Source organism: Salinibacter ruber DSM 13855, assembly GCF_000013045.1.
Taxonomy (GTDB): domain Bacteria; phylum Bacteroidota; class Rhodothermia; order Rhodothermales; family Salinibacteraceae; genus Salinibacter; species Salinibacter ruber.
Genome location: NC_007677.1, coordinates 2239130 through 2295818, shown reverse-complemented (window position 1 = coordinate 2295818; position 56689 = coordinate 2239130). Strand labels below are relative to the sequence as shown.

Genomic DNA, 56689 nt, shown 5'->3' with positions numbered 1-56689 from the left:
GACGACTCTCCGCGGACGACGAGTTTATCCATGGGGCAGCAATGCTGGTGGGAGGAAGGGGGCTGGACCGAGTGTGAAATCAAAAATGGTGCCGGATGAAAACGCCGATGCGTGAAATTGTTCGTCGGCAGGGGCGACAAAATGCATCGGATTCGACTGTGTCGCGTCCGAATCAGCCGACCCGCTGCTCCGTTGGATACATTTCCGAAGCGTCCCCGCCCGCCTCATTGTTTCTCAACGTCCCGCCCTTCTCCGTCGATGGAGCGCGTCTACCTCGATCATGCCGCCACCACGCCCCTCGACCCCGAGGTCTTTGAGGTGATGAAACCGTACCTGCTGGAGGAATACGGGAACGCGTCGTCGGTGCATCAGCTGGGGCGGCAGGCCCGGGTCGCGATGGAGGGGGCCCGAGAGCGCGTCGCGGACTGTTTGTGGGCCGAGTCGAGCGAGATTGTCTTCACCAGCGGGGGGACGGAGGCCGACAACCTGGCCCTGAAGGGGGTACTGGGGGCGGCGTCGACCGAGGCGGGGTCGGAGGCCGGCCTGGTCACCTCCACCGCCGAGCACAAGGCCGTCGTGGAACCGGCCCGGCGCATGATGGAGCAGGGGCGGCCCGTGACCCTGCTGTCGCCGGACGCCCACGGCGCCGTCACGCCCGAACAGGTGGAGGCGGCGCTCGACGAGGACACCGCCCTCGTGTCCCTCATGCACACGAACAACGAAATTGGGGTGCAGACCGACATTCCGGCCGTGGCGGCGGTCTGTGACAAGCACGACGTGCTGTTGCACTGCGACGCCGTGCAGGCGGCGGGCCTGCAGCCGCTCGACGTGGAGGCGCTCGGCGTGGACCTGCTCTCCCTGTCCGGCCACAAGTTCTACGGGCCGAAGGGGATCGGCGTGCTGTACGTCCGGAACGGCGTGGACCTCGGCCCGCTCGTGGAGGGGGGCTCCCAGGAGCGCGACCGCCGGGGCGGCACCCAGAACGTGGCCGGGGCCATCGGGCTGGCGGAGGCGCTGGAGCGGGCCGTGACGGAGGCGGAGGAACGGGCGGAGCGGTTGACCCGGCTCCAGCGGCGGCTCGTGGTGGGGCTCGATGAGGCGGTGCCCGGGCCGTACGTCTGCAACACGCCGCTGGACGAGGCCCCCGTTGCGCCCCACGTCGTGAACGTGGCCTTTCCGCCGGTCGGGGACGAGCCCCTCGACGGGGAGATGTTGATTCTGAATCTGGACATGCAGGGCATACTCGTCTCGGCCGGGTCGGCCTGCACCAGCGGCGCACTGGAACCGAGTCACGTCCTGACGGCCCTTGGCCTCGACCGCCCGACGGCCTCCGCCGCCGTTCGGTTCTCGCTGGGGGCGAAGACGACCGAGGAGGACATCGATGAGGCCCTCGACGCCCTCCACTCTACATTGCAGCGCATGCGCTGACGCCGGGCTGTGTGGCCTCCCGTCGCGTCCCACGATCCGCTTCCCCGTTCCATGGACACTGCCCTTCTCGTCTTTGCCAAGGTCCCGCGTCCGGGGGAGGTCAAAACACGCCTTACGCCGGCTCTCAGCGCCGCCGGGGCGGCCCGCCTCTACACGGCGTTCCTGCGGGACACGCTGCGGCAGGTCCTGCGGCTGAACGCCGACGTGCGGCTCTACCTGGCCCCGCCGCTGCCCGACGGGGAGCTCGACGCGGTGCCGTCCGGGGTGGACGTGCACGTGCAGACGGGGGACGGGCTCGGGGGGCGCATGGAGCAGGCCTTCCGGGAGACGCTGGGGGACGGCTACGGGCAGGTCCTCGTGATGGGGAGCGACCATCCGACCCTCCCTCGTTCGTTCCTGCAACGGGCGGACCAGGCCCTTCAGGAGTCGGGATCGCTCTGCATCGGCCCCACCGAGGACGGGGGGTTCTACCTGCTGGGCATGAGCGCCTTCTACCCACAGCTGTTCGACGAGATGAGCTACAGTCACGGTCAGGTGTTTGCGGAGACCCTGTCGCGGGCAGAGGGCACCGGGGCGGACGTGACGGTGCTCCCGCAGTGGTACGACGTGGATCGCCCCCGCGATCTGGACCGCCTGCTGACGGACCTGGACGACCGGCCCGCGGACGCCCCGAACACCCGGCGCGTCGCGGATCGGCTCGGGCTTGAGGCGCTCGCCTAGCGGAAGAGACGTGGGGCGCCGCTTGCATTTGGAACCGCTTCCGAAATCTTGTATCTTAGGGGCAAAGAAGCCCTGCTTCCCGCACGTTTCCTCTCACATCCCATCGACGCACGTCATGACCGGATCCCATCGCACGTCCCACGCCGGCGACGGCGCGCCCGAAGACGACCTGGGCACGTTTCAGACCCTGGAGCAATTCATTCTTGATCGACAAGACTCGTTCCCGCACTCCACCGGGGCGTTCTCGCGGCTGCTGCGCGACATCAGCCTGGCGGCCAAGATCGTGAACCGCGACATGCGCCGCGCCGGGCTTCTCGACGTGTACGGCAGCACCGGCGAGCGCAACGTGCAGGGGGAGGTCCAGCAGAAGATGGATGCCCTTGCCCACCGCGAGTTCGTGCAGGCGCTGCGGCGGGGCGGGGAGTGCTGCCTCATCGGCTCCGAGGAGCACGCGGAGGCGATTCCCCTGAGCACCGTTTCGAAGGAGGGCGACGGAAAGTACATCGTTCTTCTGGATCCCCTCGACGGCTCCTCCAACATTGACGTGAACGTGTCGGTGGGCACCATCTTCAGCATCTACCGGCTGCCGGACGGCTACGAAGAGGAGGAGCCGGATCCGGCGGCGGCCCTCCAGCCGGGGACCGAGCAGGTGGCCGCGGGCTACGTCGTCTACGGCTCCTCGACGATGCTGGTCTACACGACCGGAAATGGCGTGAACGGCTTCACGCTCGATCCGTCGATCGGGGAGTTTTTGCTGTCGCACCCCGACATCCAGACGCCGTCCCGAGGGCGGCTCTCCTCGATCAACAGCGGCTACTACCACTCCTTCGAGGAGGGGCTGCGGGACTATCTCGACTGGCTTCAGCAGAAGGACCCCGAGACCAACCGCCCCGCGAAGACGCGGTACATCGGCTCGTTCGTGTCGGACTTCCACCGGAATCTTTTGAAGGGGGGGATCTACATGTACCCGGCCACCGAGAGCAGTCCGGCGGGGAAGCTTCGCCTGATGTACGAGGCCAATCCGATGGGCTTCATTGCCGAGCAGGCCGGCGGGGCGGCGTCGGACGGGCACCGGCGCATTCTGGAAAAGGAGCCGGACAAGCTTCACCAGCGCACGCCGCTCTTCATCGGCAGCGAAGAGATGGTTCGTCGGGCCGAGGCGTTTCTGCAGGGCGAGCCGGAGCGGGCGTTGTCGGCATGATGCGTGGAAAAGCGTGACCCTTGAGGGCGTGAACGGAGAGCGGGAGTTGGTCCTCGGGGCCCCGTCACGCATCACGCATCACGAGACACGCGTCCCGCATCACGCTTCTGCCCCGATTCGGGCAAACCCGGTGTAGGGGTGGAGCGCCTCCGGCAGTTCGATGGAGCCGTCGGGCTGCTGGTTGTTTTCGAGGAGGGCCGCTACGATGCGGGGAAAGGCGAGGCCGCTTCCGTTGAGGGTGTGGACGAGTTCGGGCTTGGCCTCCGGCTCGAGCCGGTAGCGGATCTGTGCGCGGCGGGCCTGAAAGGCCTCGAAGTTGGAGACGGAGGACACTTCCAGCCAGCGTTCTTGCGCCGCGCTCCACACCTCCAGGTCGTATACCTTGGCCTGCGTGAAGCCCATGTCGCCGGTGCACATGAGGAGGCGGCGGTAGGGAAGGTCGAGGGCGTCGAGGGCGCTTTCGGCGTCCTCCAGAAGCGCGTCGAGCGCGCGGTAGCTCTCGTCGGGGGGCACGATCCGCACGAGCTCGACCTTGTCGAACTGGTGCAGGCGGTTGAGGCCGCGCACGTCCGAGCCGTAGCTGCCGGCCTCGCGCCGCCAGCAGGGCGAGTAGGTGCAGTACCGACGGGGCAGGTCGTCGGCCGCGAGGATCTCGTCCCGGTGAAAGTTGGTGACGGGCACCTCGGCGGTGGGGATGGGGTAAAAGTCGTCGCGCGGAATCTCGTACATCAGAGCGTCCTTGTCCGGAATCTGACCGGTGCCCTTTGCGCTCTCCGGGTTGACGAAGAGCGGGGCCTGCATTTCGGTGTATCCGCGCTCCCGGGCGCGGTCCAGGAAGAAGTTGAGGAGGGCCCGCTGGAGCCGAGCCCCCTTGCCGAGGTAAAACGGGAACCCGCTTCCCGCCACCTTGGCGCCCCGCTCCAGGTCCACGAGATTATGCCGGTCGGCCAGCTCCCAGTGCGGCGCCGGGTCGAAGTCGAACGCGGGCATCTCGCCGACCGTCGCCTCGACCTCGTTGTCGTCCTCGTCCGCCCCGACCGGAACGCTCGGGTGCGGAATGTTGGGAAGCTCCAGCACGAGCTCCTCCTGCCGGGCCTCCGCCTCCTGCACCTCCTCCTTCAGGCGATTGATCTTCTCCTTCATCCGGCCGGTCTTTTCAATAATCGCCTCCGCCTCCTCGTCCTTGCCCTCTCGCTTCAAGGCCCCGATTTGCTGCGAGAGCTCGTTCTGACGAGACTGCACGTCTTGCAGCTCCGTGATGGCAGACCGGCGCGTCTCGTCGATCTCGAGGAGCGTGTCGACGAGGTCGGGCGAGCCGATGCCTTTGGCCCGGAGGGCCTCCTTGACGCGGCGGGGATCGTTGCGGACGGTGTCGAGGTCGAGCATGAGAGTGCGGGGTCCAGAGTGGAACGGACGAGGGAAACGATACAGGTTACGAGCCGGAGAAGCCCTGCAGGGACTCCTGCACGTCGCGGAGGCCGGCGTCGAGCGGGCGTGGGTCGTAGTCGAGTTCGTCCCGGGCCTTGTCGATGACGAAGCCGGTGCGCGGGGGGCGTTCCACGGCGTCCTCGAAGAAGCTGCTCGGCACGGGCTCGACCAGGGAGGCGTCGAGCCCAAATTCCTGCGCCACGGCACCGGCCAGCTCGTAGACCGAGACCATGTCGGCCCCGGACACGTGGTAGATGCCGGTCGCCTCGTGGTGAAGCAGGCGCTCGATGCCGTCGGCCAGGTCGTCGACGTGCGTAGGGGTGCGATGCTGGTCGTCGACGATGTGGAGGGACTCCCCCTGAGACAGCTGGTCGGCAACCCAGAGGACGATGTTCGAGCGGCGGAGGTCCCGGCCCGTGCCGTAGAGCAGGACGGTGCGCACGATGGCCCAGTTGGCGCGCCCGGCCTCCCGCACGGCGTTTTCGCCCGCCAGCTTGGTGCGCCCGTAGTAGTTGACGGGGTCGGGGCGGGCCTGTTCGTCGTAGGGGCCGCGTTTGCCGTTAAAGACGAAGTCGGTAGAGACCTGCACGAGGCGGGCTCCGCTGGTGCGGCAGTGCTTCGCCAGTGTTTTGACGGCACGCGCATTGACGGCCCACGCCTCGCTTCGGTGCTCGTCGCACCGGCCCACGTCGGTCATCGCGGCGCAGTTTACGACCACGTTGGGGGTAAAGTCCTCGAAGATTTGGGCCACGTCGTCCGGCTGCGTCACGTCGAGCGGGGCGTAGCCACACGACCCGTCTTCGAACCGGGGGGCGTCGTCCCGAGCGGTCGCGAGCACGTCGTACTCGCGGTTTTGGCTGAGGCGATGGACCAGGGCCTGCCCGAGCAGTCCGTTGGCGCCGGTAATGAGAACGCGGTTGAACAGCATAGGGGGCAGTTGCGGGACGCCGGGGGATCAAGGGGAGCGGAGGTAGTAGCGGAGGCCGGCATTGGCGTCAATCGACGCCTGGGTACTGGGCAAAAACCGGAGGACGGGCGTCACATGCAAGAAGACCTCGAAGCGTTCGGCGTAAAAATTGAGTCCAACCTCCCCACTCAGGCCGAGGCGCAGACGGGGGGATTGTGCGAGCCGGGACGGGCCGACGACCACGCCGGGGCCCGCGAAGAGGTGAAGGGGGGAACCGGGAAGGGGGCGCTCCCAGAGCCGGTGCACGTGGCCGACGACGAAGTCGTCGCCGTCGGTGCTGACGATCCCGTCGTACGCGACGGGGGACGAGCGGTACCACTTGAGGGCCAGCCCGCCGGGGCGACCGACCTGGAACCCGGCGCCCAGGGCCCCGGGCTGTCGCTGGGCCACGGCCGGAGAAGCGGTGGCAATCAACAGGGCCAGGACAAGCATGAGGGCCAGTGCTCGGGCCGGACGGGGCCCCGTTGCAGCGCCGGTCGGTTCACGCAGGGGCATCCGTCGAGTGCTGTAGTGCCGTCAGCATGTCTTCCTTGAGGCTCGCCGCGTCCTCGAGGTCCTTGCGCCCGGCGAGCACGAGGCGAATGTCGCGGCGCTTGGCGGCGGCCTCGTAGCGGTCCTGCTCCTGCTCCGTGCTGGGGGACACGTCCGGGACGGGCACCGTGCCGCCGTCCTCGTCCAGGGCCACGTACGTGTAGAAGGCGCGGTTGCACGTCCGGTGCGTCTCTTCGAGCGGGTTTTCGGCCCAGACGTTAAGCTCCACCTCCATCGACGTCCGGAAGGCCCGATTGACGTGGCTCTCAATCACGACCACCTCGCCCTCCTGGATGGCCGACTGAAACTCGACGCTATCCACGGCGGCGGTCACGCAGACGCGATTGGCGTGTCGCTGGGCGGAGATGGCCGCACACTTGTCCATCAGGTGCAGCAGTCGGCCGCCCATCATGTTGCCGAGGCCATTCGTGTCGTTGGGGAGGACGATCTCGGTCATCTTGCACTTGGAGGCCGAGACCGGTTTGGGGGAACGGGGCGAACTCATAGAGGGGGAGGCGAAGGAGAAACGGCGAACGGAGGCGACGCGCCGCGGACGTCAGGTCTTCTGTTTCTTTTTCTTGGCGGCGGGGAAGAGGATGTTGTTCAGAATAAGCCGGTAGCCGGGCGACTTGGGGTGCAGCGACAAATCGGTGGGCGGGTCCCCCACGAAGTGCTGGTAGTCTTCCGGGTCGTGGCCGCTGTAGAAGGTGAACGTGCCCTGCCCGTGCGTGCCGTGAATGTACCGCACCTGTGGGCGGTCGGGGGCCTCCCCGAGAACCACCACGTCCTCCTTCAACACGTCCTCGTTGAAGGCCGTGGCCTGCCCCACGAACCCCTTGACGGTCGCCACGTGATTCTGCGTGAGCATGCTGGGGACCGGGTCCCACTTGGCGCTGAACTCAAAGAGGGTAAAGTAGTCCAGCGAGGGGTCCCGCATCTCCGGGGGCGGCGGGCCCACGTCAATGGTGGAGTGCTCGTACTCGCGGGCGTTGAGGTTGGGGGTGAAATCGCGGAAGGCGAGCGTGTTGCTGAAGTCGAGCTGGTCCAGCGCGTTCGGGTCCACCGGGTCCCCGTCGTACTCCTCGGGCACGATGTCGGTCTGGTGGGCGGCGAGAGCGATGTCGAAGGTCTCGGTGCCGGAGCACATCGAGAACAGGAAGCCGCCCTGTGCGACGTACTGCTTGAGGCGCTCGGCCACGGCCAGCTTCAGCTGGCTCACCTTGCGGAACCCAAACTCCTCGGCCGCCGCTTCGGCCCTGTTCTGTTTTTGGATGTACCAGGGCTCGTTGCGGTAGCGGATGAACTTGCCGAACTGGCCGGTGAAGTCCTCGTGGTGGAGGTGCAACCAGTCGTAGGACGCGAGGTCGCCGTTGAGCACCTCCTCGTCGTAGATCACGTCGTGGGGCACCTCGGCGTACTCCAGGGCCAGGCGCACGGCGTCGTCCCACGGCACGGCCCCGTCCGGCGCGTACACGGCAATCTCGGGGGCCTTCTCGAGGGGCACGACGGACTTGTTGCTGCCGTCGGCCTCCACCTCCGCGATAATCTTCGACGCCCGCCCGGCGCTCACGGGCGTGAAGGTGACGCCGCGGACCTGCAGCTCCTGACGAACGGCGTCGCTGGCCTCGGCGAGGAACGCCCCGCCGCGGTGATTGAGGAGCCAGTCGACCGTCCGGCCGTCCTGGAGCGCCGCGTAGACGGCCCCGTAGGCCTTCAGGTGGTTCTCCTGCTGGTCGTCCATCGGGATGAGCAGGTCCTGCGCCGCGGCCAGGGGCGTGGTGACGACGCAGACCACGAACGCAGCGGCAAGGGCAAAAACGGACCGGAGGCGCATCGTAGAGGAAGCGGGTTGGGCAAAGGCGTTTCGGGAGCAACGGGCGAGGCGTCAGCCCTGGGACCGGCGGAGGACACGAAGGCGGCTCCGGGCATCCCCCGCGAGGAGGGACGTGGGGTATTCCGACAAGAGGCGGTCGTAGGTCTCGACGGCCGCCGCGGGGCGGCCATTTGCCTCGAGGAGCGACGCGCTCCGGAACAGACTGCGGTCGGCGAAGGGACTGCGCGGGTGCCGCTCCGGCACGGCCCGAAACGCCGTAAGGGCCGCCGAGGTGTCGTGGCGGGCGAGGTGGATGTTGGCCCGCCGGAACCGAGCGTCGTCGGCGAGCGGGTGCCGCGGGTGCCGCCGCAGGAGGGCATCGAGCGAGTCGAGCGCGCGGCCGTAGGCGTGCTGCCGCTCGTGGAGCCGAACGCGAGCGAAGGTACGAAGGGGCGTGTCGAGCGAGTCGGGGCCGCGGGCCTCCTGCAAGAGGGTTTTCAGCGCAATGGCGTCGTTGGCCACGTCCGCCGATGGGTTTTCGCTGATGGAGGCGGCCCGGGCCGCCGTAGCGTCGAACTCCCCCTGGTAAAAGTGCAGGAGCGCCAGTTCGTACTGGGCCTGGTCGGCGAGGTCGCTCGACTGCGCGTTGGCGGCCAGGCGGGAAAAGAGAAGACGGGCGCGGTCCAGCGAGTCCCGAAGGACCGCAATGCGGCCCCGTTGATACTGGCCCTCCTCGGCGGCCGTGGTTTCTGGGTGATTCGAGACGAGCTGGCTGAGGGTCTCCTGGGCATCGTCCAGGTTGCGGTAGGCGTCGATCTGGAGCGTCCCGAGCCGGAGAAGGGCTGCCGGATAATCCGCGTGCCCCGGGTTCTCGCGAAGGAACGTTTTGTAGGCCGTCCGGGCTCGGGCGTACCGGACAGAGTCTTGGGCGGCCGTGGTGGAGTCGGCCCCCTGGTCGGCCCAGCGGCGGTAGAGGTCGCCCCGGAGCTTCTGCGCCTCCGGGGCGACGCCCGACCGCGGATACTGCTCCTGGATGGCCTCGCAGGCCCGAGTGGCCACGCCGTAGCGTTGCGCGTCGGCGGCCCGGCGGGCGAACCCGAAGAGGATCTGCCCCTGGCGGTCCCCGAGACGGTCCAGGGCCCGGTACTCGTCGAACGCCGCCGCGTAGTCGTCCTGCTCCGTGTGCAGCCACGCGAGGAGCGTCCGGTAGGCCTCGTTCAGGGGATTCTCCTGAACCGTCTGCTGGAGCACCTGGATGCTGGCCGCAATGCCCTGCCCCTGTTCGACAAACGTCCGAAGGCGGCTCCGAACGTAGTTGAGGCGGTTGGGGGCCTCGGCGAGAAACGCGACGTACTCCTGCATGGCGGCCTCAAACTGGCCGTCCAGGCCGTACAGGTGGGCGAGCTCGGTCCGGAACGCGTCGGGCTGGTCGAGGGCGGCGCGCCCCTCCTGGAGGACCGCGATGGCCTTGCGGAACTGGCGAAGCTCGGCCAGGGTGTTGTAGACGGTTCGGTACGTCTGGGGCTCGTTGGGGGCGAGTGCGAGCGCCCGATCCCACGTGGCATCGGCGGCCTCCCCCTCGCCCTTCTGGTACTGAAGACGGGCTTTCTCGGCGAGGCGGGAAACGGTCGGGGGGGAGCCGATGCGCTCCTCCACCAGCCGGAGGGCGTCGCGGTAGCGCTTGAGGCTCTCGTAGGCCTGCTTCAGCTTTCGGTAGAACGCCGCGTTCTCCGGGGCGTTGGAGTAAAGTGACTCCAGCAGGGGAAGGGCGCGTTCGGGCCGGTCGGCACGGAGGAACTCGTTGGCCCGCTGGAATTTCCTCAGTTGCGTGCTGTCGGACCGCTGGGCGTGGGCGGGGCCGGCCACGGGCCCGAGCAGGAGCCCGAGGGCGAGCACGATCGGCAGGCAGCGCATGCCTTCGGCGGAAAGGGACCGTGGCAGTAGGGGACGGGTCACGGCGGGGGAGAAGGCGTGCGGGGAAATCCGGTACGTCCAGCGGACGGGGGCGTCCCGTTGGTAGACAGTGGTACCCTACGGCGCGCCCGAGACGGACGTTTCCGTGCCCGGGCTGACCTCGCGACGCGGCGACCGGCGACGCGGCAGGTTCGACTTTTTGCTCGTTTAGTGTGGCACAATCTCATGGACGCAGTCTCCCAGAACGGAACGTCGGCCTCGGAGCCGCGACGGCTCGCCCTGCTCGGGGCGACCGGATCGATTGGCACCCAGACACTTGAGGTCGTCCGGCTCTTTCCGGACCGGTTCGACGTGCGGGTGCTCACCTGTCGCCAGAATGTGGAGCGCCTTGCCGCGCAGGTTCAAGAGTTCCGTCCCGAGTGCGTGGCCGTCGGGTCCGCCGAGAGCGCCGAGGCGTTCAAGAAAACGCTGCCGGCGGACGCGCCGGACGTGCGGGTCCTCGTGGGGACGGAGGGGCTCTGCGAGGCGGCCACGCGGTCGGACGTGGACGTGGTGCTGGGGGCGGTGGTCGGCTTTGCGGGGCTCCGGCCCATCCTGAGGGCGGTGCGGGCGGGGAAGCAGGTCGCCCTCGCCAACAAAGAAACGTTGGTCGTGGGGGGCGCGCTGGTCACGCAGGCCGTGGCGGACGGAGGCGGGCAGCTACTGCCCGTCGACAGCGAGCACTCGGCAATTTTTCAGTGCCTGGCGGGCGAGTCCGAGCGGGCGGTCGAGGAGCTCGTGCTGACCGCGTCCGGCGGGCCGTTCTGGGACCGCCCGGCCGACACCTTCGGCGACATTACGGTGGAGGAGGCCCTCGACCATCCGAACTGGTCGATGGGGGCGAAAATCACGGTCGACTCCGCCACCATGATGAACAAGGGGCTGGAGGTGATTGAGGCGAAGTGGCTGTTCGACGTGCCGGTCGACCGCATTCAGGTGCTCGTCCACCCGCAGTCCATCGTGCACTCGATGGTGTCGTTTGCCGACGGGGCCGTGAAGGCGCAGCTCGGCGTCCCGGACATGAAGGTGCCCATTCAGTACGCGCTGAGCTACCCGTCCCGCTGGCCCGCGTCCCACGAGCGACTGGACTGGGACGAACTCTCGCGCCTCGACTTCGAGCGGCCGGACCTGGAGAAATTTCCGTGCCTGCGGCTCGCCTACGACGCCCTGGAGGCGGGGGGCACGGCCCCGGCCCTCCTGAACGCCGCCAACGAGGCGGCCGTGGGGCGCTTTCTGGAGGGCCAACTGGGCTTCCTGGACATTCCCCGTGCCGTTGAACGGGTGCTTGAGCAGCTCCCCGTGCAGGCCAGTCCCACCCTGGACGATCTGGTGGCGGCGGACACGGAGGCCCGCCGGCGGGTCGAGGAACTCCCCTTACCGACATCAAATTGAACGACAGGATGAATCCGTCGCTGCCTTTCCACTGAGGCGTACTGGCCTCCCGGTCCTCACTGCTGCTGTATGGAGCTTGTAGTCAGCGTTCTCACGTCCACCCTCTGGGTGCTCCTCGCACTCACCATCCTGGTGTTCGTCCACGAGCTGGGCCACTTCCTGACGGCCAAGTACTTCGACATGCGGGTCGAGCGCTTCTCGATCGGGTTTCCGCCGACGCTGTTCGGGCGGACGTACGGAGACACCGAGTACGCAGTGGGGGCCACGCCGCTGGGCGGCTACGTGAAAATCAGCGGCATGATCGACGAGAGCCTCGACACCGACCACGTGGAGACCGACCCCGAGCCGTGGGAGTTTCGGGGAAAGCCCGTCTGGCAGCGCATCATTGTGATCAGTGCTGGGGTGATATTCAACGCCATCCTGGCCATCGTGATCTTCGGTGGGCTAAGCTGGAGCGAGGGCGATACCTACATCCCCGCGGAGAACGTGGAGCAGGTGTACGTGGAAGAGGGATCGGTCGCCCACGATTTGGGACTGCGAACGGGGGACCGCATCGTCCGGGTGAACGGCAGCGATTTTGAGCGCTTCCGGCAGGTGGAGCCGTCGTCGCTCATTGCGGCGGACACGCTGACCATCACCGTCGTCCGGGACGGAGAGCGACAGACCATCACCGGCCCCCCCAACTTCATCTCGCGGTTGAGCCGCGCCCGAAGCAACGAGCAGGGCTTTGGGCTCGGGTTTCAGCCTGCGCTCATTGGGGCCGTGGAGGCCGGCAGCCCGGCCGACTCGGTGGGGCTGCAGACGGGAGACCGGATCTATGCCCTCCAGAGCGATACGGTGCGGTTCTGGCGGGAAATGAGTGCACGTCTGCAGCAGGCAGAGGGGGCGCGGGTGGCGATGCGGTGGTTTCGTCCAGACTCCCTCGTTGGGGAGTCGGACCGGTCGCGGTCGCCACGAGTCGTTCGGCGCACCAGTCAAGGCGTCGTGTTTGCGGACTCGGTCGCCGCCCGCTACGATTCGAAGCGGGAGCGGTACCTCCTCGGGGTTCGGAGTCCCAGGGCGAGCTCGGTGACGCGGCAGGCCCTGTTCGACGAGTTTGGGATCCGGACCGTGACGTACGGCCCCCTGGCCGCGCTGAAGGCAGGGGCCGTGGACACCTGGACCTACGGCCGCAACATCGTCGTTACCCTGAAGCGGATTGCCGAGGGGCGCGACAGCCTGACCGACAGCCTCGGTGGGCCGGTGATGATCGCGGACGTGACCAGCGAGGCAGCGGCGGCGGGGGCCACTGCGTACTGGCGGCTCATCGCGGCGCTCTCGATCACGCTGGCCATCATGAACATCCTCCCCATCCCGGCGCTGGACGGCGGGCAGCTGTTGTTCCTGCTCTACGAGGCGGTCACGCGCCGCCGCCCCTCCGTGCGGGTGCGGCTCGTGGCCCAGCAGGTGGGGATGATTTTGCTGATTGGGTTCATGGCGTTCCTCATCTTTAACGACATTCTACGGCTGTAGTCCAGGGGCCGGGGGGGCTCCGGGAGGGCGGTTGACACAAAATGCGTAGGCGGGGCCGTTGACCTTCGAGATGGCGCCTCGTAGGTTACCACCCTGTTGCACTTCGCAAAACCGGGGAGAGTGCGTCCCCCATCGTGCGTACATTCGGACGGAGCGACGTAGTCCCATGGCATCGTCTCGGCATCCCTCAGCGAACGGATCCGCCCAGTGTGAAGCGGCCGAGCTCAGTGACGAGCAGCGGCAGCGTGCCCTCCGGGATCGGGGAGAGCTCCCGGCCCACGTGGCCTGTATCATGGACGGGAACGGCCGCTGGGCCCAGGAGCGGGGCGAGGCCCGGGTCGTGGGGCACCACGAGGGCGTGACGTCCGTCCGCGACGTGACGGAGGCCTGCGCGGAGCTCGGCATCGACTACCTCACCCTCTACACGTTTAGCACCGAAAACTGGGAGCGGCCCGACGCGGAGATCAATGCGCTGATGGAACTCCTGGTACAGACCGTGAAGGAGGAGCGGGACACGCTGATGGAGAATGGGGTGCGGCTGCAGACCATCGGCGACCTGTCGGAGCTCCCCGGGTCGTGCCAGGACGCCCTCCGTCAGACCAAGCGGGACACGGCCGAGAACGACCGCATGACGCTCACCCTCGCGCTCTCCTACAGCGGGCGCTGGGAAATCGTGCGGGCTGCCCGAGACCTTGCCACCAAGGTCGAAGAGGGAGAGTGTTCGCCGGACGACATCGACGCGGCCCTGTTCGAGGAGCAGCTCGACACGTCGGGCATGCCGGACCCGGACCTTCTGGTTCGGACGGGGGGCGAGTTCCGTCTCTCCAATTTCCTGCTCTGGCAGAGCGCCTACACGGAGTTTTACATCACCGACGAGTTCTGGCCGGCGTTTCGGCGGCCCCAGCTGTACGCGTCCATTCGCAGCTACCAGGACCGAGACCGACGGTTCGGCCGCATCGAGTGCGCCTCCGCCGACGATCCCGGCCCTGGGACGTAGCGGGAGGCGACCGGCCTGGACGGTCTTTAGTCGGGGGAGAGAATAATTCCCGGGGAAGGCGCGTTAAAGGAAGTGCGCACATCCGTTCCCCCGAAACCGCCCGCGTGGACTCCTGTTTTACCGGGCTGATTGCCATACAACGACGTCCTTCAACGAGCACCCAATCAGCATGCGCCTACGGCTGCCCGCTTTTGTTCTCGCTGTGCTCTTTGTCGGTGCGCCCCTTGCCGGGGCTGCACAGACGACGAGTCCCGCGTCCGGATCGGGAAGTGCGGCTGCGCCACGCCCCACGTTCGTGGTTGAAGACATCCAGGTGCGTGGGGTGGAAGATGCGCAGACGCGCCAGTTCGTCATCCAGTCGAGCGGCCTGGCGGCGGGCCAGGAAGTGACGCTCCCGTCCGGCCAGGCCATCAGCCAGGCCATCCGCGCCATCTACGACCTCCGAACGTTCTCGGACGTCTCCATCCACCGGACCGACCAATCGGGGGGCAACGTGACGCTCGTCATCGACGTGACGCCCGAGCCCACCCTTACCGCCTACAAGCTACAGGGCATCGACGATGGGGATCGTGAGGACCTGAAGAAGCAGATTCCCCTCCTGAAGGGAAGCCCCGCTCGTCCCTCCGACGTGGAGCGGGCCAAGCAGATCATCAAAAACTTCTACAAGGACGAGGGCTATCTGCGGACGGACGTCAGCGTGCAGCGCACGAGCACCCAGGACAACCGCGTCCGACTGGTCTTCAACGTAGATCGGAAGGAGGAGATCGAGGTCGAGCGCATCCGCTTCCTCGGCAACGAACGATTTGACGATGGGGACCTGCGGGGGGCGATGGAGGAGACGCGCGAAAACCGCTGGTGGCGCATCTGGAAGGGCGAGCAGTTCAAGCGGGACGCCTACGAGGACGACCTTGATCTCGTCATCGATCTGTACCGCGAGCACGGCTACTACGACGCCCAGATCGTCCGGGACTCGGTATACTACATGGGAGACGGCGGGCTCGGGATCGACGTGAAGGTGCGGGAGGGCGACCAGTACTATGTGCGCGAGGTCGACTGGAAGGGCAACAGCGTCTATCCGGACCGGGTCCTGTCCGAGCAGTTGGGGCTCACGGAGGGCGAGGTGTACAACGGCAAGGCCCTCGACGAGAACCTATACGGCAGCGGGCGGCAGAGCGGGGTGCTGGGCCTCTACATGGACCGCGGCTACATGCGGGCGGACGTGCAGCCAACGGTACGGGTCGCAGAGGGGGACTCGCTCGACATTACGATGGACGTGCGGGAGGGAGAGATCTACAACTTCGGCGACGTCAACATCACCGGCAACACGAAGACCAAAGACTACGTCATTCGTCGGGAGCTGTACACGGTGCCCGGCGATCGGTTCAGCCGGAGCGCGATTCAGGAGTCGATTCGCCGCCTCAATCAGCTGGACTACTTCAGTCAGGAATCCCTGTCCGGCGGGCCCGACATCAGTGTCGACCAGGAAGAAAAAGAGGCGGACGTCAGCTACAGCGTCGAGGAGGTGGGGAGCGACCAGCTCCAGCTCTCCGGAACGTTCGGGCAGTTCGGGCTCGTCCTCCAGCTTGGATTTCAGTTCAACAATTTCTCGGCCCAGAACCTGTTCGAGGGCGACGCCTGGCGCCCGCTTCCGTCCGGCGATGGCCAGAAGCTGAGCGTGAACGTGCGGACCAACGGCACCTACTACCAGAACTATTCGCTCTCCTTCACGGAGCCCTGGTTCGGGGGCAGCCCGACGCCGGTCGGGGGCTCGGTGTCGTACTCGAAGTACACCCGCTCGGTCTTCGGGGGGCGCAGCGCCTCTCGTGGCATCCGCGACGGCCGGTTCCAGAACATCTCGGCCAACCTGTTCGTCCGCCAGCGGCTAAACTGGCCCGACGACAAGTTCATGGTTGGGTCGCGCGTGGGATTTCAGCTTTACGACAATCGGGGCCGCGACGCGAGTACCGGAAATCGGCGTCCCCTCTTCGGCAGCGTCCCGTACGGCACCAACCAGTCCATCACGTTCCGGCAGTCGCTGAGCCGCAATTCCGTCGACAACCCCACCTTCCCCCGCACCGGGTCGAAGGTGTCGCTCTCGGTGGAGGTGGCCCCGCCGATCGGCGACCTGGTTCAGTACCACAAGTGGCGGCTCAATTCGAGCTGGAACGTCCCGATTGGGGAGAACTTCTCGTTCGGCGTCGGGACCAACTTCGGCTACATTGGCTCCATCACCGGCGATCCGGTCCGGTTCGAGACCTTCGAGGTGGGCGGGACGCCGTTCGACTACCAGGGCGGCACGTTCGGGACGGACCCGGTCTTCATGCGCGGATACCCGCGCGGCGTGATCGGTCCGCTCAACCGCACTCGTGGGGGCAACCTGCAGCCACAGGGCGGTCAGGTGATGAACAAGTACACCTCCGAGTTTCGGTGGAAGGCGGTCGAGTCGCAGCAGCTGCAGGCGCGTCCGTATGTGTTCCTCGACGCGGCCAATGCGTGGAACAGCCTGAACGCGTACACCCCCAACGACCTGTACCGGTCGGCCGGGGTGGGCGTGAAGCTGTTCCTTCCCATTGTGGGCATGATCGAGTTTAACTACGGATACAACTTTGAATCCTACCGCTCGCTCGAAACGAGCAACATCGAGTCCCCGGGCTGGTCCTTCCAGTTCTCGCTGGGGCAGGGCTTCGGCGGGGGCGGACGCTAGTGGATGGAGGAGGGACGATCGCTCGCGTACACAGAGCCGGTTGCCGACCCGAGTGCCATGCAGGATCAGCGATGCGGTGGAGGCGGCACGGTCCGGAACGCTCTTGCCCCCCCTACGCGGCATCTGGCCCGCGTTGTCGTGATGGCCGCCGCGCTGTGCGTGCTGTGGGGGGGCGAGGCACGCGCCCAGCAGAAGATTGGGTACATCGACTCGCAGGCCATTCTGGAGAAGCTTCCGGAATACGCGAGCGTGGAGCAGAAACTCGACCAGTTGGAGGACGAGTGGCGCGCCGAAATCGAGGCCCAGGAGGAACAGGTACAGGCCCTGCGGGACGAGTACCGGGCGTGGGAGCTGCTCTACACCGACGAGGAGCGTCGGCAGAAGCAGGCGGCCATCCAGAAGGCCCGGGAAAAGGTCGACCGGCTACGCCAGCGATACTTCGGGCCGGACGGCCGGCTCTACACCCGGCAGCAGGAGCTCATGCGCCCCATCCAGGAGCGCATCCTCGACGCTACGGAGGAGGTTGCCACGGAGGAAGGGTACGACTACGTCTTTGACAAGAGCGAGAAGGTGCTCTTCATGTACGCCCGGCAGGACCACAACTTGAATCGTCGGGTGCTCCGGGCACTCGGGATCACCCCCGGGCAACAGACGGAGGGGCAATGACCGAGCCCCCATTCGCACGAACACGTTGCATTCATCAGAAAACAAGCTTTCGGAACAGATCCTATGGCCATGTCAAATCGAGTTACAAAGTCCCTCTCACTTCTTCTTCTCCTCGTGGCGATGGCCGCGATGCCGGTGCAGGCCCAGAAGATCGGGTACGTCGACCAGCAGGCCGTCCTGGTGAGCATGCCGGAGATGCAAGAGGTACAGCAGCAGGTGCAGCAGGAAATGAAGCAGCAGCAGCGCGAACTCCAGCAGCAGCGGCAGCAGTTTCAGAAGCGGGTCAAGCAGTTTCAGCAGCAGCAGTCGCTGCTCGACGATTCGGCGCGCGCCGAGCGCGAGCGCGAGCTGCAGAAGCGTTCGCAGGAGCTCCGGCGAGCGGCCCAGCAGCGCCAGCAGCAGATGCAGAAGAAGCGTCGCAAAATGATGCAGCCCCTTCTGGAGAAGCTCCAGGGGGCGATCGACAAGGTGGCGGCCCAGCAGGAGCTCGACATGGTTCTGCGTCGACAGGTCCTTCTCTACGAGGACGAGACCAGTGAGCGCGTCGCCGACATCACGCGCGACGTCGCGGGGGAGCTTGGCATTTCGCTCACGCAGTCGCCCGGCGAGCCGTCCCCGACCCTGGACCAAAATGCGCCGCCGGCTGGGGGAAGCGGGAGCGGCCAGTAGCCCTAGGGCCCGGGTCCTCAACGAAGCGCCCCTCCCTCCGGGCGGGCCGGATTGGTGAAGCGAACCGGTCTGGCCCCGGGCGGAGGCCCTCCGACGCGTTGTGCCGTCGGGGCGGACCGTCTCGTCTACTTGACACCATGACCTTATGGGTGCCGACTCTTCCCCCCCGGACGTTGCGGACGTGCCGCGCGTGACCACCAAGACCGTTCAGGAGATGAAAGAGGAAGGGGTGCCGATCGCCGCACTGACGGCGTACGACTACACCTCGGCCCGGCTCCTGGACCGGGCCGGCGCGGACGTGTTGCTTGTCGGCGACTCCGCGGCGAACGTGATGGCGGGGCACGAGACCACCCTCCCGATGACCCTCGATCAGATGATCTACCACGCGCAGTGCGTGGTGCGGGGCATCGACCGGTCGCTCGTGGTCGTCGACCTTCCGTTCGGCGCGTACCAGGGGGACCCGACGGAGGCCCTCGACTCGGCCATCCGGGTGATGAAGGAGGCCGGGGCCCACGCGGTGAAGCTGGAGGGGGGCGCGCCGGTGGTCGAGGCCGTGGAGCGGATGGTGACGGCAGGCATCCCGGTGATGGGCCACCTGGGCCTGACGCCGCAGAGCATCTACGACTATGGCACCTACCAGGTGCGGGCCCGCGACGAGGAGGAAGCCGATGAGCTTCGCGCCGACGCCAAACGGCTCGAAGAGGCCGGGTGCTTCGCCGTCGTGCTGGAAAAGATCCCCGCCGAACTGGCGGCGGAGGTGACCGCGTCCCTCTCCATCCCGACGATTGGAATCGGGGCGGGCGACCAGACGGACGGGCAGGTCCTGGTGTCCCACGACGCCCTCGGGCTGTCGACGGACTTTGAGCCCCGGTTCGTGCGCCGCTACGCCCGCCTCGACGAGACGATCATCGACGCGATCGGCGCGTACGTGTCGGACGTGCGGGACCGGTCGTTCCCCGACGAGGACGAAAGCTACTGATCCCTGCGCGTGCCGCTGAACTGCGTTGACGGCGGGGCGTCTGTTCTTCTTCAAGTCGAAGTTCCCCACCCCCATGAGCAGCCCTGCGTCGGGCGACGAGCCCCGCATCCTTCTCTGCAACGACGACGGCATCCACGCCCCCGGCATCCAGTCGCTCGCGTCGGCCCTCGACGGGCTGGGCGAGCTGTTTGTCGTGGCCCCCACCACCGAGCAGAGCGCCGTGGGGCACGCCATCACAGTCCGCGATCCGGTTCGTGCGCACCGGGAGGAGTTTGAGGTGCCGTCCGGCCCGATTCCCGCCTGGGGCGTCACCGGAACGCCCGCCGACAGCGTCAAGCTTGCCTGCCACGAACTGCTCGACGCGCCGCCCGACCTGGTGGTAAGTGGCATCAACCAGGGCCCGAATACGGCCGTAAATGTGCTCTACTCGGGCACCGTGAGCGCCGCCACCGAGGCCTCGATCCTGGGGCTGGATTCCCTGGCCATTTCCTTGTGCGAATGGTCGAAGCCGCAGTTTGAGGTGGCGGGGCAGTGGGCCCGGCGCATCGTGGAGTGGGCGCTCGATCGGGGGCTGCCGCAGGGCGTGCTCCTGAACGTGAACGTTCCGGCGCTGTCGGCGGAGCAGATCGAAGGGGTTGCGCTCACCCGGCAGGCCCGGTCGCGATGGGAGGAGGGCTTCGAACGCCGGACGGACCCGGCCGACCGGCCCTACTACTGGCTCGCCGGGACCTTCGTGAACCTCGACGACGGGCCGGAGACGGACCTGTCCGCCATCGAGCGGGGCTACGTGTCCGTCACCCCGATTCAGCACGACATGACGGCCCACGACGCCTTCGAGGCCTTCGGGACGTGGGACTGGGACGAGTCGGCCGGCCCCGATGGCTCCGAGTAGTGCTGTTTCCTACGGACCGTCTTCAGCCCGTTCATGGCCACGCACCAGGACCGCATCGAGCTGTCGACCGACGGGCACCGGGATATGCACGACCTGACGGCCTCGGTGACGGAGGTCGTCCGCGCGTCCGGCATTGACGCAGGACTCGTGCACGTGCACAACGTCGGCAGCACCGGGGCCGTCGGCACCATCGAGTTCGAGCCGGGCCTTCAGCAGGACCTGCCCGAACAACTCGACGCGCTGTTCCCGCCCGAGGAGACCTACGCCCACGAGCAGCGCTGGCACGACGGCAACGGCCACTCGCACCTCCAGGCCACCACGCTGAGTCCGTCGATCACCGTGCCGGTCGGGGACGGCGCGCCGATCCTCGGCACCTGGCAGCAGATCTTCCACCTCGAATGCGACGTCAAGCCCCGCGAGCGGACCGTCGTGGTAACGGTGCGGGGGGACTGAGTCGACCCTCACTCTGCCGATGGCCCCTCTCCGTTTGCGGGGTCGTCCGCGGGGGCGAGAAGATCCGACCCCTGGAGGGTCTTCGCCTCGTCGAGGAAGAGTTGACGGTGGGGAAAGGGGATCTCGATGTCCGCCTCGCGCAGTTTTTCGCGGACCTTCTCCGTGTACTCCCAGCGCAGCGGCACCTCCTGATCCGGGTTGCGGGTGTAAAAGCGGAGGGCCATGTTGACGCTGGAGTCCGCCATCTCCGTCACGACCACGCTGGGGGCCGGCTCGGTTAGGACGCGGTCGTCGCCTTCGAACAGAGAGAGGAGCGCCGCCCGCGCCTCGTCGGGGACCTCCTTGTAGGCGATGCCGAAGGAGACATCGATCCGCAGCACATTCCGCTTGGTGTGGTTCATCAGCTCCTGCGTGATCATGTGCGTGTTGGGCAGCACCATGGTCCGGTTCCGGACCGTGCGGAGGCGCGTGGAGCGGAGCGTAATCTCGTCGACCTGTCCGTACTGGTCGCCAATCTCGATGTAGTCGCCCACCTGGAACGGCTTGTCGACGAGGACCGTGACGCCCGCGATGAAATTCTCCAGCGAGTCCCGCGCCGCGAATCCGGCGACGATTCCCGCAATGCCCAGACCGCCGACCAGCACCGCGACGTTGACCCCGAGCTGGTCGAGGACCACCGTGCCGATGAAGAAGAACGACGCCACCCGGAAGGTTTTCAGCAGGAGGCTCTGGAGGCCCGGCTCGATGCTGTCGCTGCGATCCAGGGCGCGCTCGGACGCGAGGTACAGCGCCCGGTAGATGATGTACAACAGCAGAAACGCCGCGAGGGACTGAAGGCCCCGCTCGGTAAGCAGCCCCAGGAGGTACAGGGCCCCCGATGTGAGGTGGTCGTAGAGTCCCTCCCAGTTGCCATCCAGAAAGAGCCGGAGGCCGTCACTAAATGCGTTGTTGAACCTGTTGGCGGCCTCACCGACGGGCCCGGACTGGGCCGTGGTGTCCGTCCGTGTTTGGAGCCGCTGGGGAATAGACTGGGGAGCCACCATGACGCCGGAGGGCAGGATGGAAGAGAACAGCGGGCGCTACGCCGACGTGGCCCGCAGTCGCGCCGCCTTGAGGGTGTTCTTCAGAAGCATCGCCCGCGTCATGAGCCCGACGCCCCCCGGCACCGGCGTGATCCGGCGGGCCTTCGGCCGGACCCCTTCGAAGTCGACGTCGCCGACGAGCCGGTAGCCGCGGTCGGTGGACGGGTCGTCGACCCGGTTGATGCCCACGTCGATCACGACGGCATCCTCCTTGACCATGTCGGCGTCGATGAAGGCGGCCTGGCCGGCGGCGGCGACCAGCAGGTCGGCCCGGCGGGTGTGGGCGGCGAGGTCCTTCGTTCGGCTGTGGCAAACGGTCACCGTGGCGTTGGCCGTGCGGCGCAGGAGCAAATTGGCGAGGGGCTTGCCCACGATGTTGGACCGCCCCACGATCACCGCGTCCATGCTTTCCGGATCGATGTCGGAGCGGGACAGCATCTCCATGATGCCGTACGGCGTGGCGGGGATGTACCGCGGGGTGCCGCGCATCAAGCGGCCCAGGTTTTCGGGATGGAAGCCGTCCACGTCCTTCGACGGGTCCACGGCGTCGATCACGGTTCGCTCGTCGACGTGGTCGGGAAGGGGAAGCTGTACGAGGATGCCGTCGACCGAGGCGTCGGCGTTCAGGTCGTGCACCAGGTCGAGGAGCTCACTCTGCGACGTGTCGGCGTCGAGGTGGTGCGTTTCGGTCTCGATGCCCACCTCCGCGGCGTCTTTTTCCTTGCCGCGCACGTAGGCCTTCGACGCCGGGTTGTCCCCGACGAGGACGGCGGAGAGAAACGGGGGACGGTGGTCGTCGGTCCAGGCCTGGATGTCGGCCTTGACCTCGTCGCGAACGGCCTGCGAAAGGGCTTGTCCGTCGAGCAGGTCGGCGTCGGAAGCGTCGGGCATGGAAGAACGGGAAGGCGGGTTGCGAGAACAAGGTGGAGTGGCCCTTTCAATCTACAAAACGACCGGGCACGCGCAAACCGCCGCACACGAAGAATTGGGGACGATTGCGGGGCCGGATTCCGGCAGGGGAACATGCTCGAAAAACGTGCGGTAGCAGGCAGGTAGTTGCGCGAGGGCTCTGTTGGCTCCAGCGATCAATCGTACCTTCCTCCGAGCGGCTTGCAAGATCATGGACGAACACGACTACCGCGTCGGCATTCTCGGGGCGACGGGCGCCGTGGGGCAGACGTTCATTCGCCTGCTCGACGACCATCCGTGGTTTACGGTCACGTCCGTGGCGGCGTCCGAGCGCTCGGCGGGGCGTCCGTACCGCGAGGCGGCAAACTGGCTGAGCGGACAGCCGATTCCGCCGTCCGTCGCGTCCCTCGAGGTGCAGTCGACGGAGCCGGAGGCCATGGACTGCGACGTCGTGTTTTCTGCGCTCGACTCCTCCGTGGCGGGCGAGATTGAGGAGGCCTTTGCGAGGGCGGGCGTCCCGGTCGTCTCCAACGCCAAAAACTACCGGCAGCACGACCGGGTGCCCCTTCTCATCCCGGAGGTGAACCCCGGCCACCTTGCCCTGATCGATGAGCAGTCGTGGGGGGACGGGGGCTTCATCGTCACCAACCCAAACTGCTCCACGACGGGGCTCATCTGCGGGCTCCATCCCCTGATGGACGCGTTCGACCTGGAGGCGGTGCAGGTGACGATGCTGCAGGCGTTGTCCGGGGCCGGCTATCCGGGCGTGCCGTCGCTCGACGCGGTGGGCAACGTCATTCCCCACATTGGCGGGGAGGAGGAGAAGCTGGCGACGGAGCCCCGCAAGATCCTGGGTACGCTCGACGGCGACCGCATCGAGCCGGCGGCCCTGACCCTGAGTGCGCAGTGCACGCGCGTGCCGGTCCGAAACGGGCACCTGGCCTGTGCCTCCGTGCGGTTCCGCGATGACATTGAGGCCGAGGCCGTCGCCGATGCGCTCCGCACCTTCCGGGCGCCCGCCGTGACCGAGTCGCTGCCGAGCCGCCCCGACCCATTTGTGCAGGTGCTGGACGCGCCCGATGCGCCCCAGCCGCAGCGGCACGTGGAGGCCGGGGGCGGAATGACCGTGTCCGTGGGGCGGGTGCAGGACTGTCCCGTCAACGACGTCAAGTTCGTTCTCCTCTCGCACAACACCGTGCGCGGGGCGGCCGGCGGGGCCCTGCTCAACGCCGAGCTGCTGGCGTCGGAGGGCTACCTGGACCGCGCCCGTGCCGACGCCGCTACAGAGCCCGCCGCAGGGTAGCGGGGCCTGTCGGTCGGCCCACGGCCGTTCCCCCTCCACACCCCATTCCTGCACCCTCTACCCTCACACCCTTTCCCATGGCTTACCCCGACGTGCGACGCGCCCAGCCCGATCACCAAACTGCGGTGGGGGACCTGTGGGCACAGCTTCTCGAGGAGCAGGAGGCGATGGAGGAGCGCTTCGGCGTCGCGGAGGACGCCCGGGACCGGTGGGAGAATGATTTCCCGCAGTGGCTCGACGACGAGACGTACCGCGTATACGTGGCGGAGGTGGACGGCGAGGTCGTGGGCTTCGCCACGGCCCATCGGTGGGGCCCGCCGCCCATCTACGCGGAGAGCTCAGAGGTTTTCATCGACGAGCTGTACGTTCGGCCGGACGACCGGCGGCAGGGCCTGGGGAGCCAACTCGTGCAGGCGGTGCGCGACTGGACGGGCCGAATTGGGGCGCAGCGCCTCCGCCTCAATGTCCTTGCCGCCAATGAGGAGGCCCGCGCCTTCTGGGCCGCGCAGGAGGCGCGTCCGCTCACCGTGACGCTGGCGGTCGAGCACGAGGGCGCCGAGGACGCGACGGACGACGAAGGATCCAAAAAGATTGGCTTTTAGCGGAACGCACCCCAGACGGCCTCGTCTTAGAAATTGCATTATGATGCGGGCGTAGCTCAGCGGCTAGAGCATCTGCTTGCCATGCAGAAGGTCGTGGGTTCGAATCCCATCGCCCGCTCCGCATACAGACAAACCGCAACGCCCCGCCCTCTCACCGAGAGCGGGGCGTTTTCTATTTTTATCGCGGCATCCAGGCCGGTCCCTGTATCCATCGGGGACTGCAGGTCCCCCAGTGTGGGCCGTGGGCCGGTAAGGGGCGTCCGCCGCTAGGGCAGTTGTAGGGCCACGGCCAGAACCAGCGTCAACATTCCCGCGGCCAGCCCCAGGAAGATGAGGTCCCACCGAACGGAGGCGGGCCGGTTGGAGGAGGGGCGGTTGGCGGAGGGCGACTCGTCGTTGGAATGTATGGGGCACCCACTCATTGCGCGATCGAAGTCCCAAGAGCCTTTGTCTTTTGGTAAGTCTGGGGCATACGCACCTTCCCCGCGGATGCTCCCTGCGCCGTCATCCACGGATGGTTTCCAATGATGGGCCGGCGGCGCGAACCTCGGTCCCAACCTGTTCCACGTAGGTCTCGAAGTTGTCGGCGAAGGCGTCCACCAGCTCGCGGGCGTGCTGGTCGTAGGCCTGCGGGTCGCCCCACGTCTGACGCGGCGTGAGAACGGAATCGGGCACGCCGGGCACCCGGTCGGGGATGGAGAGGCCGAACACCGGATCACGGGTGCGGGCAACGGTTCCTAGGGTGCCGTCCAGAATGGCGTCGACCATCGCCCGGGTGTGGTCGAGCTCGATCCGGTGGCCCACGCCGTAGGGCCCACCGGTCATGCCCGTGTTCACGAGCCAGCAGTCGGTGTCGTGGCGGCGGATCTTTTGGCCGAGAAGCTCAGCGTACACCGACGGGTCGCGCACCATGAACGGTTCGCCAAAGCAGGTGCTGAAGGTGGCCTTGGGTTCGTTTACCCCTGCCTCGGTGCCGGCGACCTTGGCCGTGTAGCCGCTCAGAAAGTGGTACATTGCCTGCGCGGGCGAGAGCTCCGAGACCGGGGGCAGCACGCCGAACGCGTCGTACGTTAGGAAGAGAACGTGGTCCGGATGCCCGCCCCGGCCGTCCGAGGAGGTGTTGGGAATGTAGTGGAGGGGGTAGGAGCCGCGCGTGTTCTGGGTAATCGTATCGTCCGAAAAGTCCGGCTCGCGGGTATCGGGGTCCACGATCACGTTCTCCAGGATGGTCCCGAACTCCTCCGTCGTGCCGTGGATCTCGGGCTCACTCTCGGGGGTGATGTCGATCATTTTTGCGTAGCAGCCGCCCTCAAAGTTGTAGACGCCCCGATCGCTCCAGCCGTGTTCGTCGTCCCCGATGAGCGTGCGGCTCGCATCGGCCGAGAGGGTCGTCTTGCCGGTGCCGCTCAGGCCAAAGAAGACCGCCGTGTCCCCATCCTCGCCCTCGTTCGCCGAGCAGTGCATGGGCAGTACGCCCTCTTCGGGGAGCATGTAGTTGAGGACCGAGAAGATGGACTTCTTGATCTCGCCGCCGTAGTGGGTGCCGCCGATCAGGATCAGGTTCTGGGCGATGTCGACGAAGACGGCGGCCTCGGAGTGGGTCCCGTCCCGCTCCGGGTCGGCCTCGAACTCGCAGAGGTCCACCACGGTAAAGCCGGGCTCGAACGAGTCGGGCACAGGGCCGTCGGGCCGCACGAACATGTTGCGCGCGAACAGGCTGTGCCACGCCTTTTCGGTGATGATGCGGACGGGAAGGCGGTACGATTCATCCCAGCCGGCGTGGAGGTCCTGCACGAAAAGGTCGCGCCCCTCGGCGTGCTCGGCCATCCGCTCGTGAAGATGATCGAACGTGGCCCGGTCCGTGGGCTGATTCACCTCGCCCCAGTTGATCTGGTCGGCCACCGACGCGTCCCGGACGATGAACCGGTCTTTCGGGCTCCGGCCCGTGTACGGGGCCGTGCGGGTCACGAGCGGGCCGCCCGCGGCGAGCTGCCCCTCGTTGCGATCAAGGGCCTCTTCGTAGAGGCGGGGTCGCTTCAGGTTATAGTGCACCGCGGCGGGGGCGAGCTGGAGGGAACGGAGGTGAGACGTCACGTGGTTGGGGAGGGGCATCGTGGCATCGAGTTGGTCCGTGAAGTCCATGCGAGAAGCGCCTCCCCCCGGAGGGACCGGCAGGAGACGAGGCGGCTTTTGGAAGCGCTTCCGTGTCGGTCAGCATTTATCCTAATCGTTTCGACGGAGAATTGCCATGAACAATTCGTTGGGGCCCCGACCGGGCGGAAGGGTGTGGGGAAATTGGAGTACGACTTTACGCTTTCGTTGAAAATCCCGCGCCGGGCACAGGGCGGCCTCCACGACGCGCTCCTCGCTGTATGTCATCACCACGTTCCGTTGGTCCGTCGAAATTCCGACTGGTCGACGCGCTATACCACGACCCGGCGCCGGTGGGCGGCGTCGCCGTGGCGTTGTTGACGGGCACGTACGGGCTCTTCGGCCTGCCCGTGGACCTTCCGCTGCTGGTCGTGGGCTTCTGCGGCGTCACGCTGATCTACGCGGCGGATCGGGTGTGGGGCTCCGCCCCCGAAGATCGGGTCAACCGCCCGGATCGGGTGGCGTGGGTTCGGGCGCATCAGGGATGGCTGGCGGTCGAGACGATGGGCCTCTTCGCGGTGGGCGGGGCCCTGCTGCCGTACCTGGCGTGGCCCACCCTTCTGTGGACGGCGGTGCTGGGGAGTGTCGCGGTCCTCCATGTTCGGTGGGGGGCGGGGGGGCGACCGGTGCTCGTGGGGCTCGCAAAGCCGGGGGCGATTGCCACGACCTGGGCCGCCGGAGGGGCACTGCTTCCCTTTGTGGAAGCGGGGGCCCCGGTCGGGATCGGGGCGCTCCTGTTCTTCGGGGCCCGCACGCTGTTCATCCTGCCCAACCTGCTGCTTGCAGACTGGGGCGACCGCCGGGGCGACATCAAGGCCGGCTTGGCGCCCTGGGCGCCGCGGTGGACGCTGCGACGGGTGCGATGGGCGGCGACGGGGGGGCTCGCCGCTGCGGCCCTCGGGGCCCTGGGATGGGCCGTTGTTGCGAGGGCCCCGGTGCTCGTGGGGATTGACGCCGTGGGCCTCCTGCTCATGGGAGGGACGGTCTGGGGGATGGACCCGACGCGGCCCCGCGACGCCTTCCTCGCCGACCTGGTCGTGGCGTGGCCCGTGGTCCCTGGGCTCGCGGCATGGATGATCGTCTGACGAAGGCCGTCGCGGGGAGGAACCTCAGCCCGCGCCGGTGTATCACGTGGACGGTGCGCACGTCCGCACGGCCCCCTATTTCGTCCGTCACTCGTTCTCACCCAGTCCCCTCCGACGCATGTCCGACGCCGACTCCCCCGCCCCGATGCTCAGTCCCGACCGCGAGGATGGGACCATCGAGGACTTTACCCGCATCGAGGACCTCGCCGATCACGTCGACGAGACGGTCACCCTGAAGGGCTGGCTCCACAACCAGCGCGGCTCCGGGGGGATCAAGTTTTTGATCCTGCGCGACGGCTCCGGCTTCGTGCAGTGCGTGGTGCCGCAGGACGCGGTGGACGCGGACAGCTGGGCCGTGGCCGATGACGTGCGGCAGGAGGCCGCGCTCGAGATTACCGGCTCCGTGAGTGCGGACGAGCGGGCGCCAGGGGGGTATGAGCTGCAGGTCGACGCCGTCGAGCGGATCGGGGAGTCCGGCGACTATCCCGTCACGCCGAAGGAGCACGGCATCGACTTTCTGATGGAGCACCGCCACCTGTGGCTCCGGAGCGAGAGCCAATGGGCGGTCATGCGCATTCGCAACCGCATCGAGACGGCCATCCACGAGTTCTTCCAGGAGCGGGGCTTTCTCCAGACCGACGCGCCCATCCTGACGGGGAACGCCGTGGAGGGGACGTCTACGCTGTTTGACCTGGACTACTTCGACGACGAGAGTGCCTACCTCACCCAGAGTGGGCAGCTGCACGGGGAGGCGATGGCGATGGCCTACGGCAAGGTCTACACGTTCGGCCCCACGTTCCGCGCCGAGAAGTCGGCCACCCGGCGCCATCTTACCGAGTTCTGGATGATCGAGCCGGAGATGGCGTTCTACGATCTGGAGATGAATGCCCAGCTCGCGGAGGACTTCGTGGCCCACATCGTCCAGGCCGTCCTGGAGGACTGCGAGGAGGAGCTGGAGGCGCTGGATCGGGACACGTCCGCCCTCGAACAGGTGGAGACGCCATTCCCCCGCATCAGCTACGACGAGGCGGTGGAGCTGCTCCGCAGCGACGAGACGGCCGAGATGATTGACGAGCGCATCGAAGCCCTGAACGAAGAGAAGGCCGAACTCCTGGAGGAAAAGGAGGAGAACCAGACACGCCGCGGGCAGGCGAAGAAGCACGTGAAGCGCAAGATCGACGCCCGCGAGATTGAGATCAACAAGCGCGTCGACGAGATCGAGGAGGCCCTCCGCAACCTGCCGGACTGGAAGGAGTCGGCCCAAACCTTCGAGTGGGGCTCCGACTTTGGCGGCGACGACGAGACGGTGCTCACGTGGCACTTCGACCGTCCGGTCATCGTGCACCGCTTCCCCGCCGAGATCAAGGCGTTCTACATGAAGCGGGACCCCGACGACGACCGCCTCGCGATGGGGATCGATGTGCTCGCGCCGGAGGGCTACGGCGAGATCATCGGCGGCGGCGAGCGGGCGACGGACCTCGACTTCCTGAAGGAGCAGATTGAGGCGCACGACCTGCCGGAGGACGTCTTCGACTGGTACCTCGACCTGCGCAAGTTCGGCTCGGTCCCCCACAGCGGCTTCGGGCTGGGACTGGAGCGGACCGTCTCCTGGATCACCGGCCGCGATCACGTCCGCGAGACCATTCCCTTCCCCCGCACGATCGCGCGGCTGCATCCGTAACGGAAAGGAGCGGGGTCAGATTGCCCGCGGGCTGCCGGATCTGAACAGATGAACGGGCAGCGGTAACGGTACGAATTCTGTCCGACGATCCGTTTTGAAGGCCCGAATGCTGCGTGTGTCACGCCTATTCAATGCCCTGCCTCCCGATGTTTTATCGTCTTTTTCCCCTCTGGCTCGTCGTCGTTGCGGCCCTTTTTACTGCGGTAGGCCCCGCCGCCGCGCAGGACGACGACCGGTCGACGGTGTCCGTGAGCGGGGAGGGGACCGTCACCGCACAGCCCGATCAGGCCCTCGTGCGCTTCGGGGTGGTCACGCGGGCCGAGACCGCCGGGGCGGCCCGGACCCAAAACGCGACGGCGGCCAAGACTGCGATGAATGCGGTGCGCGGCCTGGACGTCCCCGAGGAAAAACTGCAGATGGAGAGCCTCCGCCTCCAGCCGCAGTACGAGTACAACGACGAGGAAAACCGGCGCGAGCTCGTGGGCTACGAGGCGACCCGTCAGGTGGTGGTCGAGCTCGATCGCCTGGACGTGTTGCCCCAGCTCGTGGCCGATGTCGTGGAGGGCGGGGCGAACGAGCTCGACGGCATCGACTACCGGCTCAGCGATCGGACGCAGTTTCGCAACGAGGCACTGCGCGAGGCGGCCCGGGCGGCACGTGAGAAGGCCCGTCTCCTGGCCGCGACGCTCGACGCGCAGCTCGGGTCCGTGCGGACCATCAACGAACAGAGCTTCGACTTCGTGCGCCCCCAGCCGCAGAGGGCTCGTGTGGAGATGGCCAAGACCACCAGCACCAGTCAGGGCGAGCCGGAGGCATATGCCGCTGGGGAAATTGAAGTCTCGGCCCAGGTGCAGGTGACGTTTGACCTCCTCACCGGGCCGGATCGGTAGGCAAGCGCTCCGCGAGCCAGGTGCTCACGTCACCAAGGACGCGCTCCCGCTCCGGTTCGTTGAAGGTCTCGTGGTAGAGCCCGTCGTAGAGCTTGAGGGTCTTGTCGGGAGCGGCGGCCCGCTCGTGGAGGTGCCGGCTTCCGGCGGGAGAGACCAGGGGATCCGCCGTGCCGTGGAACACCAGAAACGGGATCGTCAGCTCGTGGAGGCGGCATTGGGCGTCGTTTCCGGCCCGTAGGAGCTCGGCGCCGGTGCGGGCGAGGGTGCGCCCGTGGTAGTTGAGCGGGTCGTTCCGCGCGTCCTCCAGGACCGCCGGGTCCCGAGAGATCGATCCCTGTGGGGAGCGCACGGTCGGCAGGGTGGGGGCGACGCGGCCCAGGGCCTGTGCCATGCGGCGCAGGACCGGGGCGAGGTCGGGGTTGACTTCAATGGCGGGGGCGCTGAGCAAAAGGCCATCGACGTGGGGGCGGCGGTTCAGGACATAGAGCACCGTGACGAGCCCGCCCATGCTGTGGCCGAAGAGGAACACCGGCTTGTCCTCTAGAGGCGCGACGTGGAGCCGAAACGCATCGAGGTCTGCGAGGTACTGCTCGAAGCGGTCCACGTAGGCCCGCCGTCCGTCCGAGCGCCCGTGGCCCCGCTGGTCGTAGGCGTGGACGGCGGCTCCCTGCTCCGTGAGGGCGGTCGCGACATGGTCGTACCGCCCACAGTGCTCGGCGTAGCCGTGCACCAGAAGGACGTGTGCTTCGGGGGCCGCACTTGGCGTCCATCGTCGCGTCGCGAGCGAGAGGCCGTCGTGGGTGCGGAACGTGCCCGTTTCGCCGGAAGGAGGCATGGGGGACGAGGGGACGGAGAAGAGAACCGGATGGGGATGCTCCATAAAGGGACAGGCCCGGCGGAGAAGCAACAAAAAAGCGGGACTCCGGCGGGTGAAACCCCCAACAATTTGGAGTCGAGAAGAAGGCGGGGCCGCCGCCGGGGAAACAATTACATCGACCCTGTTATTTCTGGTAACCGTCGACTCTAAACTGGACGGCGAGCCCTCTTCATGCGTCTCTTCCTTTTGTTCTGGACCTGCCCGGCGCTCGTTGCGCTGCCGTTCCGGAGGCTCGTCCGCCTCGTCCAGCAGTTCTCACAGTGGGCGGTGTCCAAGGGCCGCAGTGTGCGACGAGAGCAGCGGCCCATCTGGGACACGCTCCGTCCCCAGTCTCGGATCCTCAAAGACCCACCTGCGGAGCGGGCCGTTCTCCTTCCCCTTCAGGCACGGCGATTGGCCCGCGTGCTGGTTGCGTCCCGCCCGCTGGGTCCGTAGGGTCGTTCCTCCACCTCTCGTCCCGTGGGCCCGCTACGACGGGACGTCCCGGGAGAGGCCCGTGTCGGCCCTCCCCGTGGACCGTTGCAACGGCTTGGCGAATGGGCCCGTCTCTGAATTTGGTTCTACCTTGAATTGAACGAGTGTCTTCTATGCAGGGGAACGGCTTTAAAGTTGGACTTACGATCTTCTTCGTCGGGCTGTGCGGGTTCTACCTCTTTCCCTCGGTGCAGAACCTGTACGTCAGCTACAAAATGAACAACATGTCCGAGGAGGAGCGGGTGGAGTACCGGGAGGACAACCGCCAGTGGCTTCAGCAGGTCGACGCAAGCTCCCTCAACCTGGGGCTCGACCTGCAGGGCGGCATGCACGTGACGCTGGAGGTGGAAATCGGGAATCTCCTCAATCAGTTGGCGGTCAACAAGGACGAGGCCTTCCAGCAGGCCCTCCGGACGGCCGAGCAGCGCGCGGAGGAAGAGAATGTGTCGGTCGTGGAGGCGTTCGTCGAGGAGTTTGAGGCCGAAAACCCGGACGGCCGCTTGTCCCGGTACTTCCGCAACCAGGGCGAGGACATCACGCGACGCTCCTCGAACGACGAGGTGCAGGAGTACCTCCAGGGCCAGGCGGACACGGCGGTTCAGAATGGCATTCAGGTCGTCCGCAACCGCGTCAACCAGTACGGGGTGACGGAGCCGTCCATCCAGCGGCAGGGCGACGAGCGGATTGTGGTGGAGCTGCCGGGGGTGAGTGACCGGGAGCGCGTCCGCGACCTGTTGGAGAGCGCGTCGCAGCTCACCTTTCACCTGATGGCGAATCCCCAGCAGCTGGGGGAGTCGGTACAGCGCATGATTGAGTACTACGAGCCGACCGCGGAGGACTCCGCCCGCATTGCGGAGGCCCAGGCCGCCGACACGGCCGCGACGGAGGCCTCGACCGACACGTCCGGCGTGACGGAGGGCACCGAGCTCGCGGCGTCGTCGGGACAGGAGGCATCCGGCGGCCAGCAGCAGGGAACGGCCCTTACGGAACCCGGAGAGAGCGCGCAGACGGGGCCCCAGAATTCGCTTCTGGCCGCGATGCAGCCGATGCCGGGCCAGGAGCAGCCGATCATCGGGCGGGCCTTCGCGTCCGATACGTCGCGGGTGAACGAGCTTCTTCAGGACCCGTCGGTTCAGAACATGCTGCCCCCGGGGATCGAGCCGATGTGGACGGCCAGTCCCGTGTTGACCACCGAGGACGGGCGGGAGGCATTTCACCTTCTGGCCGTCCGGGCGGAGCCGGAGCTCACCGGCGAGGTGGTTACGGAGGCGTCGGTCCAATTCGACCGGCAGACAAACGAGCCGAAGGTCTCCATCACGATGAACTCGGACGGTGCGCGGCGCTGGGACCGAATTACCGCGGCGAACATCGGGAACCGGGTGTCGATCGTTCTCGACGACATCGTCTACTCGAGCCCGAACATCCAGAGCCGAATTTCTGGGGGACGGACCGAGATTACGGGGCTTGAGTCGCGGCAGGAGGCCTCAGACATCGTCACGGTCCTGCAGTCCGGGCGGCTCCAAACGGACCTGAACATCATTTCGGAGCGGACCGTCGGACCTAGCCTTGGGGAAGAGTCGACGCGGGCCGGCTTCATCTCCGTCGTGGCTGGGTTTCTGCTGGTCGTGCTCTTTATGATCATGTACTACCGCACGGCCGGGGTCGTGGCCGACATTGCGCTGCTGCTGAACCTGATTCTCATCATGGGCATCCTCGCCGGGTTCGGCGCCACCCTGACCCTGCCCGGCATCGCCGGGATCGTCCTCACGATTGGTATGGCCGTGGACGCCAACGTGCTGGTCTACGACCGGGTGCGCGAGGAGCAGGCCACCGGCAAGACCCTCCGCGCCGCGATCAATGCCGGCTACGAGCAGTCCCTGAGCGCCATCCTCGACGCCAACATCACGACCTTCTTCGTCGGCGTCATTCTGTACTCCTTCGGCGTCGGCCCGATTAAGGGCTTTGCCGTCACGCTCATGGCGGGCATCCTCGCCTCGCTCTTCACGGCCATCATCGTCACCCGCATCATCTTCGACTACATGGTCGAGGACCGCCGCATGCAGGTGAGCTACGGGTAGGGCGCCGCCCCCACCCCAGGCTGTCATCACGACGGGATTTTTCTTCAACGACGGATTACCATGCGTCTTTTCGAAAACGCCGACTACAGTCTCATCCCGAACCGCCGCATCGGCTACATCATCTCGGGGACGCTGCTTGCGATCAGCATCCTTTCGTTGCTCACCAAGGGGCTCGCCCTGGGCATCGACTTCCGCGGGGGGATGGAGTTCGTCGTGGGCAACACGACGGACCTCAACACCGTCGACGTCCGGTCCGCCCTCACCGAATCGTTTGAGGAGGAACCGGAGGTGAAGCGATTTGGGGACGTCGGCCACCTGGTCCGCATTTCGAAGAAGGGGGACATCACGACGATGGAGAATCAGGTGGTGTCGGCGCTCAATGCGCAGTTCTCGGGGCGCGACATTGCGATCGAAAGCACCAACGTGGTGGGGCCGCGCTTCGCGGAGGACCTGAAGCGGGGGGCCATCTACGCCGTGCTGGGGGCCCTGCTCGTCGTGTTCCTCTACATTATGGTGCGCTTTGAGTGGCGCTACAGTCTCGGGGCCGTGGCGGCCCTGGTGCACGACGTGACGATTACGCTCGGCATCTTCTCGGTCCTGGCCGGCATCGCGCCGTTTTCCGTCCAGATCGACCAGTCCCTCATCGCCGCGTTCCTCACGATTGTGGGATATTCGCTGAACGACACGGTCGTGGTCTTCGACCGCGTGCGGGAGTACGTCAATCTGTTCAAGACCGAGGCCTTCGACGAGATCGTCAACCGGTCGATCAACGCGACGCTGAGCCGAACCGTCGTGACCTCGCTGACGACCCTCATCGTGGTCACGATTCTGTTTGTCTTCGGGGGCGAGGTGCTGCGGGGCTTCTCGTTTGCGCTCATCGTCGGGGTCGTGATCGGAACGTACTCGTCGATCTTCGTCGCCTCCCCCACGATTGTGGAATTGAACCGTCGTCTCGAAAAGAGCGCGGCCTAAGGGGCGGCGCGGACGACGACACCGACCTGCTTGTTGAATCGATACCGTGTGCTATGCCAGTCTCTATCGTAATTGGAAGCCAGTGGGGCGATGAGGGGAAGGGGAAAATTGTAGACCTCCTGAGCCCGGACGTCGACATCGTGGCCCGCTACCAGGGCGGCGCCAACGCCGGACACACCATTGTGTGGGACGAGGAGGGGGAGACCGAAGAGTTCGTTCTCCACCTCGTGCCGAGCGGAATCTTTCACGAAGGGGTCACCTGCGTCATCGGGAACGGGGTGGTGCTGGACCCGAAGGCCATTCTGGAAGAGATCGAGAAGATTGAGTCCCTGGGCATCGACGTGGAGGGGCGGCTGAAGATCTCCCACAACGCCCACCTCATCATGCCGTACCACAAGGCGATCGAGGCGGCACAGGAGGAGGATCGGGCCTCCGCGTCCGACGACGACGAAATCGGGACCACGGGACGCGGCATCGGGCCCGCGTACACCGACAAGTTCGCCCGCACCGGCATCCGGGTGGTGGACCTGCTCGACGAGGACGTGCTGCGCCGGAAGCTCCGGCGCTCCATCGAGGAGAAAAACGCCATCCTCCGGGACGTCTACGACGCGGAGGCGCTGGACGTCGACCGCATCGTGGAGGAGTACGTCGAGTTCGATCAGAAAATTGACGACTACGTCACCGACACCTCGGCGTACCTCTCGCGTGCCCTCGACGACGGGGCCCGCGTGCTGGCCGAGGGCGCGCAGGGGTCGCTCCTTGACGTCGACTTTGGCAGCTATCCGTACGTGACCTCCAGTCACCCCACGGCCGGCGGATGCTGCACCGGGCTCGGCGTCTCGCCCACCGAGATCGACCGCGTCCTGGGCATCGCAAAGGCGTACTGCACGCGTGTCGGCAACGGACCTTTCCCCACGGAGCTCGACGGCGAGGTCGGGCAGGCGCTGCGGGAGAAGGGCGGTGAGTTTGGGGCCACGACGGGCCGTCCCCGTCGGTGCGGCTGGCTTGACCTGGTGGCCCTGCGCTACACCTGCATGGTGAACGGCTTCAACGAGCTGGCCCTGACCAAGCTCGACATCCTCTCCGGGATCGACGAGCTGAAGGTGTGCACGGAGTACCGGTACGACGGCAAGACGACCCGGCGCTTCCCGAGTGAGCCGCAGAATCTCACCCGCGTGGAGCCGCAGTACGAAACCCTGCCCGGGTGGGAGGCCGACATTTCGGCGGTCCGCCACGTCGACGACCTGCCCCGGGCGGCCCAAGACTACCTCGCCTTCATCGAGAACTACCTCGACGTAGAGATCGGATTGGTCTCGAACGGGCCGCGCCGCAGCCAGATCATCACGGACGTGCAGCCGATGGCCGCGGCCTGAGCCGGAGAGCGGGGCGCACGTGTCGTAGGAGGCTCGGTTCGTACGCCTGTTCCTCGTGGTGGCCCCATATGTGTACAACCCCGCGGTGCCATGGACGCCTATCGGTGGTCGGTCCAGCTCAAGCTCGGCCTCATCGTCTTTGCCGTCGGCATAGCCCTGGCGTCGCTCTGGTACACCCAGCGGCTCGTCGATCGGTTGCAGGAGCGTGAGCAGGCGGTCATCCAGCTCTGGGCCGACGCGCTGGAGCAGGTCGTGCAGACCCAGCAGGCGTCGAACCCGCATCGGGAGGAGTTCCGTCGGCTCGACTCGCTTCTGCAGGCCTTGGAGGCCCGTCCCGCCGGCGACACCCTCTCCGCCGAACGGGTGGCCGCCCTGCAGGAGGCGGTCGACTGGGCCCAGGCCATGCCGCCCACACGGGAGTTTAACTTCATCCTAAACGAAATCCTGCAGCCGGATCAGTTCGAGGTCCCGGCCATCATCACCGACTCGACGCGCCGCCGGCCGCTGAGCTGGCAGAACGTGGGGGTGCCGGACACCGCTGCGGTGCCCGCCATGGGCGACGCCGCGGGGGTGCGGCAAGAGCTGCGGGACGAACTGGACGACATGCGGTCGGCCTTCGAGCCGATCCCGGTTCGGATCGATCTGTCCGAGACGCCAGGGCAGGACCCCGGCGCATCGTCGGACCGGCTCACCCAGTACGTGTTTTACGACGAGTCGGCCCTCATTACGGAGCTCCGCGTGTTTCCGTGGGTGCAGCTGGTGTTCGTCGGGCTGTTCGTGATGGTGGGCTACTTCGGGTTCTCCTACATCCGCCGCAGCGAGCAGAGCAGCCTCTGGATGGGAATGGCCCGGGAGGCGGCCCACCAGCTCGGGACGCCCCTGTCGAGCCTCATGGGCTGGATTCAGATGCTACGCACGCCCGACCTGGCGGCGGACAAGCGCGAGCGGGCCCTGACGGAGATCGAGAACGACGTGGAGCGGCTGCAGCGCGTGGCGGATCGGTTCTCGGACATCGGTTCACAGCCGAAGCTGGAGCGCTGTAACTTGGTGCCAATCATCGAGCAGACGGCGCGCTACCTCCGCCGGCGCATCCCGCAGCAGGGCCAGTCCATTGCCCTGGCCGCGGACCTGCCCGAGCAGCTCCACGCCGAGGCGAATGAGGAGCTGTTCGCGTGGGTGCTCGAGAACCTTCTCAAAAACGCCCTCGACGCGATCGAGGACGAGGAGGGCCGCATCACGGTGACGGCCTGGAAGGAAGAGGGGCAGGTCTTCATCGAGGTCGAGGATACCGGGCGCGGAATCGAGGGGCAGCAGTGGAATAACATTTTCCGGCCGGGCTACAGCACCAAGAAACGCGGCTGGGGACTCGGCCTGAGCCTTGCCCGTCGCGTGATCGAGAGCTACCACGGCGGACGCCTCGAGCTCGTGTCGTCGACGGTCGGAGAGGGGTCGACCTTCCGCATCGAGATTCCGGCGGCGAGGGCGGAGTAGTCCCTACGGCTGCACTCGTGCCCGGAGTGCGTCGGGGGACAGAGAGGGGGAGACGACGACAAAGATGTTGGCCCGGTTGCGCCACAAGAGGCCGGGCCCGGCGGCCTGCCCGTCGGCGACGAGCCGGTTGCGCTGGGCCAGTTGAGATCGGACCTGCGTGTTCAGGGTGGCGGTGTCGTCGAGCCGGTCGATGAGGGCGTAGCTGTACACAAACGCCGCGATGCGGGCCTCCTCCTCGCCGGTGTATAGCACGACGGGGATCTCGGTATTGCCGGCCGCCCGGAGCCGCCCGACGCCCCGCAGCTGTGCGCTCTCGATGGATGGCAGCCGCACCCGGCGGCCCCACGTCGAGTCCAGATAGGCCTCCGCCTCGGCCGGTTGCGTGGTCGCGCGCTCGGTCGTTACGGCCCCGGCCTGCTCGGCGGAGAAGGCCGTAAGGGTGGGGGGGCTTGGGGCGGAGGTCGACGACGAGGACCCGGTCAGGTACGACACCCCGAGCCCGCCCCCCAGGACGAGGCCCCCCAGCAGCAGGACGAACAGCAGAGTGCGGGGCTTCGGGCGTGACGGAAGCCGGTCGAGCAGGCCGCCCGACGTGTCGCCCGACGCAGATCCCTCGGGATCCTTCTCGTCCTCCTCGTTCGTGCCCGCCGCGGGAGAAGACGACCGCCGGACGGCTCGGAGGCGGGCGCGGAGCGAGCTGGGCACCGGGGCGAATCGATCCCGGAGCACGTCGCGCAGCACCCCGTGGAGCTCCGTGTCGGAGAGGGTCTCGTCGATCAGGTCGGCCTCGGGGGCCGACAGTACCGCCCGAAGTTTCTCCCGCAACAGTGCGGAGGGAGAGGATGGAAGGGGGGCTTCGAAGAGGTCGGCAAGCCGGGCAGGTTGGGGCGCCTCAGACAGTCGGGACGCGCTGAGGGCGAGAACAAATCGCTCCGCGGTCGAGCAGGTTGCGAAAGCAACGGGCAGGGTGTTGCGGGCGAGGCGCTCCGCGGTATCGCGTCGAAGGGAGCCCGCATCAGGAGTGGAAGAGGCGTCGGGGGCGTCCGGGTCGCTTGGCGCTTGTCCCTGCTCCGGGGCCTCCCGGAGGAGCAGGTCGAGCCAGTCCTCCGGGGCCTCGGGGCGTTCGTTCGGGGGGGCATCGGCCACCCGTTCGTACACCCGGACGAGGAGGGAGGGGGCGGCCTCGTCGCCCACCAGTGTGCAGGCGAGCGGGTAGAGGGCATCCAGGTTCTTCAGGGGAGAGGGGGGGTCGGGCGACGTGGACGCGAGGGCCATAGGAAAGAGCACCTGGAGCGTTGAGGACGCGGCCGAGGACCAGGACTATTCGGACGGCTCCTCGAAGACGATTTTTACGGAATCGCCCTTTCGTATGTCCAGCAGTTCGGCGCCGTTCCCCCCGTTGGCGGCGATCTCCAGGTAGCCCGTGCTTCCGAACAGCAGGAGCGGGTCGCCCTCGGGTACGGCCCCATACGTCGGGTGGAGGGCCTGCAGGGTGGTGTTGCCCGCGTAGGTTTTGAGGGGCGGAAAGGCGTCAAGGGGCGGGGTCGAATTTTCCAGGCCGGCGGCCTCGGCCATTGCCGGGCGCCGGATGTTCGTGATGCAGTTGCCGAAGTGATCCACGTGCACCACCCAGCCCTGCACCGTCTGGGCCCCGGTCGACGGTTGGGCCCACCGGAGCGGTTCGAGCGTGTCGATTGACGTGCCGAGGGCCTCCACGGACCGGCCGTCGGCGAGGTGGGCCGCGGCGGGGGCAAAAATGTCGCGGCCGTGAAACGTCGTGCTTGGCGAGTCGTCCCGCCAGAACGTCGGATCGTCGAGCTCCACGATGGCGTCTGGCGACGCCTGGTCCAGCACGAGTGGAAAGACGCCGTTGTCGGGCCCCACAAACCACTGCCCCTCGGCGCGCAGGGCCACGGCGCGCCGCTCGGTGCCCACCCCCGGATCCACCACCACCAGGTGCACGGCGCCGTCCGGAAAGTAGGGGCGGGCCGACTGCAACACGAAGGCCGCCTCCATCACGTCCTGGGGGCTGATCTCGTGGGTTACGTCCACGAGTCGTGCGTCCGAGCAGATGGAGAGCATCGTTCCCTTCATCGCCGGCACGTACGCATCCTCCGTGCCGAAGTCCGTCGTGAGGGTGACGATGGGGGGCGAAGAAGGGGCGGGAGCGGGCATGGACCTCGAAGGATGTGAAAAGAGGGCTCCGGGAAGGCGACGGCAGAGACAGTCTGCCTTGGTGATTGGATATGAGCATACGAACCGCGGACCGCGATGTGTAGGCCCGTTCCGCCTGAGAGAAACAATTCGGAGGGATTTAGGAGTTGGGCCTACCGCCCCGGCGGGCTTCCCCCAAGAGACCGGCTGCCAACAGCGTGAGTCCCCCCATGCCATCCTCCGAGCCTTCCGGACTGGATCTCTTGAACCTCGACCGCGGCTCGCAGGCCCGGGTCGCGGTCGACCGGTTTGTCTCCCTGTGGGGGGAGATGGCATCGACGTGGGGGATCAACCGCACCATGGCGAGAATTCACGCGCTGCTCTACTGCGCAGGGCGGCCCCTCAGCACCGACGAGGTCATGGAGTGCCTGGAGGTGAGTCGGGGCAACGCCAGCATGAACCTCCGGTCGCTCGTCGACTGGAACCTCGCAGACAAAACGCATCGTTCCGGCTCGCGCAAAGACTACTACCGGGCGGAGACCGACGTATGGCAGATCACCGCCCGCATCATTGAAGAGCGTCAGCGCCGGGAGGTCCATCCCGTCCGGTCGCGCCTTCAGGAGTGTGCCGATCTGCTGGTCCAGGACGGCGCGTCGGGGGCGGACCATCCGGAGCCCGAACGGGCCCTCCACCAGCGCCTGACCAGCCTCATCGACCTTCTGAAGGTGCTCGAAGGCGTCTCCGAGGCCCTGCTTCCGCTCGTCCGCAACAAAGACATCGATCAGATCGAGCAGCTCCTCGCCGTGGCGCTCCGGCGGGGCGAGTCCGAGAGCACGCCCTCCTCTTCCGACCCATCCTGACGGAACGTCTCCCTGTCTGCCATGGCAACGACCAACGACATCGGAGACCGTGGGGAGGAGATCGCCGCCGCTCATCTCGACGGGGCGGGCTATGAGATTCTGGCCCGCAACTACCGCCACAGTCGCAACGAGGTGGACTTGGTGTGTCGAGAAACCGACGCGGGGGAGTACGTTTTCGTGGAGGTGAAGACCCGGAGCGGGACGGGGTTTGGGGCGCCGGAAGCGTCGATCACCGCCAAGAAACGAGCGGCCCTACAACATGCGGCCCGGGGCTACCTCCACGAGCATGGGGCCGAAGGGGCTCCGGCCCGTTTCGACGTCGTGGCGGTCATGCTCACCGGTGGGCCCCCGGAGGTGCAACACTACGAGAATGCCTTCTGGGCGGACTGAGGGCCGGGCCGTGCTACTTGGGCGGCTCATACTCGCGGGGCAGGCGCTTGGCCATTCGGGCGGTAAAGGCAAAGTACTGGTAGAGGGTGGCCCCGTAGGGCTCCACAATTTCGCCGGACGGGTCGATGTGGAGGGGCTGCTCGTTGAGCTCGATCTGGGAGGTCTGGTGGTCCCGGGGCGTGCGTCGACGAAGGTCGGCCCACTCGAGGTACGCTCGCCGTTCCGGCATGCCGTGGTAGACCACTTCGAGCCGGTCGTGAGCGGTAAGGAGATAGGTGGAGTCGGGGCCGGCCTCCAGAATATTATCGCGCTCCGCGGGGAAGCGGTCGGCACGTGCGGCGTGGCGGAAGGCGGAGGCGCGAGGCAGGCGGTAGAGGTCGAATTGCGCCTCGTCGAGCCGGTCGTCTATGAGGGCACGGAGGAAGTGGCGGAGGGACCCCCTGTAGGCCTCCAGCCGGTTCCGTCGCCACCGGGCGGCCTCCGCAGAGTCCGTCGGCGCGAGGGGCTCGAAGAGCGGCTCTCCGTCCCACCGCACCACGGATCCGCGCTCCTCGAATTCCTTCAGGAAGTAGGTCAGGCGGTAGCCCAGGGCCCGGTTTTCGATGATGACCGGCTTTTCGGCCCACGCCTCGAACCGCCCCCACCACTTGTCGTCGAAGCGGAGGACTTCGGGGTTCACGAGCGTGCAGTCCTCGGCCAGGTCCGAGCGCCCGATGAACAGACGCCTAAAGCGGTCCAGGCGCTCGTACCACTCCTCGTCGCGTTCCGCGGAGACCGTGATCGGCGGCGAGTTAAGCACCTTGGCGTCGAGGCGCACGGTCACGGTCACGGGACGGTCGGGGGCGGGACGAAGGGCAAGCGCACGCCGCTCGTGTCCGACCCGCGACACGTACAGCCGCTTCGGGCCCGGGCGGACCCCCTCCAGCCGAAACCGCCCGCTCGAATCGGTCACGGCCCCGTGCATCGACTCCACCACAAAGACGTGGGTGCGGGGCAGCGGCGCGTTCGAGTCGGCGTCGAGCACGCGCCCCTCGATGACGCCGGTGGACTGCCCGGTCGCGGGGCCGGGCCCACACGCCGCGACGAACAGAACCGCAACGAGACGCACCCACATGGCGTGTCGGGTTCACTATTCCTTAACGCGCCCATCCGAATATATGGCGGGGAAGGGGGGATGTTCGTCTCCGGAACCGGTGAGGCACCGAACGGAGGGGAGGCGCTCTACCGCGCCTCCTGGATGGCGTCGACGGTGCCCGGGTCTTCCAGGCTCGACGTATCGCCGAGCTCTTCGCCGAGGTACGCCGCCCGGATGACGCGCCGCATGACCTTGGCGTTGCGCGTCTTGGGCAGGGCGTCGGCGAAACGAATCTCGCGCGGTTTCAGGGGCTTGCCCATCTCGTCCACGACCCCCTGCATCAGCTCCTCGCGGAGGGCCGCGGTTTCGTCGTAGTCCGGCTCCAGCACCACGAACGCGACGATCTCGGAGCCCTTCACGTCGTGGGGCACGCCGATGGCCGCGCTCTCGGCGACCGCCCCGTGGGCGTTGAGGAGCGCCTCAATCTCCGCCGGGCCCAGGCGCTTGCCGGCCACGTTGATCGTGTCGTCCGAGCGGCCCAGGATGTACCAGAGCCCGTCCTCGTCGACGGCCGCGAAGTCGCCATGCACCCACACGTCGTCGAGTCGGTCCCAGTAGGCGTCGTGGTAGCGGTCGTCGTCGCCCCAGAAGCCTCGCGTCATGCCGATCCAGGGCGCCCGCAGGACGAGCTCGCCGACCTCTTCCCGAACTGGCGTGCCGTCCTCGTCCACCACGTCGGCGTCCATGCCGGGGACCGGGCCGGAGAACGCGGCGGGCTTGAGGGGCTCCAGGAAGTTGCCACAGAGGATGCCGCCGGCGATCTCGGTGCCGCCGGAGTAGTTGAGAATCGGCTTCTCGCCGTCGAGGACCGTTTCGAAGCACCACGACCAGGACTCGGGGTCCCAGGGACTGCCGGTCGACCCGATCGCGCGAAGGCTCGACCGGTCGGACGCCCTTACGGGCGCGTCGCCGTGCGTCTTGAGGGCGCGGATGAGGGTGGGGGACACGCCGAGGTGCGTCACCTCGTGGTCGTCCACTAGTCGCCAGAGGCGTCCGGCGTCCGGATGGTCGGGGGCCCCGTCGTAGAGCACCATGGTCGCCCCCACCGTGAGCGTGCCGAAGACGAGCCATGGCCCCATCATCCAGCCCATGTCGCTCATCCAGTACATCGTCTCCCCCGGCTTCAGGTCCATCGGATGGTACATGTCCTGCGCGCCCTTGATGGGGAAGCCGCAGTGGGTGTGTACGGTCCCTTTCGGCGGCCCGGTGGTGCCACTGGTGTAGATGACCATGACCGGGTCGTCGGCCCCGGTGCGGGCCGTGCGGGCCTCCGGGTCGTGCCCCGCCACGAAATCCGCCCAGAAGCGGTCGCGGCCGGTCGTCATGGGCGTGTCATCGCGCCCGAGATGCCGGTGAACAATGACGTGTTCGACCGTCGGGCACTGGGCGACCGCCTCGTCCGCGGTCTCTTTCATGTCGATGGGGCGCCCCCGGCGCGCAAAGCCGTCGGCCGTGAAGAGGGCGTCCGCCTCGGCCCCCTGGAGCCGGGTGACCAGTGCGCCGACCCCGTACCCACTGAAGAGGGGCAGCAACACCCCTCCGATTTTTGCGATCGCCAGGAACGCGATGACGATCTCCGGAGTCATGGGCATAAAGAGCCCAATCCGGTCGCCCCTTCCGAGCCCCAGGTCCCGCAGCGCGTTTGCACAGCGACAGACGCGCTGGTGGAGCTCGCCGTACGTCAGGGTTCGCGTGGCCCCGTCTTCCCCCTCCCAACGCAGTGCCGCGCGGTCCTCCGCGGGCGTGCCCTGCCACTTGTCGAGCAGGTTGTGGACGATGTTCATGCTCCCGTTCACGCACCAGGCGGGTCGCTCGATGCCCCCCGAGAGATCGACGATCTGGTCGTACGGGTCGTAAAACTCGATGTCCAGGTCGTCGAGCACCGCCTCCCAGAACCAGGCCACGTCCGAGGCGGCCCGTGTGCGGAGGGCCGAGAGGTCCGCCAGGTCGTGCCGGTCCATGAACCGTCGCAGGTTTGAGTCGGCGACGACGTCCGGATCGGGGGTCCATACCACGTCCTGGCCGAATGGGAAGGAGTTGGGGGAGGGCGACATGTCGGTGGACATCAGGGGAGGAGCAATCAGTGAGCAGGAAAGAGGTGGGGATGGAAGGGCTTACACAATAATCCACACCGAGGAATAGAAGCAACCGAGATCTCTGGACCCATCGCCGAAACGTCTGTGTAACGTACATTCTTTGTATGAAAGAACATTCCCCACAGGCCCGTGGTGGGACACAATCCGTGTCCACGGGTGTATGAGGGACTGCTTAGTGTTCTGGGCCCACCTCCGCGCTTCGGGCAACGTCCTCATGCCGGGGAGCCCTCGATGATCATTCCTAACTGACTGAGTCGACGTGGCTGACCAAACTTCTCAGAATGACAATCAGAACGGATCCGGGCTGCCCGGGGGAGGGCCCTCGGGAACCGGCCGAGGCCGTCTCATCATCTGGGTCATCGCCGGGACGTTGCTTGCCCTGTGGGCGTACAGCTACTGGGGCATGGGGGCGTCGGGCGGCGAGCGCATTAGCTACAGCGAGTTCCGCACGCAACTGCAGCAGGAGAATGTGGAGCGTGTGGAGGTGAAGGGCAACGCCATCAACGGCTCGCTCAAGTCGCAGGCCACCCGGTCCGAGCAGGGGAATACGATCGAGTACCAAAACTTTGTGACCTATCTCCCTTCGTTCGGGGACGAGCAGCTCATGGACCTGCTCGAATCGCAGGGTGTGAACGTGGTGACAAAGCCCGAGAGCAGCTTTCCTTGGGGACTGGTCATCATGGGGCTGTTGCCCGTCCTGCTTCTGTTCGGGGTGGGATACATCTTCCTCCGTCGCATGCAGTCGCAGGGCCAGGGGCTTTTCTCCGTCCGCCAGAGCAAGGCGGAGCTCTACGACAAGGACGAAGAGGACACCACGTTCGACGACGTGGCCGGGGCCGACAGCGCGAAGGAGGAGCTGCGCGAGATCATCAAGTTCCTGAAGAACCCGAAGCGGTTTGAGGGGCTTGGGGGCAAGGTGCCGAAGGGCGTGCTTCTGGTGGGCCCGCCGGGCACCGGCAAGACCCTGCTCGCCCGAGCCGTGGCCGGGGAGGCGAACGCCCCGTTCTTTAGCGTATCGGGATCCGACTTCATGGAGATGTTCGTGGGCGTGGGGGCCTCTCGGGTCCGGGACATGTTCAGCGAGGCGAAGGAAACGTCTCCGGCCATCATCTTCATCGACGAGCTCGACTCCATCGGACGCAAGCGGGGGGCCGGCCTCGGCGGCGGCAACGACGAGCGGGAACAGACCCTGAACCAGTTGCTGTCGGAGCTCGACGGCTTCGAGGAAAACGAAGGCGTGATCGTAATGGCGGCGACCAACCGGCCCGACATCCTCGACTCGGCCCTCACGCGGCCCGGCCGCTTCGACCGTCAGATCACGGTGGACCTGCCCACGAAGCAGTCCCGCCACGAGATCCTGAAGATCCACGCACGGGAGAAACCGCTGAGCGACGATGTAGACCTGGAGGAGATTGCGCGCAGCACGCCTGGATTCAGCGGGGCGGACCTCGAAAACCTCCTCAACGAGGCGGCCCTTCTGGCCGGTCGACACGGACACGACGCCATCCAGTACAGCGACATTGAGCAAGCCCGAGACAAGGTGATGATGGGCCTCAAGCGCGACGGCATGGTGCTGGACGATGAAGAAAAAAAGCTGCTGGCCTACCACGAAGCGGGCCACGCCATCGTCGGGGCGGTGCTTCCCAACGCCGACCCGGTGCACAAGGTGACCATCGTGCCCCGGGGGAAGGCTATGGGGGTGACCCAGCAGCTGCCCGAAAAGGATCAGTATCTCTACCGGCACGACTACATTCTGGACCGGTTGGCCGTCATCATGGGCGGTCGCGCGGCGGAGGAACTCATCTTCGACACCGCGACCAGCGGTGCCGAGAACGACCTCAAGCAGGTCCGCAAGATGGCACGGAAGATGGTCCTCGACTGGGGAATGGGCGATCAGTTCAAGCACATCTCCCTGGGCGAGGATCAGGGTAACGTGTTCCTTGGGGACGAGATTGCGAAGGGACGCGAGTACAGTGACGACACGGCCCGAGAAGTTGACGAGGAGATCCGCCGCATCTCGGAGGACGCTTTCCAGCGCGCTGTCGACACGCTGAATGAGCATCATGAGGCCTTCGACCAGCTGGCCGATATGCTCATCGAGCAGGAAGAGGTGTCCGGCAAAGATGTGCTCAACCTGGTCAACGGCGACACCGACGAGATTGGCCACATGCCCACGACCAACGGCGCAGCCGCGTCTGAGGAAAATGGATCTGCCGACGATCACGAGCCGGACGAGGCTACGGTGATCGAAGAGGACGGAGAGTCAGGGGAGGGCCGGGCATCCGGGTCGGCCGACGCCTCCGGATCGTAGCGCCCGCCCCCCATTGAACTGATCACGTTTCAAACCCGCATTGCCGATATGGCCGAAATTGACTCATCCCGCCCGTCGAACGATACGCTCCGCGACGAGCTGACCGAGGAGCAGTACCACGTGACCCAGGAGGCGGGCACGGAGAAGCCCTTCAGTGGACAGTACTGGGACCACAAGGGCGATGGGCTGTATCGCTGTGTGGTCTGCGAGACGCCCCTCTTCGACTCCGACACCAAGTTTGAATCCGGCAGCGGCTGGCCCAGCTTCTACGACGTGGTGGAGGATGGAAACGTTCATCTGACGTCCGACCACAGCCTCGGGATGCGCCGGACCGAGGTGGTGTGTGACGAGTGCGGGGCCCATCTGGGGCACCTCTTCGACGACGGCCCGGAGCCCACCGGACAGCGGTACTGCATCAACTCTGCAGCCCTCGCCTTTGACGGGGACGAGTAGCAGGCGCCGGTTCCCGCCGGCACGACCGCTCGCCTGGGGCGTCACGGGGTGTGGGCCGGCGGGGGAAGGTGGGGAATGAGATCAACCGTCCCCACCGTCTCGGCCCCCATCCACACCACGAACGCCAGGTACAGGGCGATGAGCCCCCAGGCCTCAGGGGTGGTTAGAACCATCTCGGATCGCATCGTAAGGAGGACAATCAGGGTGGCGAGCGAAAGCACCCCCATCATGGGCATCCCCACAGAGTAGTTGATGGCGACTGTGCCGGCGACGAGGGCCGCGGCAGGGATGCAGACGAGAAGGTCGAAGATGTTGCTGCCCAACACGTTCGCCACGCTCGTCACGGGATTGCCGGCCCGGGATGCCCGGATGCTCACGAAGGCATCCGGGACCGAGGTGCCGGCCGCAACCACCGTGATGCCCCACAGGAAGCTCGGCGTGCCGAAGATGTCGCCGAACGCCACGGCCGACCGGATGAGCCCCTCCACCCCGATGAGGATGATCAGTAGCGATCCCACGAGGCGTGTCCCCTGCTTCGGAAGATGGATGTCTTCGGGCGGGGCCTCGGGCTGATGGTCTCGCGTGTCCTGGTACTGCAGGTATACGTAGACGGCATAGAGCGCGAGGGGGAGCAGGGCCAGTCCCCGAGTCACGCCGCCAACTTGGGCGTCCGTTCCACCCGCGAGGGGGTTGTAGATGACGGCGAAGGAAAACATCAGCAGGAGCACCACGATCGAGATGAGGTAGAACTGGGTCTCCTTGTAGATCAGGTCGCGGGTCGACTCCAGCCGCTCCTCCGCCCACAGGCCGGCAAGGGCCGGAATCATCAAGATGTTGAAGAGGGCAGAGCCCACGACGGCCGCCACCCCGAGCTCAAAATCGCCATGCAGGGCGGCGGACAATACGGCAGTCGAGAGTTCAGGGAAGCTCGACCCGACCGCCAGTACGATGGACCCCTGCACGAGAGGGGGAAGCTGATAGTACCCCGACAGCTTCTCGGTAGACGATTCGAGAAGCTCGCTGCCTTTCCAGACGACGACGGTGGATACGATCGCGAGGCCCGCGTAGGCCAGAATCGTCGCGATGACGCTCATGCGTGGAGGGGGAGACGGATCGAGAACATCAACGTACTAAGTTGGCCCCTCCAACCACTCATCGGAGGCGGAGTTCACCGGCAGAGGGATCGCGGACACCGGCCCCGACGATCCGTACGATGAACCGGCTGCCCTCTTCATTTGAAATTCGCCCCCCTCCCGGGCAACTTTTCCGCCGTCAAAACCTAGAAGAGAAATCGCAACGCCGGGCTGACCAACTGGCTGGATGAGTGCCGGACGCCCTGCCCGGGTCGGTAGCGAAGTGGCCAAACGCAGCAGACTGTAAATCTGCCGGCTTATGCCTTCGGAGGTTCGAATCCTCCCCGGCCCACCTTGATCGCGAGCGGAATGCCCCGGGCGAGACATGCTTGGGTGCACCCGCTTGAGAATGCCCTGCGGGAGTAGCTCAGGGGTAGAGCATCACCCTTCCAAGGTGAACGTCGCGGGTTCGAATCCCGTCTCCCGCTCTTCCCACAGGTTGCAGTCGCCGCCTTAGCTCAGTGGTAGAGCACATCCATGGTAAGGATGAAGTCCCCGGTTCGAGTCCGGGAGGCGGCTCCGAGCATCTGGTACCGGTCGGATTTCGAGACGAGGTGGAGCTGATTTTAGATCGCCGTGAAACTGACAAGCGGCGGAACCCGAAGGAATTTGGCTAATACCAGATCGTGCTTTACACCGCGGGGTGGAGCAGTGGTAGCTCATCAGGCTCATATCCTGAAGGTCGCGGGTTCGAATCCCGCCCCCGCTACTGACTTTAGCACCTGTCCTGAACGGCTCCGTCAGTCGACGGAGCCGTTTTTGTAGTTGGACGGGGATGGGCGTCGTCGTTGACGTGAGGTCGGGGGATCTATTGAGTGCCCAACGACCGAAGGGGGTTGGGCTATAGCCCCGCGGCCCACCGATGTGGATTTTCGTTCGCCTCTCCTACGTCGTTTTTGTCTCCCGTGGGGCGGGTGCTAGACGCTGAGCCACCAGGTGCACCGGCGCGAGGAGCAGGATGGAGGTCGGCGAGCTGAGGGTCTCAGTTTCCGGAAGGGACCGAGGTGAACGGCCGCCGTCTATTTCGCCGCCCCTTCGCGCTGTTCGAGGAGCTCAAAGTACTTCTTGATGAGCGCCTCGTACTCCGAGTCGTATCCCATTTCCAGGGCGCGAATGAGGCCGCGCCGGAGCGTGTCGGGGGCCTCCGAGTCGGGGCGGTTGCCGGGACGCTGCCGATCAAAGTCGTCGTCTGCCTGGCGCCCCCGTCGCTTCTGTTTCTTGCCCTGCGTACGAAGCGACTGCTGGGCGTTGAGAAGACGGCTGAGAATTTGCTGCTGGCGGTTGATGAGGTCTCGGCTGTGGCGGCCGCTCCGCAGGTCGTCGGCGGACTGCTCCATCTGGTCGGCAATCTTTTGCAGGTCGCCCATCAACTTCTGTTTCGCCTCCTCCTCCATGTTCATTTCGTCGAGCTGCTGCTTGATCTGGCGCTGCTGCTTGGCGAGCTGCTTCCGCCGGGCCTGCATGTCTTTCGAGAGGCGCTCGCCCTGAGCCTTGTTCAGGAACTTCTGGATCTTCTGGTTGAGCTTCTGCTGCTGGCCGGAGGTCTGCTGCAGCTGCTGCATGGCCTGCTGCATCGACATCTTGCCGCTTCCGCCACTGCTTTGCTGCTGCTTCATCTGGTCCAGCAGATCGGAGAGCAGCCGGGCCAACTCGTTCAGGTGCATCATCGAGGTTTTCTGGTAGCCGGTGGCCTCGTCTCCCTCGCGGGCGTCCAGGGCGGTGGTCGCGTCCTCCATGGCCCGCAGCGCGTTGCCCGTCTTCTCCTGAACGGCCTTCGACATTCGCGGAAGCCGGTTCGCGATGGATTGCAGGGAGTCGGCGACGTGGTTGAGGCCGTCCTGTAGTTCCTTCTGCTGAGGGGCAAAGCGACGAACGGCGGAGCCCTCCCCCTCCAGTCCTTCAAGGGTCGTGCGCAGGCCTTCCTGGTCGTTGGACAGGCGCAGGGTGTTTGCCAGGGCGCTGCGGAGCCCCGTCATGTTCATCCGGCGCTGCTGCCCCTTCATCTGTTGCTGCATCTGAGACATCCGCGACTGCATGCTCTGGAGGCGTTTCTGCAGCCGTCGCTGCTGCTGACGGGCCTTCCGGAGCTGGTTTTTCCGGAGCTGTTGGCTGTTCTGTCGCATCTGCTCCGGCAGGTCCTGCTTTCGCATCTGCTTGCGCATTTGCTGAAGGTCCTTCTTCGGGGCCGATGGGACGTCCTTCATGTCCTGCTGGGCGTCCTGCATCTCCTCCATGAGCGTCTCCATCTCCTTCGCCAGCTCTTTCTGTTCGCGGGCGAGCTCCGGGTTGGCCGACGAGTCGGCGTTTGGGGACCGCTGTGAGCCGAGCGAGTCGGGTCGGGCCCTGCCCGTTGAGTCCGAGGCACTTGGCGAGGAGGCATCGGCCCGGGACGAGTCGGAGGCGGTGGTGGGGGGCGCAGTGGAGTCCGAGGACGGCGACTCCGACGAGGGGGCGTCCTCCTGAGACTGGCCGGTCGAGTCGGCATCAGAAGACGCGTCCATGCGCTCGGAGGTCTCCTGGGCGACCTGGTCCTCCCGCTTCCGGATGTCCTCCGCCCGTCGACTCAGCTCCTCCATCTTCTGCCGCGCCTTCAGCTGCTTGAACAGGTTGAGCGTGCGCTCCAGCTGCTGTTCCTGCTGCTCGAGGCGCGACTGGGCCTGCTCCATGGCCGACTGCATCTGGCGGAAGCTCTGGTCCTGCATCGACTGGCGCATGTTTTCGAGCGCCTTCTGCAGGTCCTTCGACTCCATCTCGTCGATGGTCTGCTTGAGCTCCTGAAACTTTTTGCTGGTCTCCGGGCTCGACAGGTCGTTGCGCTGCATCTCGCGGTTTAGGGAGTCCACCTGGCGCGAGAGGCTCGACTTGCTCTGGGAGAGCGACTGTTGCCTCTGCTGCAACCGTTCGAGCTGGCGTTGGTCCTCCCAGTCCGCCTCTCGCGTGCGGCGAACCTCCCGGCGAAGGTCTTGAAACTGCTGCTGTACGTCTTTAGACCGCCGGTTGAGCTCCTGCATCTGCTCGCCGGTTTTCTGCTGCAGGGTGTCGAGCTCCTCGTACTGTTCGGAGAGGGAGGGAAAGCGGAGCCGCTGGGTGGCGGTGCGGCCGCCCTTGGGCCCGTTCACGGTGTCGTTGTCCCAGGCCTTGACGTAGTAGGCCACCTCGTCCCCGCGCTCCAGGTCGAGCCCACTCTCCTGGGCGAGGAGCCAGGTGTGCGAGAGGACCTGGTCCGCGGCCCGGCCGTCGGGGAGAGGGAGGTCGATGGAGGAAAACGACGAATCTGCACCCCCTCCGTCGGTGCGGCGGTAGAACAAGGCCGCCCGCCGAAATCCGTAGTCGTCGCTGAGCTGGACCCGAAGCGGCTGCGTGAGGTCCGGCGTCAGTTCAGTGGGATCGCCGGGATTGAGGAAGGACACCGACGGCCGGGCGTCGGTCTGAAGGTCGACCTCGTAGCGGATCGGATCGCGGTTCGAAATGCCGCCTGCGCTCTCCAGGCGCAGGGCGTAGGTGTCCTCCCGGCGAAGACGGAAGCGACCGGTGGCCGAGTCGTCGGCGACCGTGAGCGACTGCGCCGGGCCGTTTTCGAAGTCGAGCGTCGCGTTCGTGACCGGGGCCCCGCCGAGGGCCGCCGACACCGTAACCTCCGTGCCGGGAAGGGCCGTCACGGCGCCCACATTGGGGGCGAGCTCCCGGGCCGGGCGGTCGGTGTAGGCGGGGGGACTCACGCGGAGCTGCAGCCGTCGGACGACAGGACGCCGGGCCACCTCCACCGTGTACCACTCCGTGCGGACCGGTGAGGCGGCCACGCGGTAGCGCAGGGGACGGCGTACGTTCGGAACGGTGTGGCGGTAGGTGCCCATCGAGTCGGCCTCAATGGCGACGCGCCGGGGCGATTCGTTCTCGGCGGGGCGGAGGAGGAGGGTGGCCGTCTCGGGGACGGTGCCGGTGGCCCGGACGGTGACGCGGAGCGAGTCGCCCCGGACGAGCTGGGCGTCCCCCGGGCGCACGTCAAACTGAAACGGGGCCGGGCGCTCGAATTCGGTTCGGGGGGCGAGGAGGCGCTCCGAGGCGTCGAGGAACGTGGAGGGGGCGGCGAGGAGAAACGTCAGGACGGCCAGGGCCGGAAACAACGCCCACCGGGCGGCCCGCCGTGCTGGCTGGAAGTCGGCCACCTCGTCGAACTGCACCTCGTCGATTTGGTCGGCGAGGTGCTGGACGGCCTGGTCCACGTACGGGGCGGGGGCGTGCGACCGCTGGCCCTCCGCCAGCTGCAGCAGGTTTACCAGCCGATCGGCCACCACTGGATGGTGCTCGCCGACCGTCCGGGCGACGTCCTTCTCGGACGGGCCGTCGAGCAGTCCAAGCAGGCGGCCCACCGGACGGGCAATGAACGCCGCGCCGATGCCCAGCAGAACGGCGCCGGCAAGAAGAAGCAGGCCGGTTCGGAGGCTGGGCTGAAGCCACAGCGCCGCCTCCAGCGTGGCGGCGAGAAGCCAGAGGGCGGCCGCCGTGCCCCCGGCAAGGGCGCCCCCAAAGGCGAGTTGCGCCCACGACATGCGTCGCGTCGCCCGGCGAAGACGGGTGCGGAGGCGCTCGACGAGTCGGGCCGTCTGTTCGCTCATGGGCGGGAAAAGCTGATCGGAAAGCGTATGTCCGGCGGGACAAGGAAGGTCGTCCTGCGGGCTCTGCCGCTGAGGGAGGGCGATAAAGGCAGTCCCCCGTGGGCGAGACGGTCGAGTGGTGGGGCCATTCATCTTATCGTTCCGTGTCAGCGTACCTCCCCGTGACGTTTGGTGTTTCTCTGAGTGTTCATCCTGAGTGGCCCCCATCGGTCCACCAGGTTTGCACCTGCTTGGGGGAAACCAACGTGAAAATGGCCGCAAATTGGCGTTTACGCGACGAAAGGAGCATCTTTGCCGGACACCTCCGTGCGTTCCTACAGTAGATCCCTTTGCGTGCCGTTACATTTCCTTCGTCTCCGTTATGCTACGCGCAAATCGTTTCGTACTCCTGCTCGCCCTCGTGGGACTGTTGGCCAGTGGGTGCCGCACGTACGGCGGGTACGACACCAAGCCGAAGACCTATCAGGCGATGCAGCGGTCGGTGGAGGCCTTCGCCGACGAGCTCGACCGGGCCGAGGCCGACTTTCGCACCCTCGCGGACGCCGCGGAGGCGTCCGATACCCTCCAGGCATTGGCGGAGGACTACCAGGCCCTGTTGGACGAACATGAGGCCCTACTGGAGACCCAACGAGGCCGCGTTGAGCGCCTCTCGGCCAGTAGCGCCTACAGATCGCTTCAGCGCGGGTACGGGGCCACCGTCAAAGAAAAGAACATCATGATGAAGAAGTACCGACACCTGGTGCGGTCCGTGCACGCGACCGTTCAGGGGACGCAGGTGGGGCCCACGGCCCCGGACGCGGAGCGGCGATATACCATCCGCCCCGTCAACTTCCCGTCGCTCCGAGACGAGGAGCGGTTGAGCATGGAGCAGGCCCTCGGCGACCGTTGAGGGACCTGTACACTGACTTTATCGCGCGCTTGGGTCGATTTGGTGGGCTCGGCGCCTCCATCCAAGGTGAGCGCTCAGGGCTGTCCCGGATCCGTGGCGTCCCGAGCGGCTGCATCAATCGCGTCCGCCGGGCGGGCGACGGTATAGCTTCGGGCACGAGGGCGCTCGGCGAACAGGGGCTTTACCGTCGACCAGGTACGCCGGAACAGGTCGCTGTCCCTGTACTCGTCGAGTGCCTCCGCGCGTTTCCACTGGCTATAGGTGGTGCATACGGTGGGGGCCTCCGCGCCCTGCCAGAGCTCAAGGTGCCGGCAGCCCGGAACCGATCGGATGTGCGGGGCGGCCTCGTCGAAGTGGGCCAGGAACTGATCGACCTTGTCGGGAGCGAACGTCATCTGAACGATGCGAACGAGCACGGGCGACTGGACGTCTTGGAAAGCCTTGCGCGTCGCCTTCTATGGATCGGGGTGCAGTAGGTTGGAGGCGTCTCAGTCACCGAGGAGATGCTGGCCAATCTGGCAGTCGAGACACCCTCCCGCAGAACAGTAATTTTTGTAGAGCTCGTGGAGGCCCTGAGCGTCGTATGCCGACTCGGGGTCGGTGCCGAGGTCCTGAAAGCGACGGACCACGCGGTCTTGGGAGGCCGGAAGGGCGCGGAGCACGTCCAGTGCCGCGTCGGCCTGTGCCGCGTTCCCGCGCTGATCGGCGTCCTGCAGAAGCACCGGCACCACGGCGTTGACGAGGAGCGTGTCGCGGCGAGACGTGCCAAGACTGGGGGTGTGCTCGGCGGCCCGCTTCGTGAGGTGATAGTGCGTGCGCCAGAAGGCAGGGGGAGAGGCCGCAAGCGCCTCCCGGAGCGTCGCGACGGGGGTGTCTTGCCCCAGGGCCGTGCGGAGCGTCGAGACCGGAGCCTCGTGCAGCAGTCCTCCCTCGGCGTACCACGCCGCCGCCTGTGCAATACGAAGGGGCGGAAAGTTGTTGGGCCGGAGCCGGAAGAAGGTCCAGGCCGTCGAGGCCATCGGCCGGACGTCGAGGCGGACCTGGAGCCGCCGGAAGTGGTCCCGGAGGGCCATGGTGTAGTCGGCCGTGGGGCGGTCGGCCTCCAGCAAGTCACCGGGCTCGGGAAGGAGGCCCGCCGTTCCGAGGAGGAGCGCCTCGCGTTCCGGAGGCGTGTCGAGGGGGCGGAGCACGGCCGGCGGGGTCCGTCGGGCGAGCGTCGTCATGGGGGCGTCGTTCTTCGCGTAGCCGAGCCCGGCGAACAGGCGTTCATGGAGAATCGTGGCCGGGGACGTGTCCGAAGGGTCCGGCAGGTGGTCGCGTTTTTCGGTGAGTCGATCCTGGGCGAGCCGGCGGATCCACGATGTGCGGATGGGAGAGGGCACCTCGTCCCAGCGCGACGCACAGGGCAGCGTGTCGTCGTCGGCCCGTGTCCGAAAGGAGTAGAGCAATTCGCGGAGGGGCGTGTCGAGGCGCGGATAGAGCGCGAGTTCGGGGAGCGCAGACTCGTCGGCCCGCAGAAGGCCCCCGGTCCACATGTCTGCGTGGAGGGTCACGTGGAGCACCACGCTGTTGAAGCGCGGGTCGGTGTGGTGGTCGTGACGAAACCACCCGCCGGAGGTCGTATGGACCTCGACCTGTCCGCGCCAGTCCATCCCTCCGATGCGAACGTGGGCGTTTTGAAAGTCCGGCCCGGCGTCGGTGTTGAGGCGCCCCGGATCGCGAATGGCGATGGGCTCCCCGTCGGTCGTCTTGAGGCCCTCGGTGTCGAAGCGCTGCTGAGCCCAGAGGTCCTGCACGAGTGCCTCCGGCACCGTAGCGGCCTCCGGGGCGGGTTCGTGCAGCGTCCCAGAGCCGGGATGGGGAGCATCGAGCGTCGGCATGATGCAGGCTGAACGGGGACAGGGATCGTTTGGCGTCTCTGTGTGTCAGACACCTGCCCGATGCGATCATAACGTCGCTGGGATGGGGAGGCGAGAGGGCCCCTCCCGTGCTCCTCCGGTCCCGACGATTTTCCTGACAACCCACCCTCGAATGGACACGCCCAACCGCTGGAGGCCCCCGGACCTGGCGTCGTGGCGGGTGTTCAGTGTGATCGTCGCTTTGCTGCTCGGGGCGCTGGCGTTGGAGATTGCGCTTTCGCCCCACTGGACCGATCCGTTCCGCGCGTTCGAGACCTGGGTCCTCGTAGGGGTGGGGCTGGGCATGGCGTGTCGGGCCGTGGGGGGATGGCTGGCGCGCCGGAACCGGCCGGGACAGAAGACGCTGCGTCGACTGAGCCTTGCGGTGTGGCTCGCGGCGGCCCTGGGCGGACTCGTAGGACTGCTGTTTTGATAAGGCCCGCCGCTCGATGGCCGTGCACACCCGTATCCCTATCGCTGTAGGTTCTGGAGGCCGCCGGTCCGTGTCCGCGTGGGCGTGGCGAGGCGTGCTCGCGGGCCTCGCATTGCTTCTGTGGGGCCCCCTCCTCGCTCGGGGGCAGTCGTACGTGGGCAAAGGGCACAGGGTGCTGGACGGAGACACCATTTACCTCCTCCGCGAGACGGGACAGATCGTGCGGGTTGAGCTGTACGGCATTGATGCGCCGGAGCGGGGGCAGCCCTTCGCCGACGCGGCGGCCCGGGCCGTGCGACGGGTCGTCTTCCGGACGGACGTGCGGGCCCGAGCGGAGACGGACGGCCCCGACGGCCGCTCCCTTTTCGTGGTGCGCATGGACGATCGCGTGCTGAACGAGCACCTGCTTCGACGCGGGCTCGCGTGGTGGGACCGTCGGCAGGCCCCTCACGCCGATCGGTATCGCCGCCTGGAGCAGCGGGCCCGGGCGAACGAGCGGGGGCTCTGGGCGCAGCCCGACCCGGTGCCGCCGTGGACGTGGCGGGGACGGGATCACCGGTAGTGCTGGATGCGAGTCCACACGTTTCACGAATTGCCCGTCCGTCCGCTTTGCTTTGTGCCGTGCAACCGGCAGGTTGTACGTGGCATCGCATTCGCCGGACGCCCCCACCATTTTCTGCGTTCGTCTCCCCCGTCCATGCCTGCTGTGTCTGCTTCTTCTGCCTCGCCGGGCGCCCAGCTCCGGGCCCTCTGCCGCGCCCACCCCCACGCGCCGAAGGTCGTTCTCGTGCCCCGGACGCAGATCGGGCGCGCCCTTGAGGATGCGCTTGCGCGGGACGCAGACGGATGGGCCGGGGTCTCGACCCGCATCGTGCGTCACCACGCCGAACAGGTGGCCCAGCCTCGAATTCTGGCGTCGGGGCGGCGCGAGCTGCCGGTCGGCGGGCGGTCGTTCCTGGCGGCGCGCCTGTTGAAGCAGCTGCAGCGTCAAGGGCGGCTCGACGGATTGCCGGGCCCCCGTCAACTGGCCGACACGGTGGCCGAGGCC

Annotated in this window: 50 protein-coding genes and 5 tRNA genes (2 of these 55 cut by a window edge); 35 read left to right on the top strand and 20 right to left on the bottom strand. The window is 66.8% G+C overall.

The annotated features are described in order from the left end of the window. A protein-coding gene (murA, locus tag SRU_RS09795; protein WP_231847091.1) for a UDP-N-acetylglucosamine 1-carboxyvinyltransferase crosses the window boundary here: on the bottom strand, positions 1-32 show its beginning. Its footprint begins 1288 nt before the window's first position; only the first 32 of its 1320 coding nucleotides appear in the window; the start codon lies at positions 30-32; its stop codon lies off the left edge, out of view. Positions 33-258: 226 nt separating this feature from the next. Between murA and SRU_RS09790 the strand changes: the two genes are divergently transcribed. From SRU_RS09790 to fbp, 3 genes are all read left to right on the top strand, one after another. Then, the gene (locus SRU_RS09790; protein WP_013062282.1) at positions 259-1428 is read left to right on the top strand and encodes a cysteine desulfurase family protein; all 1170 of its coding nucleotides are present in this window, start codon (positions 259-261) and stop codon (positions 1426-1428) included. 51 nt (positions 1429-1479) lie between these two features. Next, complete coding sequence (locus tag SRU_RS09785) at positions 1480-2148, top strand: TIGR04282 family arsenosugar biosynthesis glycosyltransferase (protein ID WP_013062281.1); 669 nt, start codon at positions 1480-1482, stop codon at positions 2146-2148. A gap of 115 nt (positions 2149-2263) precedes the next feature. Next, positions 2264-3349: a class 1 fructose-bisphosphatase gene (gene fbp, locus SRU_RS09780; RefSeq protein WP_193345373.1), complete on the top strand. Its 1086-nt coding sequence runs from the start codon at positions 2264-2266 to the stop codon at positions 3347-3349. Between the two features lie 99 nt (positions 3350-3448). Here the strand turns inward: fbp and serS are convergent, their stop codons facing one another. Genes serS through SRU_RS09750 form a run of 6 tightly spaced genes read right to left on the bottom strand, consistent with a single transcriptional unit; the run spans position 3449 to position 10002 of the window. Further along, complete coding sequence (gene serS / locus SRU_RS09775; protein ID WP_011404592.1) at positions 3449-4735, bottom strand: serine--tRNA ligase; 1287 nt, start codon at positions 4733-4735, stop codon at positions 3449-3451. A 46-nt stretch (positions 4736-4781) separates the two neighbouring features. Continuing rightward, entirely contained in the window at positions 4782-5705 is a 924-nt protein-coding gene (gene rfbD, locus SRU_RS09770; protein ID WP_011404591.1) for a dTDP-4-dehydrorhamnose reductase, read from the bottom strand. Between the two features lie 27 nt (positions 5706-5732). After that, on the bottom strand, positions 5733-6176 hold the full coding sequence (locus SRU_RS09765) for an RNA polymerase subunit sigma-54 (protein ID WP_011404590.1): 444 nt from the start codon (positions 6174-6176) through the stop codon (positions 5733-5735). Between the two features lie 49 nt (positions 6177-6225). Beyond that, positions 6226-6780: an acyl-CoA thioesterase gene (locus SRU_RS09760; protein WP_011404589.1), complete on the bottom strand. Its 555-nt coding sequence runs from the start codon at positions 6778-6780 to the stop codon at positions 6226-6228. A gap of 51 nt (positions 6781-6831) precedes the next feature. Then, positions 6832-8109 carry a hypothetical protein gene (locus tag SRU_RS09755; protein ID WP_011404588.1) on the bottom strand — a complete coding sequence of 426 codons (1278 nt, stop codon included), beginning with the start codon at positions 8107-8109 and terminating at the stop codon, positions 6832-6834. Between the two features lie 51 nt (positions 8110-8160). Continuing rightward, positions 8161-10002, bottom strand: coding sequence for a tetratricopeptide repeat protein (locus tag SRU_RS09750; protein ID WP_237701706.1), 1842 nt, complete (start codon positions 10000-10002; stop codon positions 8161-8163). Positions 10003-10227: 225 nt separating this feature from the next. Between SRU_RS09750 and SRU_RS09745 the strand changes: the two genes are divergently transcribed. From SRU_RS09745 to SRU_RS09705, 9 genes are all read left to right on the top strand, one after another. Continuing rightward, entirely contained in the window at positions 10228-11433 is a 1206-nt protein-coding gene (locus SRU_RS09745; protein WP_011404586.1) for a 1-deoxy-D-xylulose-5-phosphate reductoisomerase, read from the top strand. Between the two features lie 69 nt (positions 11434-11502). Next, the gene (gene rseP / locus SRU_RS09740) at positions 11503-12945 is read left to right on the top strand and encodes an RIP metalloprotease RseP (RefSeq protein ID WP_011404585.1); all 1443 of its coding nucleotides are present in this window, start codon (positions 11503-11505) and stop codon (positions 12943-12945) included. A gap of 70 nt (positions 12946-13015) precedes the next feature. Then, the gene (locus tag SRU_RS09735) at positions 13016-13942 is read left to right on the top strand and encodes an isoprenyl transferase (RefSeq protein ID WP_011404584.1); all 927 of its coding nucleotides are present in this window, start codon (positions 13016-13018) and stop codon (positions 13940-13942) included. A 295-nt stretch (positions 13943-14237) separates the two neighbouring features. After that, the gene (gene bamA / locus SRU_RS09730; RefSeq protein ID WP_237701704.1) at positions 14238-16646 is read left to right on the top strand and encodes an outer membrane protein assembly factor BamA; all 2409 of its coding nucleotides are present in this window, start codon (positions 14238-14240) and stop codon (positions 16644-16646) included. 57 nt (positions 16647-16703) lie between these two features. After that, the gene (locus SRU_RS09725; protein ID WP_011404582.1) at positions 16704-17312 is read left to right on the top strand and encodes an OmpH family outer membrane protein; all 609 of its coding nucleotides are present in this window, start codon (positions 16704-16706) and stop codon (positions 17310-17312) included. Between the two features lie 69 nt (positions 17313-17381). Then, on the top strand, positions 17382-17981 hold the full coding sequence (locus tag SRU_RS09720) for an OmpH family outer membrane protein (protein WP_162713382.1): 600 nt from the start codon (positions 17382-17384) through the stop codon (positions 17979-17981). Between the two features lie 145 nt (positions 17982-18126). After that, positions 18127-18960, top strand: a complete 834-nt coding sequence (gene panB / locus SRU_RS09715; RefSeq protein WP_013062269.1) for a 3-methyl-2-oxobutanoate hydroxymethyltransferase — start codon at positions 18127-18129, stop codon at positions 18958-18960. Positions 18961-19033: 73 nt separating this feature from the next. Beyond that, entirely contained in the window at positions 19034-19852 is an 819-nt protein-coding gene (gene surE / locus SRU_RS09710; RefSeq protein WP_011404579.1) for a 5'/3'-nucleotidase SurE, read from the top strand. A gap of 33 nt (positions 19853-19885) precedes the next feature. Continuing rightward, positions 19886-20305, top strand: a complete 420-nt coding sequence (locus SRU_RS09705; RefSeq protein ID WP_011404578.1) for a secondary thiamine-phosphate synthase enzyme YjbQ — start codon at positions 19886-19888, stop codon at positions 20303-20305. Between the two features lie 8 nt (positions 20306-20313). Here SRU_RS09705 and SRU_RS09700 read toward each other — a convergent pair whose 3' ends face one another. Both SRU_RS09700 and folD read right to left on the bottom strand, forming a co-directional pair. Continuing rightward, positions 20314-21348 (bottom strand): mechanosensitive ion channel family protein, encoded by a 1035-nt coding sequence (locus SRU_RS09700; RefSeq protein WP_011404577.1) that lies wholly within the window; start codon positions 21346-21348, stop codon positions 20314-20316. 36 nt (positions 21349-21384) lie between these two features. Further along, positions 21385-22278, bottom strand: coding sequence for a bifunctional methylenetetrahydrofolate dehydrogenase/methenyltetrahydrofolate cyclohydrolase FolD (gene folD, locus SRU_RS09695; RefSeq protein WP_011404576.1), 894 nt, complete (start codon positions 22276-22278; stop codon positions 21385-21387). Between the two features lie 229 nt (positions 22279-22507). Here folD and asd point away from each other — a divergent pair, with 229 nt between their 5' ends. From asd to SRU_RS09680, 3 genes are all read left to right on the top strand, one after another. Then, positions 22508-23599 (top strand): aspartate-semialdehyde dehydrogenase, encoded by a 1092-nt coding sequence (gene asd, locus SRU_RS09690; RefSeq protein WP_011404575.1) that lies wholly within the window; start codon positions 22508-22510, stop codon positions 23597-23599. A gap of 77 nt (positions 23600-23676) precedes the next feature. Further along, the gene (locus tag SRU_RS09685; RefSeq protein ID WP_118841286.1) at positions 23677-24201 is read left to right on the top strand and encodes a GNAT family N-acetyltransferase; all 525 of its coding nucleotides are present in this window, start codon (positions 23677-23679) and stop codon (positions 24199-24201) included. Between the two features lie 45 nt (positions 24202-24246). Next, positions 24247-24319, top strand: a tRNA-Gly gene (locus SRU_RS09680). A gap of 148 nt (positions 24320-24467) precedes the next feature. On the opposite strand, the gene SRU_RS09675 is transcribed toward SRU_RS09680, so the two are convergent. Then, complete coding sequence (locus tag SRU_RS09675) at positions 24468-24623, bottom strand: hypothetical protein (RefSeq protein ID WP_158442697.1); 156 nt, start codon at positions 24621-24623, stop codon at positions 24468-24470. A gap of 82 nt (positions 24624-24705) precedes the next feature. Next, positions 24706-26313: a phosphoenolpyruvate carboxykinase (ATP) gene (gene pckA, locus SRU_RS09670; RefSeq protein WP_011404573.1), complete on the bottom strand. Its 1608-nt coding sequence runs from the start codon at positions 26311-26313 to the stop codon at positions 24706-24708. A gap of 260 nt (positions 26314-26573) precedes the next feature. On the opposite strand from pckA, the gene SRU_RS09665 reads away from it, so the two are divergent. From SRU_RS09665 to SRU_RS09655, 3 genes are all read left to right on the top strand, one after another. Next, a complete protein-coding gene (locus SRU_RS09665; RefSeq protein WP_011404571.1) occupies positions 26574-27437 on the top strand; it encodes a hypothetical protein in 864 nt (287 codons plus the stop codon). A 118-nt stretch (positions 27438-27555) separates the two neighbouring features. Then, complete coding sequence (locus tag SRU_RS09660; protein WP_237701703.1) at positions 27556-29118, top strand: asparagine--tRNA ligase; 1563 nt, start codon at positions 27556-27558, stop codon at positions 29116-29118. Between the two features lie 146 nt (positions 29119-29264). Continuing rightward, complete coding sequence (locus SRU_RS09655; RefSeq protein WP_011404569.1) at positions 29265-30008, top strand: SIMPL domain-containing protein; 744 nt, start codon at positions 29265-29267, stop codon at positions 30006-30008. On the opposite strand, the gene SRU_RS09650 is transcribed toward SRU_RS09655, so the two are convergent. Next, the gene (locus SRU_RS09650) at positions 29989-30843 is read right to left on the bottom strand and encodes an alpha/beta hydrolase (RefSeq protein WP_118841595.1); all 855 of its coding nucleotides are present in this window, start codon (positions 30841-30843) and stop codon (positions 29989-29991) included. The genes SRU_RS09655 and SRU_RS09650 overlap by 20 nt on opposite strands. A 213-nt stretch (positions 30844-31056) precedes the next feature. Here SRU_RS09650 and SRU_RS09645 point away from each other — a divergent pair, with 213 nt between their 5' ends. The 5 genes from SRU_RS09645 (at position 31057) to SRU_RS09625 (ending at position 37273) form a co-directional block, all read left to right on the top strand. Beyond that, the gene (locus SRU_RS09645) at positions 31057-31320 is read left to right on the top strand and encodes a hypothetical protein (protein ID WP_013062257.1); all 264 of its coding nucleotides are present in this window, start codon (positions 31057-31059) and stop codon (positions 31318-31320) included. A 152-nt stretch (positions 31321-31472) separates the two neighbouring features. Next, the gene (gene secD, locus SRU_RS09640) at positions 31473-33437 is read left to right on the top strand and encodes a protein translocase subunit SecD (RefSeq protein ID WP_011404567.1); all 1965 of its coding nucleotides are present in this window, start codon (positions 31473-31475) and stop codon (positions 33435-33437) included. A 60-nt stretch (positions 33438-33497) separates the two neighbouring features. Continuing rightward, the gene (gene secF, locus SRU_RS09635; protein ID WP_011404566.1) at positions 33498-34409 is read left to right on the top strand and encodes a protein translocase subunit SecF; all 912 of its coding nucleotides are present in this window, start codon (positions 33498-33500) and stop codon (positions 34407-34409) included. 53 nt (positions 34410-34462) lie between these two features. Further along, positions 34463-35782: an adenylosuccinate synthase gene (locus tag SRU_RS09630; protein WP_011404565.1), complete on the top strand. Its 1320-nt coding sequence runs from the start codon at positions 34463-34465 to the stop codon at positions 35780-35782. Positions 35783-35872: 90 nt separating this feature from the next. Continuing rightward, on the top strand, positions 35873-37273 hold the full coding sequence (locus SRU_RS09625; RefSeq protein ID WP_112904219.1) for a sensor histidine kinase: 1401 nt from the start codon (positions 35873-35875) through the stop codon (positions 37271-37273). Between the two features lie 3 nt (positions 37274-37276). Here the strand turns inward: SRU_RS09625 and SRU_RS09620 are convergent, their stop codons facing one another. Beyond that, complete coding sequence (locus SRU_RS09620) at positions 37277-38548, bottom strand: hypothetical protein (RefSeq protein ID WP_011404563.1); 1272 nt, start codon at positions 38546-38548, stop codon at positions 37277-37279. Positions 38549-38593: 45 nt separating this feature from the next. After that, complete coding sequence (locus SRU_RS09615; RefSeq protein WP_043552413.1) at positions 38594-39448, bottom strand: SAM hydrolase/SAM-dependent halogenase family protein; 855 nt, start codon at positions 39446-39448, stop codon at positions 38594-38596. 209 nt (positions 39449-39657) lie between these two features. Here SRU_RS09615 and SRU_RS09610 point away from each other — a divergent pair, with 209 nt between their 5' ends. After that, positions 39658-40287 (top strand): GbsR/MarR family transcriptional regulator, encoded by a 630-nt coding sequence (locus tag SRU_RS09610; protein WP_112904217.1) that lies wholly within the window; start codon positions 39658-39660, stop codon positions 40285-40287. 21 nt (positions 40288-40308) lie between these two features. Continuing rightward, positions 40309-40677: a YraN family protein gene (locus tag SRU_RS09605; protein ID WP_011404560.1), complete on the top strand. Its 369-nt coding sequence runs from the start codon at positions 40309-40311 to the stop codon at positions 40675-40677. 13 nt (positions 40678-40690) lie between these two features. Here SRU_RS09605 and SRU_RS09600 read toward each other — a convergent pair whose 3' ends face one another. Then, positions 40691-41791 (bottom strand): carboxypeptidase-like regulatory domain-containing protein, encoded by a 1101-nt coding sequence (locus SRU_RS09600; RefSeq protein WP_011404559.1) that lies wholly within the window; start codon positions 41789-41791, stop codon positions 40691-40693. 107 nt (positions 41792-41898) lie between these two features. Further along, entirely contained in the window at positions 41899-43878 is a 1980-nt protein-coding gene (locus tag SRU_RS09595; protein WP_112904214.1) for an AMP-binding protein, read from the bottom strand. A 289-nt stretch (positions 43879-44167) separates the two neighbouring features. Here SRU_RS09595 and ftsH point away from each other — a divergent pair, with 289 nt between their 5' ends. Both ftsH and msrB read left to right on the top strand, forming a co-directional pair. Next, positions 44168-46219: an ATP-dependent zinc metalloprotease FtsH gene (gene ftsH / locus SRU_RS09590; RefSeq protein ID WP_011404557.1), complete on the top strand. Its 2052-nt coding sequence runs from the start codon at positions 44168-44170 to the stop codon at positions 46217-46219. Positions 46220-46267: 48 nt separating this feature from the next. After that, the gene (gene msrB / locus SRU_RS09585) at positions 46268-46672 is read left to right on the top strand and encodes a peptide-methionine (R)-S-oxide reductase MsrB (protein WP_011404556.1); all 405 of its coding nucleotides are present in this window, start codon (positions 46268-46270) and stop codon (positions 46670-46672) included. A gap of 41 nt (positions 46673-46713) precedes the next feature. On the opposite strand, the gene SRU_RS09580 is transcribed toward msrB, so the two are convergent. Beyond that, positions 46714-47766 (bottom strand): sodium:calcium antiporter, encoded by a 1053-nt coding sequence (locus SRU_RS09580; protein WP_011404555.1) that lies wholly within the window; start codon positions 47764-47766, stop codon positions 46714-46716. Between the two features lie 248 nt (positions 47767-48014). Between SRU_RS09580 and SRU_RS09575 the strand changes: the two genes are divergently transcribed. The 4 genes from SRU_RS09575 (at position 48015) to SRU_RS09560 (ending at position 48514) form a co-directional block, all read left to right on the top strand. Beyond that, positions 48015-48097: transfer RNA gene (locus SRU_RS09575), tRNA-Tyr, on the top strand. Between the two features lie 64 nt (positions 48098-48161). Further along, positions 48162-48233 (top strand) — tRNA-Gly (locus SRU_RS09570). A gap of 19 nt (positions 48234-48252) precedes the next feature. Next, positions 48253-48324 (top strand) — tRNA-Thr (locus SRU_RS09565). A gap of 118 nt (positions 48325-48442) precedes the next feature. Continuing rightward, a tRNA-Met gene (locus SRU_RS09560) sits at positions 48443-48514 on the top strand. Between the two features lie 310 nt (positions 48515-48824). On the opposite strand, the gene SRU_RS09555 is transcribed toward SRU_RS09560, so the two are convergent. Next, positions 48825-52421: a DUF4175 family protein gene (locus SRU_RS09555; protein WP_112904212.1), complete on the bottom strand. Its 3597-nt coding sequence runs from the start codon at positions 52419-52421 to the stop codon at positions 48825-48827. A 361-nt stretch (positions 52422-52782) separates the two neighbouring features. Between SRU_RS09555 and SRU_RS09550 the strand changes: the two genes are divergently transcribed. Then, on the top strand, positions 52783-53310 hold the full coding sequence (locus tag SRU_RS09550) for a hypothetical protein (RefSeq protein WP_112904210.1): 528 nt from the start codon (positions 52783-52785) through the stop codon (positions 53308-53310). 74 nt (positions 53311-53384) lie between these two features. Here SRU_RS09550 and SRU_RS09545 read toward each other — a convergent pair whose 3' ends face one another. After that, complete coding sequence (locus SRU_RS09545; RefSeq protein WP_011404552.1) at positions 53385-53726, bottom strand: putative quinol monooxygenase; 342 nt, start codon at positions 53724-53726, stop codon at positions 53385-53387. Positions 53727-53798: 72 nt separating this feature from the next. After that, positions 53799-55190, bottom strand: coding sequence for a DUF2851 family protein (locus tag SRU_RS09540; RefSeq protein WP_013062244.1), 1392 nt, complete (start codon positions 55188-55190; stop codon positions 53799-53801). A gap of 151 nt (positions 55191-55341) precedes the next feature. Between SRU_RS09540 and SRU_RS09535 the strand changes: the two genes are divergently transcribed. From SRU_RS09535 to SRU_RS09525, 3 genes are all read left to right on the top strand, one after another. Next, positions 55342-55641, top strand: a complete 300-nt coding sequence (locus SRU_RS09535; protein ID WP_043552411.1) for a hypothetical protein — start codon at positions 55342-55344, stop codon at positions 55639-55641. Between the two features lie 154 nt (positions 55642-55795). Next, the gene (locus SRU_RS09530; protein WP_237701702.1) at positions 55796-56203 is read left to right on the top strand and encodes a thermonuclease family protein; all 408 of its coding nucleotides are present in this window, start codon (positions 55796-55798) and stop codon (positions 56201-56203) included. Between the two features lie 135 nt (positions 56204-56338). Continuing rightward, positions 56339-56689 carry the 5' portion of a PD-(D/E)XK nuclease family protein gene (locus SRU_RS09525; RefSeq protein WP_237701701.1) on the top strand. The gene runs 2742 nt beyond the window's last position, so 351 of the gene's 3093 nt are visible here — the first part of the coding sequence; the start codon lies at positions 56339-56341; the stop codon falls past the right edge of the window.

Coding starts and splice junctions, on each gene's coding strand:
- SRU_RS09790 (WP_013062282.1), top strand. CDS start 259: ATGGAGCGCGTCTACCTCGATCATGCCGCCACCACGCCCCTCGACCCC.
- SRU_RS09785 (WP_013062281.1), top strand. CDS start 1,480: ATGGACACTGCCCTTCTCGTCTTTGCCAAGGTCCCGCGTCCGGGGGAG.
- fbp (WP_193345373.1), top strand. CDS start 2,264: ATGACCGGATCCCATCGCACGTCCCACGCCGGCGACGGCGCGCCCGAA.
- serS (WP_011404592.1), bottom strand. CDS start 4,735: ATGCTCGACCTCGACACCGTCCGCAACGATCCCCGCCGCGTCAAGGAG.
- rfbD (WP_011404591.1), bottom strand. CDS start 5,705: ATGCTGTTCAACCGCGTTCTCATTACCGGCGCCAACGGACTGCTCGGG.
- SRU_RS09765 (WP_011404590.1), bottom strand. CDS start 6,176: ATGCTTGTCCTGGCCCTGTTGATTGCCACCGCTTCTCCGGCCGTGGCC.
- SRU_RS09760 (WP_011404589.1), bottom strand. CDS start 6,780: ATGAGTTCGCCCCGTTCCCCCAAACCGGTCTCGGCCTCCAAGTGCAAG.
- SRU_RS09755 (WP_011404588.1), bottom strand. CDS start 8,109: ATGCGCCTCCGGTCCGTTTTTGCCCTTGCCGCTGCGTTCGTGGTCTGC.
- SRU_RS09750 (WP_237701706.1), bottom strand. CDS start 10,002: ATGCGCTGCCTGCCGATCGTGCTCGCCCTCGGGCTCCTGCTCGGGCCC.
- SRU_RS09745 (WP_011404586.1), top strand. CDS start 10,228: ATGGACGCAGTCTCCCAGAACGGAACGTCGGCCTCGGAGCCGCGACGG.
- rseP (WP_011404585.1), top strand. CDS start 11,503: ATGGAGCTTGTAGTCAGCGTTCTCACGTCCACCCTCTGGGTGCTCCTC.
- SRU_RS09735 (WP_011404584.1), top strand. CDS start 13,016: ATGGCGCCTCGTAGGTTACCACCCTGTTGCACTTCGCAAAACCGGGGA.
- SRU_RS09725 (WP_011404582.1), top strand. CDS start 16,704: ATGCAGGATCAGCGATGCGGTGGAGGCGGCACGGTCCGGAACGCTCTT.
- SRU_RS09720 (WP_162713382.1), top strand. CDS start 17,382: ATGTCAAATCGAGTTACAAAGTCCCTCTCACTTCTTCTTCTCCTCGTG.
- panB (WP_013062269.1), top strand. CDS start 18,127: ATGGGTGCCGACTCTTCCCCCCCGGACGTTGCGGACGTGCCGCGCGTG.
- surE (WP_011404579.1), top strand. CDS start 19,034: ATGAGCAGCCCTGCGTCGGGCGACGAGCCCCGCATCCTTCTCTGCAAC.
- SRU_RS09705 (WP_011404578.1), top strand. CDS start 19,886: ATGGCCACGCACCAGGACCGCATCGAGCTGTCGACCGACGGGCACCGG.
- SRU_RS09700 (WP_011404577.1), bottom strand. CDS start 21,348: ATGGTGGCTCCCCAGTCTATTCCCCAGCGGCTCCAAACACGGACGGAC.
- folD (WP_011404576.1), bottom strand. CDS start 22,278: ATGCCCGACGCTTCCGACGCCGACCTGCTCGACGGACAAGCCCTTTCG.
- asd (WP_011404575.1), top strand. CDS start 22,508: ATGGACGAACACGACTACCGCGTCGGCATTCTCGGGGCGACGGGCGCC.
- SRU_RS09685 (WP_118841286.1), top strand. CDS start 23,677: ATGGCTTACCCCGACGTGCGACGCGCCCAGCCCGATCACCAAACTGCG.
- SRU_RS09675 (WP_158442697.1), bottom strand. CDS start 24,623: ATGAGTGGGTGCCCCATACATTCCAACGACGAGTCGCCCTCCGCCAAC.
- pckA (WP_011404573.1), bottom strand. CDS start 26,313: ATGCCCCTCCCCAACCACGTGACGTCTCACCTCCGTTCCCTCCAGCTC.
- SRU_RS09665 (WP_011404571.1), top strand. CDS start 26,574: ATGTCATCACCACGTTCCGTTGGTCCGTCGAAATTCCGACTGGTCGAC.
- SRU_RS09660 (WP_237701703.1), top strand. CDS start 27,556: ATGTCCGACGCCGACTCCCCCGCCCCGATGCTCAGTCCCGACCGCGAG.
- SRU_RS09655 (WP_011404569.1), top strand. CDS start 29,265: ATGTTTTATCGTCTTTTTCCCCTCTGGCTCGTCGTCGTTGCGGCCCTT.
- SRU_RS09650 (WP_118841595.1), bottom strand. CDS start 30,843: ATGCCTCCTTCCGGCGAAACGGGCACGTTCCGCACCCACGACGGCCTC.
- SRU_RS09645 (WP_013062257.1), top strand. CDS start 31,057: ATGCGTCTCTTCCTTTTGTTCTGGACCTGCCCGGCGCTCGTTGCGCTG.
- secD (WP_011404567.1), top strand. CDS start 31,473: ATGCAGGGGAACGGCTTTAAAGTTGGACTTACGATCTTCTTCGTCGGG.
- secF (WP_011404566.1), top strand. CDS start 33,498: ATGCGTCTTTTCGAAAACGCCGACTACAGTCTCATCCCGAACCGCCGC.
- SRU_RS09630 (WP_011404565.1), top strand. CDS start 34,463: ATGCCAGTCTCTATCGTAATTGGAAGCCAGTGGGGCGATGAGGGGAAG.
- SRU_RS09625 (WP_112904219.1), top strand. CDS start 35,873: ATGGACGCCTATCGGTGGTCGGTCCAGCTCAAGCTCGGCCTCATCGTC.
- SRU_RS09620 (WP_011404563.1), bottom strand. CDS start 38,548: ATGGCCCTCGCGTCCACGTCGCCCGACCCCCCCTCTCCCCTGAAGAAC.
- SRU_RS09615 (WP_043552413.1), bottom strand. CDS start 39,448: ATGCCCGCTCCCGCCCCTTCTTCGCCCCCCATCGTCACCCTCACGACG.
- SRU_RS09610 (WP_112904217.1), top strand. CDS start 39,658: ATGCCATCCTCCGAGCCTTCCGGACTGGATCTCTTGAACCTCGACCGC.
- SRU_RS09605 (WP_011404560.1), top strand. CDS start 40,309: ATGGCAACGACCAACGACATCGGAGACCGTGGGGAGGAGATCGCCGCC.
- SRU_RS09600 (WP_011404559.1), bottom strand. CDS start 41,791: ATGTGGGTGCGTCTCGTTGCGGTTCTGTTCGTCGCGGCGTGTGGGCCC.
- SRU_RS09595 (WP_112904214.1), bottom strand. CDS start 43,878: ATGTCCACCGACATGTCGCCCTCCCCCAACTCCTTCCCATTCGGCCAG.
- msrB (WP_011404556.1), top strand. CDS start 46,268: ATGGCCGAAATTGACTCATCCCGCCCGTCGAACGATACGCTCCGCGAC.
- SRU_RS09580 (WP_011404555.1), bottom strand. CDS start 47,766: ATGAGCGTCATCGCGACGATTCTGGCCTACGCGGGCCTCGCGATCGTA.
- SRU_RS09555 (WP_112904212.1), bottom strand. CDS start 52,421: ATGAGCGAACAGACGGCCCGACTCGTCGAGCGCCTCCGCACCCGTCTT.
- SRU_RS09550 (WP_112904210.1), top strand. CDS start 52,783: ATGCTACGCGCAAATCGTTTCGTACTCCTGCTCGCCCTCGTGGGACTG.
- SRU_RS09540 (WP_013062244.1), bottom strand. CDS start 55,190: ATGCCGACGCTCGATGCTCCCCATCCCGGCTCTGGGACGCTGCACGAA.
- SRU_RS09535 (WP_043552411.1), top strand. CDS start 55,342: ATGGACACGCCCAACCGCTGGAGGCCCCCGGACCTGGCGTCGTGGCGG.